Source organism: Burkholderia sp. ABCPW 111, assembly GCF_000773065.1.
Taxonomy (GTDB): domain Bacteria; phylum Pseudomonadota; class Gammaproteobacteria; order Burkholderiales; family Burkholderiaceae; genus Burkholderia; species Burkholderia savannae.
Genome location: NZ_JPWT01000047.1, coordinates 57,672 through 115,342 on the forward strand (window position 1 = coordinate 57,672; position 57,671 = coordinate 115,342).

45 protein-coding genes, 6 pseudogenes and 1 riboswitch (2 of these 52 cut by a window edge) are annotated in these 57,671 nt (G+C 68.4%); of the genes and pseudogenes, 27 read left to right on the forward strand and 24 right to left on the reverse strand.

Annotation, left to right across the window (positions count from 1 at the left end):
* The 9 genes and pseudogenes from X946_RS06060 to X946_RS06095 form a co-directional block, all read left to right on the forward strand.
* A protein-coding gene (locus tag X946_RS06060; RefSeq protein ID WP_038744879.1) for a non-ribosomal peptide synthetase crosses the window boundary here: on the forward strand, positions 1–3,661 show its final stretch. 7,292 nt of this gene lie to the left of the window's left edge; the window shows 3,661 of its 10,953 coding nt (coding positions 7,293–10,953); its start codon lies beyond the left edge, outside the window; the stop codon is at positions 3,659–3,661.
* 26 nt (positions 3,662–3,687) lie between these two features.
* Positions 3,688–5,085, forward strand: a pseudogene (locus X946_RS36070) (beta-ketoacyl synthase N-terminal-like domain-containing protein); the annotation flags it as partial.
* Between the two features lie 69 nt (positions 5,086–5,154).
* The gene (locus X946_RS06065) at positions 5,155–8,226 is read left to right on the forward strand and encodes an SDR family NAD(P)-dependent oxidoreductase (protein WP_235364001.1); all 3,072 of its coding nucleotides are present in this window, start codon (positions 5,155–5,157) and stop codon (positions 8,224–8,226) included.
* On the forward strand, positions 8,219–9,391 hold the full coding sequence (locus tag X946_RS06070) for an acyl-CoA dehydrogenase family protein (protein WP_038744881.1): 1,173 nt from the start codon (positions 8,219–8,221) through the stop codon (positions 9,389–9,391). Before X946_RS06065 ends, X946_RS06070 begins: the two co-directional genes overlap by 8 nt.
* Positions 9,388–10,356, forward strand: a complete 969-nt coding sequence (locus X946_RS06075; RefSeq protein ID WP_038744882.1) for a phosphotransferase family protein — start codon at positions 9,388–9,390, stop codon at positions 10,354–10,356. Before X946_RS06070 ends, X946_RS06075 begins: the two co-directional genes overlap by 4 nt.
* Positions 10,353–12,584, forward strand: coding sequence for an alpha/beta fold hydrolase (locus tag X946_RS06080; RefSeq protein WP_038744883.1), 2,232 nt, complete (start codon positions 10,353–10,355; stop codon positions 12,582–12,584). The genes X946_RS06075 and X946_RS06080 overlap by 4 nt, the downstream gene beginning before the upstream one ends.
* 81 nt (positions 12,585–12,665) lie before the next feature.
* Positions 12,666–13,571 (forward strand): NAD(P)/FAD-dependent oxidoreductase, encoded by a 906-nt coding sequence (locus tag X946_RS06085; protein ID WP_038744884.1) that lies wholly within the window; start codon positions 12,666–12,668, stop codon positions 13,569–13,571.
* Positions 13,572–13,643: 72 nt separating this feature from the next.
* Positions 13,644–14,558, forward strand: a complete 915-nt coding sequence (locus X946_RS06090; protein ID WP_394364313.1) for an alpha/beta hydrolase — start codon at positions 13,644–13,646, stop codon at positions 14,556–14,558.
* Positions 14,555–15,391 carry a thioesterase II family protein gene (locus X946_RS06095; RefSeq protein WP_038744886.1) on the forward strand — a complete coding sequence of 279 codons (837 nt, stop codon included), beginning with the start codon at positions 14,555–14,557 and terminating at the stop codon, positions 15,389–15,391. The genes X946_RS06090 and X946_RS06095 overlap by 4 nt, the downstream gene beginning before the upstream one ends.
* 24 nt (positions 15,392–15,415) lie before the next feature.
* Here the strand turns inward: X946_RS06095 and X946_RS30405 are convergent.
* The 4 genes and pseudogenes from X946_RS30405 to X946_RS06120 form a co-directional block, all read right to left on the reverse strand.
* Positions 15,416–16,269 (reverse strand): annotated as a pseudogene (locus X946_RS30405) (IS3 family transposase); the annotation flags it as partial.
* A 238-nt stretch (positions 16,270–16,507) separates the two neighbouring features.
* On the reverse strand, positions 16,508–17,479 hold the full coding sequence (locus X946_RS06110; protein WP_038744887.1) for an aldo/keto reductase: 972 nt from the start codon (positions 17,477–17,479) through the stop codon (positions 16,508–16,510).
* A 26-nt stretch (positions 17,480–17,505) separates the two neighbouring features.
* Positions 17,506–18,309, reverse strand: coding sequence for an SDR family NAD(P)-dependent oxidoreductase (locus X946_RS06115; protein ID WP_052145019.1), 804 nt, complete (start codon positions 18,307–18,309; stop codon positions 17,506–17,508).
* A 52-nt stretch (positions 18,310–18,361) separates the two neighbouring features.
* The gene (locus X946_RS06120) at positions 18,362–18,823 is read right to left on the reverse strand and encodes a cupin domain-containing protein (protein ID WP_038744888.1); all 462 of its coding nucleotides are present in this window, start codon (positions 18,821–18,823) and stop codon (positions 18,362–18,364) included.
* A 164-nt stretch (positions 18,824–18,987) separates the two neighbouring features.
* Between X946_RS06120 and X946_RS06125 the strand changes: the two genes are divergently transcribed.
* The 6 genes and pseudogenes from X946_RS06125 (at position 18,988) to X946_RS06145 (ending at position 22,779) form a co-directional block, all read left to right on the forward strand.
* Entirely contained in the window at positions 18,988–19,920 is a 933-nt protein-coding gene (locus tag X946_RS06125; protein WP_038744889.1) for a LysR family transcriptional regulator, read from the forward strand.
* 173 nt (positions 19,921–20,093) lie between these two features.
* Positions 20,094–20,309, forward strand: a pseudogene (locus X946_RS06130) (Tn3 family transposase); the annotation flags it as partial.
* A 63-nt stretch (positions 20,310–20,372) separates the two neighbouring features.
* Positions 20,373–20,468: pseudogene (locus tag X946_RS36820) on the forward strand (ATP-binding cassette domain-containing protein); the annotation flags it as partial.
* Between the two features lie 64 nt (positions 20,469–20,532).
* Positions 20,533–21,138: pseudogene (locus X946_RS06135) on the forward strand (AAA family ATPase); the annotation flags it as partial.
* A gap of 151 nt (positions 21,139–21,289) precedes the next feature.
* Positions 21,290–21,712, forward strand: a complete 423-nt coding sequence (locus X946_RS06140) for a VRR-NUC domain-containing protein (protein WP_226383215.1) — start codon at positions 21,290–21,292, stop codon at positions 21,710–21,712.
* Positions 21,713–21,714: 2 nt separating this feature from the next.
* A complete protein-coding gene (locus X946_RS06145) occupies positions 21,715–22,779 on the forward strand; it encodes a type VI immunity family protein (RefSeq protein ID WP_038744891.1) in 1,065 nt (354 codons plus the stop codon).
* Positions 22,780–22,865: 86 nt separating this feature from the next.
* On the opposite strand, the gene X946_RS30415 is transcribed toward X946_RS06145, so the two are convergent.
* On the reverse strand, positions 22,866–23,225 hold the full coding sequence (locus X946_RS30415) for a hypothetical protein (RefSeq protein WP_226383206.1): 360 nt from the start codon (positions 23,223–23,225) through the stop codon (positions 22,866–22,868).
* Between the two features lie 186 nt (positions 23,226–23,411).
* Between X946_RS30415 and X946_RS36075 the strand changes: the two are divergent.
* Positions 23,412–23,570: pseudogene (locus X946_RS36075) on the forward strand (ISNCY family transposase); the annotation flags it as partial.
* Positions 23,571–23,781: 211 nt separating this feature from the next.
* Here X946_RS36075 and X946_RS06150 read toward each other — a convergent pair.
* Together X946_RS06150 and X946_RS06155 are read right to left on the reverse strand one after the other, a co-directional pair.
* A complete protein-coding gene (locus X946_RS06150; protein WP_038744892.1) occupies positions 23,782–24,111 on the reverse strand; it encodes an H-NS histone family protein in 330 nt (109 codons plus the stop codon).
* Between the two features lie 61 nt (positions 24,112–24,172).
* Complete coding sequence (locus X946_RS06155; protein ID WP_038744893.1) at positions 24,173–24,640, reverse strand: ProQ/FinO family protein; 468 nt, start codon at positions 24,638–24,640, stop codon at positions 24,173–24,175.
* A 576-nt stretch (positions 24,641–25,216) separates the two neighbouring features.
* On the opposite strand from X946_RS06155, the gene X946_RS06160 reads away from it, so the two are divergent.
* From X946_RS06160 to X946_RS06175, 4 genes are all read left to right on the forward strand, one after another.
* Complete coding sequence (locus X946_RS06160) at positions 25,217–25,978, forward strand: 2-keto-4-pentenoate hydratase (RefSeq protein ID WP_038744894.1); 762 nt, start codon at positions 25,217–25,219, stop codon at positions 25,976–25,978.
* Between the two features lie 437 nt (positions 25,979–26,415).
* Positions 26,416–26,991, forward strand: a complete 576-nt coding sequence (locus tag X946_RS06165; RefSeq protein ID WP_038744895.1) for a DUF2760 domain-containing protein — start codon at positions 26,416–26,418, stop codon at positions 26,989–26,991.
* Positions 26,988–28,835, forward strand: a complete 1,848-nt coding sequence (locus X946_RS06170) for an Hsp70 family protein (protein ID WP_038744896.1) — start codon at positions 26,988–26,990, stop codon at positions 28,833–28,835. The genes X946_RS06165 and X946_RS06170 overlap by 4 nt, the downstream gene beginning before the upstream one ends.
* 3 nt (positions 28,836–28,838) lie before the next feature.
* Positions 28,839–31,658 (forward strand): Hsp70 family protein, encoded by a 2,820-nt coding sequence (locus X946_RS06175; protein WP_038744897.1) that lies wholly within the window; start codon positions 28,839–28,841, stop codon positions 31,656–31,658.
* 66 nt (positions 31,659–31,724) lie between these two features.
* On the opposite strand, the gene X946_RS06180 is transcribed toward X946_RS06175, so the two are convergent.
* From X946_RS06180 to X946_RS33330, 7 genes are all read right to left on the reverse strand, one after another.
* Complete coding sequence (locus X946_RS06180; protein ID WP_226383214.1) at positions 31,725–32,945, reverse strand: CapA family protein; 1,221 nt, start codon at positions 32,943–32,945, stop codon at positions 31,725–31,727.
* A 48-nt stretch (positions 32,946–32,993) separates the two neighbouring features.
* Complete coding sequence (locus X946_RS06185; protein WP_038744898.1) at positions 32,994–33,293, reverse strand: GYD domain-containing protein; 300 nt, start codon at positions 33,291–33,293, stop codon at positions 32,994–32,996.
* 173 nt (positions 33,294–33,466) lie between these two features.
* Positions 33,467–34,171: a hypothetical protein gene (locus X946_RS06190; RefSeq protein ID WP_038744899.1), complete on the reverse strand. Its 705-nt coding sequence runs from the start codon at positions 34,169–34,171 to the stop codon at positions 33,467–33,469.
* A gap of 141 nt (positions 34,172–34,312) precedes the next feature.
* Positions 34,313–34,573: a hypothetical protein gene (locus tag X946_RS06195; protein ID WP_038744900.1), complete on the reverse strand. Its 261-nt coding sequence runs from the start codon at positions 34,571–34,573 to the stop codon at positions 34,313–34,315.
* A gap of 57 nt (positions 34,574–34,630) precedes the next feature.
* Positions 34,631–36,064, reverse strand: a complete 1,434-nt coding sequence (locus X946_RS06200; protein ID WP_038744937.1) for an RtcB family protein — start codon at positions 36,062–36,064, stop codon at positions 34,631–34,633.
* Between the two features lie 13 nt (positions 36,065–36,077).
* Positions 36,078–36,497: an archease gene (locus tag X946_RS06205; RefSeq protein ID WP_038744901.1), complete on the reverse strand. Its 420-nt coding sequence runs from the start codon at positions 36,495–36,497 to the stop codon at positions 36,078–36,080.
* Positions 36,494–36,931, reverse strand: coding sequence for a hypothetical protein (locus X946_RS33330; protein ID WP_152611642.1), 438 nt, complete (start codon positions 36,929–36,931; stop codon positions 36,494–36,496). Before X946_RS33330 ends, X946_RS06205 begins: the two co-directional genes overlap by 4 nt.
* A gap of 960 nt (positions 36,932–37,891) precedes the next feature.
* On the opposite strand from X946_RS33330, the gene X946_RS06225 reads away from it, so the two are divergent.
* Positions 37,892–38,701 (forward strand): SAM-dependent methyltransferase, encoded by an 810-nt coding sequence (locus X946_RS06225; RefSeq protein ID WP_060819989.1) that lies wholly within the window; start codon positions 37,892–37,894, stop codon positions 38,699–38,701.
* Positions 38,702–38,779: 78 nt separating this feature from the next.
* Here X946_RS06225 and bcmE read toward each other — a convergent pair whose 3' ends face one another.
* The 6 genes from bcmE to X946_RS06255 all read right to left on the reverse strand — a co-directional run bounded on the left by bcmE (position 38,780) and on the right by X946_RS06255 (position 43,988).
* On the reverse strand, positions 38,780–40,210 hold the full coding sequence (gene bcmE, locus X946_RS06230) for a thiamine pyridinylase (protein ID WP_038744906.1): 1,431 nt from the start codon (positions 40,208–40,210) through the stop codon (positions 38,780–38,782).
* Between the two features lie 65 nt (positions 40,211–40,275).
* Positions 40,276–41,076, reverse strand: coding sequence for a bifunctional hydroxymethylpyrimidine kinase/phosphomethylpyrimidine kinase (gene thiD / locus X946_RS06235; RefSeq protein ID WP_038744907.1), 801 nt, complete (start codon positions 41,074–41,076; stop codon positions 40,276–40,278).
* Positions 41,077–41,312: 236 nt separating this feature from the next.
* Entirely contained in the window at positions 41,313–42,053 is a 741-nt protein-coding gene (locus X946_RS06240; protein WP_038744908.1) for a class I SAM-dependent methyltransferase, read from the reverse strand.
* 15 nt (positions 42,054–42,068) lie between these two features.
* A complete protein-coding gene (locus tag X946_RS06245; RefSeq protein ID WP_038744909.1) occupies positions 42,069–43,055 on the reverse strand; it encodes a thymidylate synthase in 987 nt (328 codons plus the stop codon).
* A gap of 1 nt (position 43,056) precedes the next feature.
* Positions 43,057–43,512 carry a nucleoside 2-deoxyribosyltransferase gene (locus X946_RS06250; RefSeq protein ID WP_038744910.1) on the reverse strand — a complete coding sequence of 152 codons (456 nt, stop codon included), beginning with the start codon at positions 43,510–43,512 and terminating at the stop codon, positions 43,057–43,059.
* Entirely contained in the window at positions 43,509–43,988 is a 480-nt protein-coding gene (locus tag X946_RS06255) for an NUDIX hydrolase (RefSeq protein WP_038744911.1), read from the reverse strand. Before X946_RS06255 ends, X946_RS06250 begins: the two co-directional genes overlap by 4 nt.
* 560 nt (positions 43,989–44,548) lie before the next feature.
* On the opposite strand from X946_RS06255, the gene X946_RS06260 reads away from it, so the two are divergent.
* The gene (locus X946_RS06260; RefSeq protein WP_038744912.1) at positions 44,549–45,343 is read left to right on the forward strand and encodes a methyltransferase domain-containing protein; all 795 of its coding nucleotides are present in this window, start codon (positions 44,549–44,551) and stop codon (positions 45,341–45,343) included.
* A 35-nt stretch (positions 45,344–45,378) separates the two neighbouring features.
* Positions 45,379–46,542, forward strand: coding sequence for a TauD/TfdA family dioxygenase (locus tag X946_RS06265; RefSeq protein ID WP_038744913.1), 1,164 nt, complete (start codon positions 45,379–45,381; stop codon positions 46,540–46,542).
* Between the two features lie 163 nt (positions 46,543–46,705).
* Here the strand turns inward: X946_RS06265 and X946_RS06270 are convergent, their stop codons facing one another.
* Positions 46,706–47,542, reverse strand: a complete 837-nt coding sequence (locus X946_RS06270) for a DMT family transporter (protein ID WP_038744914.1) — start codon at positions 47,540–47,542, stop codon at positions 46,706–46,708.
* 89 nt (positions 47,543–47,631) lie between these two features.
* Positions 47,632–47,738: riboswitch (TPP riboswitch) on the reverse strand.
* A 252-nt stretch (positions 47,739–47,990) separates the two neighbouring features.
* On the opposite strand from X946_RS06270, the gene X946_RS06275 reads away from it, so the two are divergent.
* Complete coding sequence (locus X946_RS06275; RefSeq protein ID WP_038744915.1) at positions 47,991–48,590, forward strand: rhomboid family intramembrane serine protease; 600 nt, start codon at positions 47,991–47,993, stop codon at positions 48,588–48,590.
* A gap of 49 nt (positions 48,591–48,639) precedes the next feature.
* On the opposite strand, the gene ftsH is transcribed toward X946_RS06275, so the two are convergent.
* Together ftsH and X946_RS06285 are read right to left on the reverse strand one after the other, a co-directional pair.
* Positions 48,640–50,607 carry an ATP-dependent zinc metalloprotease FtsH gene (ftsH, locus tag X946_RS06280; RefSeq protein ID WP_038744916.1) on the reverse strand — a complete coding sequence of 656 codons (1,968 nt, stop codon included), beginning with the start codon at positions 50,605–50,607 and terminating at the stop codon, positions 48,640–48,642.
* Between the two features lie 55 nt (positions 50,608–50,662).
* Positions 50,663–51,178 carry a BCAM0308 family protein gene (locus tag X946_RS06285; protein WP_038744938.1) on the reverse strand — a complete coding sequence of 172 codons (516 nt, stop codon included), beginning with the start codon at positions 51,176–51,178 and terminating at the stop codon, positions 50,663–50,665.
* 719 nt (positions 51,179–51,897) lie between these two features.
* Between X946_RS06285 and X946_RS06295 the strand changes: the two genes are divergently transcribed.
* Positions 51,898–53,652, forward strand: a complete 1,755-nt coding sequence (locus X946_RS06295) for an N-acyl-D-amino-acid deacylase family protein (RefSeq protein ID WP_038744918.1) — start codon at positions 51,898–51,900, stop codon at positions 53,650–53,652.
* 518 nt (positions 53,653–54,170) lie between these two features.
* Here the strand turns inward: X946_RS06295 and X946_RS06300 are convergent.
* Positions 54,171–54,869, reverse strand: coding sequence for a helix-turn-helix transcriptional regulator (locus tag X946_RS06300; protein ID WP_038744919.1), 699 nt, complete (start codon positions 54,867–54,869; stop codon positions 54,171–54,173).
* 150 nt (positions 54,870–55,019) lie between these two features.
* On the opposite strand from X946_RS06300, the gene X946_RS06305 reads away from it, so the two are divergent.
* Both X946_RS06305 and X946_RS06310 read left to right on the forward strand, forming a co-directional pair.
* Positions 55,020–56,117 carry an efflux RND transporter periplasmic adaptor subunit gene (locus tag X946_RS06305; RefSeq protein WP_038744920.1) on the forward strand — a complete coding sequence of 366 codons (1,098 nt, stop codon included), beginning with the start codon at positions 55,020–55,022 and terminating at the stop codon, positions 56,115–56,117.
* Positions 56,114–57,671, forward strand: partial view of an efflux RND transporter permease subunit gene (locus tag X946_RS06310; protein WP_038744921.1) — the 5' portion only. The gene runs 1,553 nt beyond the window's last position; only the first 1,558 of its 3,111 coding nucleotides appear in the window; it begins with the start codon at positions 56,114–56,116; its stop codon lies off the right edge, out of view. Before X946_RS06305 ends, X946_RS06310 begins: the two co-directional genes overlap by 4 nt.

Genomic DNA, 57,671 nt, shown 5'->3' on the forward strand with positions numbered 1-57,671 from the left:
CTGGTCCGGACGGCACGAAGTCGTGATCGATCTGGAATCGCACGGACGCAACGGCTTCGCCGACGATCCGGAGGTTCCGTTCACCGTGGGCTGGTTCACGACCATCATGCCGACCGTGATTCGCGGCGGAACGTTCAAGGAAACGCTGCAGAGCGTGCGCGCGGCGATCCGGTCGAGCAGCGAGCACGGCGCCGATTATCAGGCGCTGCACTATCTGAAGGGGCGAGCCGACTGGTCGCCGCGCCCGCTGTTGTTCAACTTTCTGGGACGACTGGAGGCCAAGGCGGGGGAATGGCGACTGCTGCGCGCCGGAATCGGGAGCGACCGCGCGCCTTCGACACCACGCTCGCATCTGCTCGACATAGGGGCGGCCATCATCGACGGCTCACTGAACGTGAGTATCGAATACAACCCCCGTGCGCATCGCGACGACACCATCGCGAGCCTGCTCGACGACATCCGCACGACGCTAGACGAGTTGGGTTCCCGCACGGCGCTCGGCGATTCGTCGAGCATCGACGTGGAAGACGTTTACCCGCTCACGCCGATGCAGGAGGGGATGCTGTACCACGCGCTCGGCGGTGACGGGATGTATGTGGAGCAACTGACCTGCACGCTGGCCGGCGCCGTGAACGAGCAGGCGCTGAGGAGCGCCTGGAGCGACGTGGTCGCGTCGAACCCGGTGCTACGTACCTCGTTTCATTGGGAGGGCGTGGCGCAGCCGGTTCAGATCGTGCACACGTCGGTGTCGGTACCGTGGCAGCAGGAGTCGTGGCCGCGGGGGCTGGACCTGGACGCGTGGCTGCGTGCCGATCGAGAGCGGGGGCTGGATTTGCGCGCGGCGCCATGTCTGCGCTGCGCGCTTCTGAAAACGGACGAGGATCGATGGGAACTGGTGGTGACGTACAGCCACCTGTTGCTGGACGGCTGGTCGCTGTCGCTGCTGATCGGCGAGCTCGTGCGCGCGTATGCGGCGCGGGTGGCGGGCGATGTGGCGCAGCGGCCGCCTCGCAGCCCGTTCAGCGGCTATGTGGCGTGGTCTCGGTCGATCTGGGAGCAAGGCGCGGGCGAGGGATTCTGGCGGGCGGAACTGGGCGATTTCGAAGGCACGCGGGAGTTGGTGCTGCCGACGCCATTGCCGGATGGCGAAGACGGCGCGCCGGTCACGGTCGAAGTCGATCGCGGTGCGCTGGAAGCGCTGGAGAAGCGCGAGCGGGTGACGCTCGCGAGCGTGGTGGCCGGATGCTGGGCGGTGCTGCTGAGCCGCTACGGCGCAAGCGACGACGTGCTGTTCGGGATGACGAGCTCGGGGCGGCGGGCGGAAGTGAGCGGCAGCGAGTCGATGGTGGGGGTGCTGATCGAGACGCGGCCGGCGCGGATCAAGGTGGACGGGCAGGCGCCGCTCGGCGCGTGGCTGAGATCGGTGATGCAGGCGGAGGCGAGACGGGAGGAGGCGGGCGCGGTGTCGCTTGCGCAGATCGAGGGCTGGGGCGAGGCGGAACGCGGTACCCGGCTGTTCGATACGCTGGTGGTGGTGGAGAACTATCCGATGGCGAAGCCGAGCGATTTGCTCGGAGGCGGGATCGGCGTGGTGTCGGTGCGTGCGGTGGAGCGCACGAACTGGCCGCTAACGGTAGTGGCGGTGCCGGAAGGCGGGCGCTTGAAGCTGACGTTGCTGTACGACCCGGCGCGCTATGAGCGCGCGTCGATCGAGCAGGTGGCGGGGCATCTGGCGCGGTTGTTGAGCGCGGCGGCGCAAGCGGCAACGGTCGGCGACCTGGCGGCGGCGATGCTCGATGACACGGAGCGCGAGACGCTGCTGGTTCACTGGAGCGGAGGGGACCAGGTGCTGCCGCCGCCGTGCCGGACCATCGTCGAGCGGATCGACGAGCAGGCCCTTGCGCGGCCCCAAGCTACGGCGTTGCGGCTTGGCGATCGGCGGCTGAGTTATGCGGAACTGACGGCGCGGGGCCGACGGATGGCGGCTTGGCTGCAGGGTCAAGGCGTGGGCGTGGGAGGACGCGTCGCGATAGTCGGCGAGCGGACGATGGAGACGATCGCCGCGATGTACGGGATTCTGGCAAGCGGCGCCGCCTATGTGCCGCTGGACCCCGACTGGCCGGACGAACGCAAGGCGCTCGTGATCGAAGACGCGCAGCCGCTGATGGTCATCGGAGGCAGCGGGGCATGGTGCGGCGCGGTGCGGCAGGTCGAATTGGGGGAACTTGAAGTCACGCCTGACGCGGCGCTCACGCCATGTCAGGCGACGGTGGACGATCTGGCGTACGTGATCTATACGTCGGGATCGACCGGCCGGCCAAAGGGCGTGATGGTGCGGCACGGTGACGTGATGCATCTGGACGGTTTGCGCGAGCGGATGGAGCTGAGCGAAACCGATGTATGGACGGCGTTCCATTCCTACGCGTTCGACTACTCGATCCTGGAGATCTGGTATCCGCTGATGACGGGAGCGACGGTGGTGCCCGTGCCGTATTGGGTCACCCGTTCGCCGGAAGCGTTTCACGAATTGCTGCGCACGGAAGGCGCGACGATCGTGTGCCAGACGCCGGCGGCCTTCCAGCAGCTTGTGGCGGTGCCGCATCGAGGCGTGCGGCTGCGATGGGCGGTCGTGGGCGGCGAGACCTATCACGCCTCGCTGCCGGCCAGCGCCGATCCCGCCCAATACCCGCGCATCGCGAACGTGTACGGCATCACCGAGACAACGGTGATCACGACGTTCGAGCCGCTGGGGCGCGGCCAGCCGGTGACCATCGGACGGCCGTTTCCGGGCCAGAGAATCTATCTGCTGGACAGGCATGGGCGCCTCGTGCCGCCGGGCGCCGTGGGCGAGATTCACGTTGCGGGCGAAGGCATCGCGGCCGGCTATCTGGGCGCGCAAGCGCTGACGGCGCAGCGGTTCGTCGCGGATCCGTATCGGCCCGGCGAGCGGATGTACCGCTCGGGGGATCTGGGACGATTCCTGCCGGGCGGACGTATGGAGTCGCTGGGTCGGGCGGATCGACAGATCAAGATTCGCGGTTACCGGATCGAACTGGGCGAGATCGAGTGCGCGCTGTCTTCGCTGGAGGGAATCGGCGGCGCGGTGGCCGACGTTCGCGAGGGCGCAAGCGGCCGTCAGTTGGTGGCCTGGTATGCGGCGGCCGCCGACGTGGATGCGCAACGGGTTCGCACGGCACTCAAGCAGCGGCTGCCGGACAGCATGATGCCGTCGGCACTGATTCGGGTCGACGGATTTGCGCTGACGGCGAACGGCAAGATCGACCGGCGGGCGCTCCCCCGGGAGAGCGCGCCGACGGCACCGGCGCAGGGACCGCGCAACGCGCTTGAAGAAGCGCTCGCCGCGATCTGGTGCGAGGTGCTGGGCCGCGAGGCGATCGGTGTCGATGAAAACTTCTTCGACGCGGGTGGCGACTCGCTCGCGATCGTCCGGGCGCACGGTCTGATGAGCACTCGCCTGCCACGCGCCGAAAGTCTGCGCGTGGTCGATCTCTTCCAGCAACCCACGATCGCCGCGATCGCTTCGCAAATCGCCGCCGGCGAAACCCGCCAAGCCACCGCCGACGAACCGGACGAGCGCGCACTGCGCCGCCGTCGCCGGACCATGGAACGCCGTCAAAAGATCGAGAGGGAACACGAATGAGCACTCCGCACGTTGCAATCATCGGCATGGGTTGCAGGTTTCCGGGCGCGAGCTCGCCCGAGCAGTTCTGGAACAACCTGGTGCACGGCGTCGAGTCCGTCACGTTCTTCGGCCCCGTCACGCCAACCGACGCCGGATACGAGGTTCATGCCGCGGGCATCCTCGACGATGTCGCCGGGTTCGACGCGGCGCTGTTCGGGCTCAGCGCGCGGGAAGCCGAACGGATGGACCCTCAGCATCGCGTATGGCTCGAATGCGCGTGGGAGGCGGCCGAACGCGCCGGCTACGATCCGAGGCGGCTGCCGGGACGCACCGGCATATTTGCCGGCGCCGGCTTCAACGAATACCTGATTCGCAATCTCGTGCCGTCGGCGCTGCACGACGATCTGTCGTTGCTGCTCTCCAACGAGCCGTCGTTCCTGCCGTCGCGGCTTGCCTATCTGCTGGGTTGCACCGGCCCGGCCGTCTCGGTGTCGAGCGCCTGTTCGACATCGCTCGTCGCCGTACATCTGGCCGTTCAGGCGCTGCTCGCCGACGAATGCGACACGGCCATCGCCGGAGGGGTTCGCATCACCACGCCGCAACGCCGCCCCTACCGCCACGAGCCCGGCGGCATTGGCTCGCCGGACGGCCATTGCCGCGCATTCGACCGCGCGGCCAACGGCACCGTCGGCGGCAACGGCGCCGGCGCCGTGGTGCTGCGCCGTCTGGACGACGCGCTGGCCGACGGCGACCCCGTCGCCGCGGTCATTCTCGGCAGCGCGGTTTCCAACGACGGCGCGCGCCGGGTCGGCTTCACCGCGCCCGGCGTCGACGGGCAACGTTGCGCGATTCGCGAAGCGCAAGTGCTGGCCGACGTGCCGCCCGATTCGATCGGCATGATCGAGGCGCACGGCACCGCGACGGCGCTGGGCGACCCGGTGGAATTCGAGGCGCTGGCCGCCGCGTTCCGGCAAGGTACGGCGCGACAGGGCTTCTGCGCGCTGGGCTCGGTCAAGACGAACATCGGCCATCTCGACGCGGCCGCCGGCATCGCAGGTCTGATCAAGACGGTGCTCGCGCTGCAGCATCGCGTGATTCCGCCATCGCTGCATTTTCACGAGCCCAATCCGCGCATCGACCTCGCGAACTCGCCGTTCTTCGTGAACGCCGCCGCACGCCCGTGGCCCGATGCCACTCGGCGTGCCGGCGTCAGCTCGTTCGGCATGGGCGGCACCAACGCGCACCTCGTGCTGGAGTCCGCCGCCGAGCCGCAGCCCGAAGCGACCGGCGGCGACGCCGGCGGCCCGTGGCCGCTCTTGCTGTCGGCGCGTTCCGAGGCGGCTGTGCGGCGGCTCGCGACGGATCTCGCGGATCATCTCGAGCGCGAGCGGCCGCCGCTCGCGGATGTCGCATACACGCTCGCGATGTCGCGCGGCGCGTTCGAATGGCGGATCGCCTGCGAGTGCGCGTCGCTCGAAGAGGCGATCGAGATCCTCAGAAGCGATCTCCCGGTGACGCGCGCCGCGGCCGGCGCGGCGGCCGTCGCCGCGCGCGGACGCCGGGTTGCGTTGCCGCCGACGCCATTCGAACATCAGCGCTACTGGATCGATCCGCCGTCGCCGCTCGCACGCGTCGCGGACCCGGTCGGCTGGCTGTATGCGCCACGCTTGCGCCAAAGCGCACCGCTCGAGCGGGCACTGATCGACACTCGGCGGCACTGGCTGGTGCTGCTCGACGAGCATGGCGTGGGCGCGCGCGTCGCGACGAGGCTGCGTGAGGCAGGCGCGCAGGTGGCGGAAATCGCGTATGCCGACGAGATGGACGCGCAAGCGATCGATGCCGTCGCCGCGGCGGCCGCAGATCGTCCTTCTTCCATCATCGCGCTGTGGAGCCTCGCCGCGGAACCCGCCCGCGACGACGATTCGATGCTGAAACGGCATTACATCCGCCCGGCGCAGCTCTTGCGCGCGTGGGCGGACCGCACGGGCGCCGACGTGGACGTCACCTTCGTCGCCGACGGCGCGCTGGCCGGTTTCGGCGCGCCGGCCGCGCCGGAAAAAGCGATGCTGCTCGGCCTCGCGCGCGCGCTGCCGGCCGAATATCCCGGCTGGCGCGCGCGGGTTGCGGATGTCGACGCCGCCGCGGCCGATCTCGTCGAATGCATCGTCGCCGAAGCGTGCGCGCGGTCGGCCGACGACGCGGCGATCCATCGGCACGGATCGCGCTGGGTCGAAACCTTGGAACCCATCGGGGCCGCGACGACGCAGGCGATGGCGATCCGTCGCGACGGCGTCTACGTCGTCACGGGCGGCAACAGCGGCATGGGGCTCGCAATCGGCCGGCATCTGGTCGAGCGCGGTGCGCGCGTGGTCGCGTTGAGCCGGCGCGGCGGCCAATCGATTCCCGGGCTGACCGCGATCGCGGTCGACGTGAGCGACCTCGATGCGTTGCGGCGAGCAGTCGCGCAGATCCGCGCCGAGCATGGCCCCATCAACGGCGTCGTGCATAGCGCGGGGATGCCGCCGCATGCATTGCTGCGCACGGCGACCGATGCCGCGATGCGCGATGTGCTGGCGGGAAAATTTCTTGGCGCGCGCAATCTGCGGCAGGTGCTATGCGCCGATCCCCTCGATTTCGTCGTGCTGTGCTCGTCGCTGCGCGCGCATGTGCCGGCCGCGGGCGCAAGCGACTATATGGCTGCCAACCTCGCGCTGGAAGCGCTGGGTGCTTCGTGGGCGGCCGACGGTACACGCGTGTGTGCGATCGCGTGGGATACATGGAAAGAGATCGGCATGGCGACGGTGTCCGACGAACGCTTCGTGCCGGATGATCTGCGCACGGCGGGCCTGAGCGCCGACGAGGGTGTCAGGGTCCTCGAGATGGCGTCGGCTTGCGGATCGCCGCGCATCGCCGTCAGCACGCGCAAGCTGGACCCGCTGAAGGCCCGCGCCCGCGAAGCGTTTTCGCTGGCGCGTGCGGCCGACGCGCATCAGCCGGCCGCCGGCTCGCGGCATCCGAGGCCGGTGCTCGCGGTACCTTACGTACCGGCGCGAACCGCGCTCGAAGCCCGGCTCGCGACGATCTGGTCCGATGTGCTCGGCTTCGAGCCGATCGGCGTCATCGACGACTTTTTCGACCTCGGCGGCGATTCCGTCGCCACCTTGCAGATCGTCGCGCGCGCGAAGGAGCAGGGCATTCATCTCGATACGCATTTGGCGTTCGGCGCGCACACGATCGAAGAACTTGCCGCCGCCGGCGCCGGGCGGACGGCGCAGGCCGTGCCGCGAGAAACGCCGCTGCCGCTCTCGCCAACCCAGCAGTGGTTGTTCAATTGCGGATCGGGCGACATCAACCGCTTCGTTCAAGGCGTGGTCGTCAGCGTGCCGGCCGAGATCGATGCGACGGCGCTCGGCACCGCCATCGACGCCGCGATTGCGCACCACGCGGCGCTGGCGGCGCGCTTCGAGCAAACGGAAGCCGGCTGGAAGCAGGTGCTCGGCACGCCCGCGCCTGTTGTCGTCGCCGTTCATCGGCATTCGGGGCCGGCCGACGAGCAACTCGGTTTCGCACAGGGGATCGGCGCAACGTTGCAGTGCTCGCTCGACATCCGGACGTCGCCGTTGCTGCGCGCCGCGCTCGTATTGGGCCCGGCCGGCTCGATGCTGGTCCTCGTCGTCCATCATTTGCTGATCGATGCATTCAGTTGGCGAATGTTGCTGGGCGACCTCCACGGGCGCGTCGGCGCATCGGCGCCGGCGGCAGGCCAGCAACGGGCGGCGGCCGATGAGTCGTTCTTCCAATGGGCGATCGCACTCGAACGCGTCGCCGCGGCAGGGGAGCTCGACGACGATGCGGCGTTCTGGTCATCGCTCGATACGCCGCCGGATGCGTTTCCCGTCGCACGGCGCGATGGTGCGCGCCGCTCCCTGAATTCGACGCTCCCGGTCGAGCAGACGCTTGCGTTGAGCGCCACCCGTCGCCCGCTCGAAGCGCTTCTCGCGGTTGCCGTCGCGCGTGCGATCCGTTGCGCGGGCGAATCGGACCGGGTTCCGGTCGACATCGAGTCCTTCGGGCGCGGCTGGTCTCGCGTGCCATGCGACGTTTCAAGCGCGATCGGCTGGTTCACCGCAATTCATCCGCTCGTCGTGGACACATCGGCGGACATCGAGGCCGCCGCGACGCATGCCGCGGCGCTGTTGCCCGACGCCCGACGTCGCGCCGTCGCCTACACGGTGCTGCGCCAGGCCGCGCCGGAGCGCCTGCCCAAAGCGTTGCGAAGCGACGCGCCGGTATCGATCGCGTTCTTCCCTGCGGAATCAGCCGTGCCGGCGTGGCCGATTGCCGCAATCCTGTCCGCGCCGGAGCAAATGCCGGCGCCGCACGCGATCGCGCTCGCAGCGACGATCGAGGGCGGCGCGCTGCGCATCGTGTGGCACGGCCAGGACGAGCCATTCGACGGGGTGACGCTCGACACCATTGCCGCACGGGCCATGGACGAACTGCGGGCGCTGGCGACGGGAGGAAAGGCCAGGATGAGCACCATCCTGGCGCAGTTGGACATGTCGGAGGCAACCAATGATTGAACGGGTCGCAGCATTTCGGGACGTCGAAGCGGCGCTCGCGGAACCGGAGGCGGCACTGGCGGCAGGCGACTTCGCAGCGGTCGAGCGGTTGATGGCCGGGGTTCGCGCGGCCAACCGGGCGCGAGGCCTCTGGCTTCCGCAGGCGCCGCGCGCGGACGGCGGCATGGGGCTGAGCCTGCTCGAACTGGTCGAGGCCGGAGAAATCCTCGGCCGATCGCCGCTCGGTCACTATGCGGTCAACTATCAGGCGCCCGACACCGGCAACATCGAGGTGCTGTTCGAGTATGCGACGGCCGCGCAGAAAGCGCGCTGGCTCGCCCCATTGTTGCGCGGCGAGATCCGCAGTTGCTTCGCGGCGACGGAGCCGGACTCCGCCGGCTCGAATCCCGCGTCTCTCGAGTCGAAGGCGGTTTTCAAGAATGGAGCATGGTATCTGAGCGGCCGGAAGTGGTTCGCGTCCGGCGCCGATCAGGCGGCGTTCGCGATCGTGCTGGCCGTTACCGACGAGACGGCGCCATTGCATGCGCGCACCAGCACCTTCATCGTGCCAGCTGACGCGCCGGGCTACCGGCATGTTCGCAACCTGCGCGTGATGGGCGATGAAGGCTGCGGCTGGGCCAGTCACGGCGAACTCGAGCTGGACGACTGCCGGGTGGGCGAAGATGCGCTGCTGGGCAAGCCCGGCGAGGGGTTCATCGTATTGCAGGCGCGCCTGGCAACCGGGCGTCTGCATCATTGCGCGCGCTGGATCGGCGTGTGCGAGCGCGCGTTTGCGATCATGTGCCGGCGAGCGTGCCGCCGCGAACTGGCTGCGGGCGAACTGCTGTCGTCGCGTCAAACGGTGCAGAACTGGATCGCCGAGAGCCGCGCGTCGATCGATGCCGCGCGGCTCCTCGTCACCCAGGCGGCATCGCGTCTGCAAAGCCGGCACGAGCGCGCTCAGATCGACATCTCGATCGCGAAATTCTTCGTGGCAGGCGTGACGCAAACCGTCCTCGACCATGCGTTGCAGGTACAAGGCGCGCTCGGCGTCAGCGGCGACACGATTCTCAACGTGCTCTGGCGCCACGAGCGAGCGGGGCGCATTTATGACGGTCCCGACGAAGTCCACAAGGCGCTCGTGGCGCGCCATGCACTGGCCGCGTTTCGGGGGGAAGCCCGATGAGCGCCGAAATCGCGCAGCGTGCGATGGCGGCGCTCGGCCGCCCCGGCGGCCCCGCTCACGCGACGCGCATCGGCGGCGGACGGGCCAGCGAGGTTTTTCTCGTGCAGACAGGCAATCGCGACGTGATTGCCTACCTGCTGCCTGCGGGAGCGCCGAGAGAAGCGCAGCGCCGATTCGGCGTCCTGGAGCGAATCGGCGAGCATTTTCCGCTGGCGCCGAAGCCGCTCGCGGTTGGCGGCGGGGCCGACGACGGCTCGACGTTGCTGCTGGTCGAACGGCTCGACGGCGTCTTGCCGGCCGCGTGCGGGCCGCTTTCGCCCGACATCGTGCGCCGCCTCGCCAAGAATTTCATCGCCGCGCTCGCCGCGTTGCATGCCGTCGAAATCGCGCCGGCCGAGCGGCCGCCCGATTATCTGCGCCGAAGCCTCGGCGAATGGCGACGGCGCTGGAACGAGGAAGAAGCCGCGGGCGCCGACGGCGACTTCAAGGCGGTCGCGCGGTGGCTGACGGAACGGCTTCCTGATGCATCGCCGGCGGCATTCCTGCACAACGACTTCAAACTGGACAATACCCTCGTCGATCCGGGCGATCCGGCGCGGGTGGTCGGGGTTGTGGATTGGGAGCTGGCCGCCATCGGCCATCCTCTCGCCGATCTCGGGATCGCGCTGGCCTACTGGATCGAGAGTCGCGATCCGCCGCTGCTGCGTCTCGATGCGCCGGGGCCGAGCTGCGCGCCGGGCGCTCCGACTCGCGAGGCACTCGTTGACCTGTACGCCGAGGCCGGCGGGCGCGAGGTGGCGCAACCGGCGTACTGGTATGCCTATGGCCTGCTGCGACTCGCCGTGGTCACGCAGCAGCTCGCGCTGCGCCACCGCCGCGACGGGCAGCGCGTGCCGCGCAGTCGGTTGATCGTGCGCTGGCTGCTGAGCCGCGCATCGGAAGTTTGCGGGAGCGCACGGCTATGAAGGCGAAAGTTCAGGACATTCACGCACTCGCGCCGTCGCAGCGCGGGATGCTGCTCGAAAGCGCGCACGGCGCGATCAAGGGCGGCTTGTTCATCGAGCAGACCGTGCTGTCGGTTCGCGGGCATCTCGATCGCAACCGTTTCCTCGCGGCCGTCGAGCGCACCGCCGAGACTCACGCGAGCCTGCGCTGTTGTTTCGCATGGGACGCCGAGCAGCCGGTGCAGGTGGTGTTCGAGCGGATTCAGCCCGAACTGGCGTGGGAGGACTGGCGAAACACTGACGACGCGGACGATCCGCAGGCGCTGACGGCCTGGCTGGACGAGGATCGCGCGCGAGGCGTCGCTGTCAACCGCGCGCCGCTGTGGCGCTTCGCCGTGATCCGGCTGCGTGATGACGCATACCGGGTCGTCTGGACTCACCACCATCTCATCACTGACGGCTGGTCGATCGCGGTGGTGCTTTCGGATCTGCTCACATGCTACGAGGGTGTTCGGCCAGTGCCGCCGGCGCGGCCGCTACGCGATTACGTCAACTGGATCGACGCGCAGGATGCGGCGGTCGCGGCCGCGTTCTGGCGTCAGCGCCTCAGCGCATTGCCCCGCCTGTCCCCGATGGCGCGGCGCGCGTCGGGCGACGGCTTCGCAGAGGTCACGGACATCGACGCGAGCGCGCTCCTCGACGTCGCGCGCTCCCACGGAGTCGCGTTCGCGATTACGGTGTTCGCCGCATGGGCGCTGATCCTGCGCGCGTTTCGCGCGACCGACGACGTGGTCTTCGGCGTCACCACTCACGGCCGTCCCGCGACGCTTGCGGGAGTTGAGCGCATCGTCGGGCCGTTCATCTCGACCTTTCCGCTGCATGTGCGGATGACCGATATGGCGACGGTCGGCGAGTTGCTGGACCGGATCGAGGCGATGCAGCGCGAGCAGCGCCCGTTCGAATATCTGTCGTCCGCCGAAGTGCATCGGGCCGCCGCCGTTGCCACGCGTCTTTACGATACCTTGGTGGTGGTCGAGCATCTGCCGCAGCAAGACGCGCCCGCCGATGCCGGTATATCCGTCGCGGCCGAGGCGGGCAGTGGGGCGCGCTCGCATCATCCGTTGCTGTTGCGCGTCTCGCCTGACGGTATCGCGCGCTTGCTGTACAACCGGCGCTTCATCGACGACGCAACGGCGGCCGGGCTGGCGTCGCTGTTGAGCGAAGCGGCGGCGCGACTGGCGGCGGACGATGGCCTGCCGCGCCTCGAAGATCCGGCAATCCCGCTCGCCGTCGCGCAGCCGGCCGCGTCGCGCGCGCCTGAAACCCCGGAAGAGCGGGTGGTCGTCGCGCTGGCGCGCGATCTGTTCGGCGGCCAGGCGGGGCTCGACGATAGCTTCTTCGATCTCGGCGGGCATTCGCTGCTCGCCGTCGACTTCCTGCATCGCATCGCGAACGCAACCGGGGTGCGCTTGCCCGTGACTCAGTTATTGCACGACGCTCGCCTGGGTGCGATCGCGCAGGCGCTCGCCGACAACCTCGCGGGCAACGCCGGCTCCTCCAGTGCACCACGGATTTTCTTCGTTCCCGGCAACCCCGGTTCGCCGTTGTACGCCGCTCGCCTCGCCGCGCATCTGGGCGGCCCGAACGGCTGGCGCCTGCACGGCCTTGAAGCGCCGGGACTCGACGGCGCGCAAGCGCCGCTGCCGAGCGTCGAAGCGCTCGCCGAGCACCATCTGGCCAGTCTGTCGGACGCCGACGATCCGGCCGTGCTGGTCGGCCATTCGTTCGGTGGGTGGGTGGCGTTCGAGATGGGGCTGCGCTTGCAGGCGAGCGGCCGGGCAGCGGTGGTGATCCTGCTCGACACGCTCGCCCCACATCGGCTGACTTCACGCGGGGATGTCGGCGATGCGGGTTTGCGAGCCGAAGTCGCGAGGCTCGCGTCTCGCGCCAACGACGCGGGCTTCGCTATCCATGTCACGCCCGCAGCTTTCGCGGTCTATGCCGCCGCGCGGCGCGCGACCTATGCGCCGTCCGCGCGGGCCGAGTTTCCGCTCGCGCTGTTTCGCGCCGCCCGCGCGCACCCCGAGGACGGCTGGGACAGAAGCGATTCCGCCTATGGCTGGACTGAGCTCTGCCGCAATGTCCATGTGGATTGCATCGACGGCGACCATCTGTCGATGATGGCCGAGCCCGCCGTCGAAGTTCTGGCCGAGCGGATCGGGCATTGGCTGCGTCAACGGGAAGGTTGACGCTCGCGGGCAGTGCGGCCCGGTGCCGCGCATCCGCTTTTCTCAAACGCGGTTTTCCCCTTGTCAAAGGATGAATCATTCATGAATACGGAACGTTCCTCGACGCGCTTCGATGTCGTCGTGATCGGTGGCAGCTATGCGGGACAATCGGCCGCCATGCAGCTTGCCCGTGCGCGTCGGCGTGTGCTCGTGGTGGATGCCGGCTTGCGCCGCAACCGCTTCTCCCTGGTCTCGCACGGCTTGATCGGGCAGGACGGGCGTCCGCCCGAAGAGATCGCGGCAAACGGCAAGGCGCAGCTTCTTGCGTATCCGAACGTGCAGTGGCTGGAAGACACCGTGATTCACGCTGAACGCACCGATGCCGGTTTTGTTTTTCGAAGTGCATTGGGGCAGCACTTCAACGCGAGCAGCGTGGTGCTCGCGTTCGGCGTGGTGGACGAGATTCCGGATTTGGAAGGCGCGGCCGAACGATGGGGGCGCAGTGTATACCACTGCCCGTACTGCCATGGCTACGAATTGGACCAGGGGCGCATCGGCGTGCTCGGGAACGGCTCGATTTCGCCTCTGCTGGCGCTGCTGATGCCGGACTGGGGCGAGACCGTGCTCCTGACCAACGGAACATTTGAGCCAAACGACGAGCAACGCGACGCGCTGGCCGAGCGAGGCGTCGCGATCGAGCCCGAACGGGTGACGCGCATCGTCGATACGGCGAGCGTCGAGCTCGCCGACGGACGGTGCATCGTGCTCGATGGCCTGTTCACCATGAATCGCACCCATCTGTCGAGTCCGGTCGCGGAACAATTGGGGTGTGCGATCGAAGACGGGCCGCTGGGGCCTTATATCCGTGCCGACGAATCCATGGAAACTTCCGTGCCGGGCGTGTTTGCATGCGGCGACGCCACGCAGCGAGGCGGCAGCGTGGCGCTCGCCGTGGGCAGCGGTGCGCTCGCGGGCATCGTCGCGCATCGAAAGCTGGTCATTCCCTGATGCGCAGGAGAATCCATTCGGACTACAACTTTTCGAGCAACCGATTTTTCTTCATCTACCGGGAACATGATCGTGAGTTGGCAAAACTGGTGCTTTTCCTGGCTATCGCGTAAAACGACCAAGTCCCTGACCAGAAAACCGGCGCTGTCCGCTCACGACATGCGAGCGCACAGCGCCAAATGGTCCAGCCGTGGCGTGAAACCTCCCCGGGGCTGGCGCGTACGCGAAATGACCGCACGGCCGCTATGCGGCGAATGGATCGAACCGGCGGATCCGGTTCGCCGCGACTCGCTTCGCCGCATCGTCATTTATTTGCATGGCGGAGGATATTGCTTTTGTTCTCCCCGCACGCATCGAACGATTGCCGGTGCGTTGGCCAAAGGGGCGGATGCGCGTACCTTTTCATTGGATTACCGGCTTGCTCCGGAACATCCGTTTCCCGCCGCGGTGGAGGATGCATTGGCCTCCTATCGGCAACTTCTCGCCGATGGCGCATCTTCAGACCGGATTGTCATCGGTGGGGATTCCTCCGGCGGGGGGCTCGCGCTTGCTCTGTTGCTGTCATTGCGCGATGCCGGCGATCCGTTGCCGGCTGGCGCAGTATTATTTTCTCCGTGGACGGATCTGGCCGCGACCGGCGCGTCCCTGAAGGCGAATGACGAAGCCGATGTCATGCTGAGCGCGGCCGCCGTAGCGAATTTTTCCCAGTACTATCTGGGCGGCACAGCTGCTGATCACCCTATTGCTTCACCTCTCTATGGCGAATATTCGGGTTTGCCGCCCTTGTTCGTCCAGGCGAGCGACACGGAGGTATTGCTGGACGACGCCGCACGGGTCGCGGAAAAGGCCCGCGTTGCCAACGTCGCGGTGGACTTCAAGGTCTGGCATCGGGTTCCGCACGCCTGGCCTACGCTGACGCCTTATCTGCCCGAAGCGAAGGCGGCCGTAAAAGAGGCAACCGACTTTATTCGGAGGGTGGTGCCGTGAGCTTCGAATTGACGGAGAAAGCCGGCGCCGGCCGCTGGATCGAGCCGTCATCGTCGGCCGGGAACGCCATGCAGCGGTTGTTCTGCATCCCTTATGCGGGCGGCGGCGCATCCGTGTTCCGCGGCTGGCAGGCACGGCTTGCGGCGACGGTTGACGTCCGTCCGCTGCATCCGCCTGGGCGAGGCCGCCGTTTCCGCGATGCGTTGCTATATCGGGTGGACCTGATCGCCGACGAGGTGACGGAGGCGATCGCGCCGCTACTCGACCGGCCCTATACCCTGTTCGGCCACAGTATGGGCGCCAGCGTGGCGTTCGAGGTGGCGTGGCGCATCCAGGCCCGCCGCCTGCGGGAGCCGAGGTGTTTGATCGTTTCCGGCCGCGGCGCTCCGCATCTGCCTACGAAGGGACGGCCGATCCACGATTTGCCGGACGATCAATTTCTCGACGAGGTGATACGCATGAACGGCACGCCGCCTGAAATTCTCGCTCATCCCGAAGTGATCACATTGCTACTCCCGATTCTTCGTGCCGATTTCAAGGCGGTGGAGACTTACCGGGCAAAACCGCATCCCCCTCTGAACTGCCGGATCGTTGCATTGGGAGGCAGTGGCGAACCAGGCAGCGCGGAGGCGGTGGAGTCGTGGCGCACTTACACTACCGGCGGCTTTCGCGGCGAGATCCTTCCCGGCGATCACTTTTTTATACATGGCAATGCTGAGCAACTGTTTTCGGTTCTCAGCGAGGAATTGACGGATGCGCTGCGTTGCGCCGCAACCCCGTTGGCAACACCGGTGCATCAGCCATTCACAGATTCATGTGACGTGCGGAAGTGATCGCACCAAGGCTCGGAACGCAACACCTCCAGATATACGCATCATGTTAATCACCTCCCGGTCGCAGTAGTCCAGCGCGAACGTTACGCGCAGCGGCATGCCGTCGTCGCACCGGAACTCAAAGCCATCGGAGCACCAGCGGGCGTTGCTGCGGTCCACAGCAACGCGGCCGTCATGGCGCCGCTTGTCTCGCCGCACGCCAGGGCGGCGCAGCAGCAACTGGTACTCGCGCATAACCCGATACATGCGCTTGGCGTTGACGCATGGTGCGCCGGTCTGCTCTCGACTACGACGCAGCAGCGCCCAGATACGCCTATAGCCGTAGATCGGCAGGTGCGCTACATGCCCCCGAATTTCCTCGACCAACCCGGTATCGTCAGTCGGGCGGGCACGGCGGCCATCGCGCCAGTCAGACGAACGCGCCTGCTTCACCACCACGGCAGAGCGCGCCACGCCGAGAACTTCGCAGACCGTCTTCATCGGTCGTCCCCTGGCAGCAAGGGCGAGCGCGCAATCTGGTTTTTTGAGCGGCCCCAGTCCACGGCTTCTTTCAGGATTTCGACCTCCAGCGTCCTCTTCCCGAGTAGCCGTTGCAGTTCCTTGATTTCCTTGATGGCGGCGGCCAGCTCAGATGCCGGCACAACGGTTTCGCCTGCCTTCACCGCCGCCGGACTGCCTTCCTGGTATTGCTTGCGCCAGCCGAACACCTGGTTGGCGTTGACGCCGTGTCGACGCGCCACGGCCGACACCGATGCTCCCGGCTCCAGTGTTTCCTGCACGATGGCGATTTTTTCCTGCGCCGTGCGCCGACGACGGCGCTCCGGCTCGGTCAGAATTTCGATGCTTTCCACGTCATGACTAGGCTTACTGATAGGCACAAGACTATCCGTTATTTTAAGAGAGTCCTCGTGTTCTCAGATACGTGGGGTCGCTCCACCGGTTACGTTCGTGGAGACGCGTGATTCTCTTTAAGAATCACACGACATTTATGTCGATATGTGATCGATTATTCGTGAATCCCGGGCGACCCGCTATTGCAACAGAGCGCTTTTTCGGCTGCCTCCAACACGTCCCACACGGACTACCATTTTGTAGCGACGGCGATGCGTAGCATCGTCACCACTGAACCGGTCCGACCGTTCCGTCGAACGCTGCCTCTAACAACGCGGTTTCGCGATCGTCGAGCGTCAGGTCGAGCGCCGCGAGCGCATCGGCCGCGTGATGCGGCTTCGACAACCCGACGATCGGCGCCGTGACGCCGGGCCGCCGCAGCGCCCAGGCGAGCGCGATCCGCGCAGGCGGCAGCCCGCGCGCCCGCGCTACTTGCCCGACCGCTTCGACGGTCGCCGCGACCGCGTCGCGGCCGTCGTACCACGACACCATCTGCCGGTCGGTCGCGGCGCGCGTCGTCCCGGCATCGCGCGAGCCGGCCAACAGCCCGCGGCCGAGCGGCGACCACGGCGTATACGCGATGCCTTCCTCGATGCACAGCGGCAGCATGTCGCGCTCGTCGTCGCGGCAGATCAGGCTGTACTGGCTCTGCATCGACGCGAACCGGGCGAGGCCGTGATGCCGCTGGAATGCGAGCATCTTCATGAACTGCCACGCGTGCATCGACGACGCGCCCAGATAGCGGACCTTGCCGCTCCTCACGATGTCATCGAGCGCCTCGAGCGTTTCGTCGATCGGCGTGTCCGGGTCGAAGCGGTGGACGACGTAGAGATCGACGTAATCGGTTCCGAGACGCTGCAACGACGCGTCGATGCTCGCGAACAGATGCTTGCGCGACAGCCCGCGCGCATTCGGGCCGTCGCCGGTCGGAAAGAACGCCTTGGTCGCGATCACCACGTCGTCGCGCACCGCGAAGTCGCGCAGCGCGCGCCCGAGAATGCGTTCGCTCTCGCCGTTCGAGTAGATATCCGCCGTATCGAAGAACATCACGCCCGCATCGAGCGCCGCGCGGATGAACGGGCGAGCCGCGTCCTCGGTCGCGACCCACGGCCGCCACGACGGATCGCCGTAGGTCATGCAGCCGAGGCACAGCTTCGATACCTTCAGCCCGGTGGTTCCCAGTCTCACGTATTCCATCGGTTCATCCTGTGTGGCGATAGCGGTCAGCGCATGCCGCCGATCGTATAGCCGCCGTCGACGAGGATCGATTCGCCGGTCACGAAACGCGCTTCGTCGCTGCACAGCCAGACGGCCGCGTCGGCCACGTCCTCGGGGGTGCCGATCCGCCGCGCGGGCGTGAACGCGGCGAACGGTCGAAACATCTCGTCGTCGCCAAAGCGGCGCGCCATCGGCGTATCGATGATGCCGGGGTTCACGTTGTTGATCCGGATGCCGTGCGGGCCGCCTTCGAGCGCGACCGCGCGCACCAACGCATCGAGCGCGCCCTTGCTCGCTGAATAGGTCGACGAGCCGGCCAGCGCGCCCTTCGCGAGCCAGGACGACGTATTCACGATCGCGCCGCCGCCGTGCGCGAGCATCGCTTCCATCTCGTATTTGATCGACAGCCACGTGCCCTTGAGATTGGTGTCGATCACGTCGTCGAAGTCGGCTTCGGTCTGCTCCACGATCGGCGCGAACGTGCCTTCCGTGCCGGCGTTGTTGAATGCCGCGTGCAACGCGCCGTAGCGCTCGACCGTCGCGTCGACGAGTGCGCGCACGCCATTGGCCGAGGCGATATCGACGGCGATCGCGAAGGCCTCGCCGCCGCGCTTGGCGATCGCGCGCACGGTGTCGTCGAGCGGGGCCGCGCGCCGCCCGGCGACGACGACGCGGGCGCCATCCCGCGCGAACGCGAGCGCGGCCGCCCGGCCGATGCCGGTGCCGCCGCCGGTGACGAGCGCGACGCGTCCGTCGAGCCGGGGCCGCGTCGGGGTAGAAGGGGTTGATAAGATGCGTGAATCGGACATGATGGGTGTTGCTCCACGTCAGGGTGAAACGGGCCGGCCGGCTGGCCGGCGCTCAGTCTTCGCCGGCCGGGATCGTCAGCGGCGCGCCGGGCGTGCCGGCATAGAACACGATTAGCTCGGCGGGCTCGTTGCCGGTCTCGCCGCGATGGGCGCCATCGACCATTTCCGGCACCACGTCGCCCGGGCCGAGCGCCAGCCGCTTGCCGTCGCTTCGGCGTACGGCGGTCAGGTGGCCCGACAGCACGTAGCCGATGTTGATCGACGGATGCGTATGCCAGGGCAGTACGGCGTGCGGCGGGAGGGTGTAGCGGACGACCGTCACTTCCGGCTGATGTATCGGGTATGCGCGATACGGCGAGCCGTCCCACGCGTGCGTGGTTTGCAATAGCACCGTTTCGGCGGCGCGGGGGCGGGCGTCGGACGCTTGCGCGAGCGCGGGCGACGACGTACCGGCAATGATCGACGCGGCCGCGGTGGCGGCCCGGAAAGCGACGGAAAACAAGCGCGGCTTCATGGCGTGCGGCCCGTTCGGGCGGATCGTTCAGGACAGCGTCATTGTGCGAAGCGGATCGGCATGCGAATAGCGCCGGTTTGGTTGAAACCGATTCAACTTGACCGACCGGCGTCTCGACGCCATTGATGGACACCCGGACGTTCCGGGTTCGACGGGAGTACCGAATGGATCGTTTGAAGGCGCTGACGGTATTCGTCCGCGTGGCGGTCGCGGGCGGGATCAGCGCGGGCGCCCGCGAGCTCGGCATGACGCCGCAGGCGGTCAGCAAGCAGGTCGCCGCGCTGGAAGCTTTGCTGAACGTGCGGTTGTTCCAGCGCTCGACGCACCGGATCGCGCTGACGGCCGAGGGCGAGCGCCTGCTCGCGCAATGTCGCGGCGCGGTTGGGGAACTGGAGACCGCGCTGCGCATGCTCGACGACGATCGCGCGCAAGCGGTCGGCACGATCCGCGTCGCGGCGCCTTACTCGCTGGCGCGGCGCTTTCTCGCGCCGTTGCTCGGCGAGTTTTGCGATCGGCAGCCGGGCGTCACCGCGGAGCTGATCGTCAGCGACGACATGGCCGATATCGTCGAGCAGCGCATCGACATCGCGGTGCGGACCGGCGATTTGCCCGACAGCGGGCTGGTTGCACGGCGGGTTGCCGATCTGCAACTGGTCGTCTGCGCGGCGCCGGCGTATCTGAGCCGCCACGGCGAGCCGCGCACGATCGATGCATTGCGCGAGCACCGCTGCACCGCGTTCCTGTATCCGCGCACGGGCAAGCCGTTTCCGTGGGAGTTCCTCGTCGACGGCCGCGTCGATACGCAACAGGTCCGCCCGTTCATCGCGACCAACGACATCGACGCGGAACTCGACATCGTGCTGAGCGGCGCCGCGATCGGCCAGTTCTTCGGTTATTCGGTCCACGCGCACGTGCGCGAGGGCCGGCTCGTGCCGCTGCTGACGAAGCATGCGACCTGCCGGTACGGGCTCTACCTGTGCATGCCGCAGCGAACGCATCTGCCGCGACGGAACCGGCTGTTGATGGATTTTCTAGCTACGCGACTAGCCGAACACCCGGAGCTTGCGCCGCTCCCATTGGGGAGCGAGTCGACATGATGCGCCTTGTCAAATCATCAATCGCGTTGGTTCGCCTGACTGCCGATGTACCGGCTCCGGTTGTTTGGACATGCTTTTCAGCTCAGGCGGCCAGCTTCATCAGCTGTTCCTGACAGGCTTCGAGGGGTGATTTGAAGCCCAGCTTTTCCAGATGCCAGCCGCGATTGTAGCGATCCCACCTCGTGGCCAACACGATGATCTCGCACAACGCGCAGTGGATGTCGCGCAAGCTGAAGGAACTGCAGGAAAAGGGCCATCCGATCGACGCCGAGGCCCTCAAAGCGCTGTCCCCGTATCGGCGCGACCCCATCAATCGGCTTGGCGGCTATCTGCTGGACCTGCTACGGCCGTTTTTCCCGCTCGATCCGCCCATCGATTTCTCTTTTTGAATCGGCGGCTTAGTCCGAGATGTGGGGGATTTTTTTCGAATCCCGGCCAACCTTCTCTCGGACGTGAACCTCAAGGTCGAGCCGGGCGAGTTCTGCGTGTTCATCGGTCCGTCGGGCTGCGGCAAGTCGACGCTGCCGCGGATCGTCGCCGGACTCGAGGTGAGGTATCGAAACGATGTCGTGTCGATACCGATTCGATATCTAACAGAGATAGGGGTGGTTGATGATTCTGGCAGTGGGGAACCCGAAGGGCGGCGTCGGCAAGTCGACGACAGCAGTACAACTCGCGCTCGGGCTGGCGCTCGACGGCGCGCGCGTGTGTCTCGTCGACGGCGACAGTCAGCGAACGAGCCTCTCGGCGATCACGGCTCGCGTCAATACGGGTCGACCGTTGATCGCGGCGTCGGCCTATGCCGACGGCGCGACGTTGCGCGCCCAGGTGCTGCAACAGTGCATGCAGTTCGATCATGTCGTGATCGACGTCGGCGGGCGAGACTCCGGGGCATTCAGGGCGGCCCTGACCGTCGCGGACGCGGTGCTGATTCCGGTTCTCCCTCGATCATTCGACGTATGGGCGCTCGACGACATGGCGAAGCTGCTCGACGAGGCGCGCGCCGTGCGCGAGCTGCGCGCATTCGCATTTCTGAACGCCGCGGATGTGCAAGGGGCGGACAATCGCGACGCCGAATCCATCATCGCGGGCTACGCGAACATCGAATTGCCGCCGTGCCGTCTGCATCGTCGCAAGGCGTTTTCGAACGCGAGCGCGGCCGGGCTGCACGTCGAAGAGATGCCGCGCCGTGACACGGTAGCGTGCGCGGAAATCGAATTCGATGCCGACGATTGGAGCCAGCGGCCAGAATTTGAAGCAGCAGTGCGTGAGCGGGCGCCTGAAGGTGGCCGACGCACTCAGCGGCCATCAGAGCCCGTACAAGGCGGAGATCAACTACGATATGACGCGCGATCCACCCGCACCGGTTATGGACTCCGGCGTGCTGACGAAGGCTCACGATTTCCTGCCAGGGTGGATTCAGAAGTACTGGCCCGGTGGGCTACCCGGCTACAAGCCAGGCGTCGGCAACATCCGGCGGCCGGACGTCGTGGTGGTCAACGATCAGTCGCTTCCGCCGACCCAAGACAACCTGAAGAGCGTGGTCGAGGTAAAGTTTCCGGGCGACACGTTCTCCGACATGCAACGGAATGCATACGAGCGGATTGCCGGCGATCCCGCGAAAGTGACGGTGTTGGGCCCCGAGAAATGCGGATGCGGCGACGAATCGCAGCAGCAGCAGGCAGCACCGTCGACATCGAGCGCACTTGATGACCTGACGGAAGGAGCCAGGACTATCCTTCGCAACGGGCCACCCCCGATAATTCCACCTACCCCTGTTCCCGTGTTTTAACGATGAGCGATTACCTTCAGGAGTGGGCGAAAGACCCCTCAAAAGCAGGCACGCTGCCAAATGCGGCGTTCGAGCCCGGCTACCCGCATGACGGCGTAGGTGCGGTCGTGGTGGTGCGCGGCGTGCTTTATTTCAAGGGCGGCTTTTCGCGTGCCGGGCGCGCGGCCATCGTGCAATGCTTCGACCGATACCGCGCGGCGCTGGATGCGCCGTTGAAATGGTATTTCCAAGAGGGGAAAAGGGCCGTGAAATTCGAGAAGGCCCCGCCTCTCGAATCGGTCGCCTCACGCTTGGACGAAGACGAGACATTCACGTTTGCGTTTACCGATGCCGCGACTTCACGCGAAGCGGGCGCACGCCATTTTTCCGCCCTCACTCTGGAGAAGTGGCAAGCCGCGATGGGAACCCGCGGCCTTGACGTGATCACGTTTTCCGTTCCGATTTCTGTTGTGAAATCGAATCCCAACCTGGTTCCGGAGCTCTTTGTCGAGTTTGCCGGGAAGCTCGGCGCGGTTCACGGTCACGCTGGATACGCAGTCAATCTGCCTCCGACGGCGCGAGACGAGAACGAGGGCAGTGAGTATTATTTTTCGCGCACACTCGGCCCCGGACTCGATGTCGGCAATCCGAGTCGCAGCACGTTCCGCGATCTTTTGGACAAGTTGAAGACCGTCGACTGGCTTGTCGCTCTCGGGCCGGAAATGGTTGAAAAGCTAGGCGGGCAACGCGCCATCTCCTTGCCGCCGGACTGGTATCGAACCACGCCTTACGGAGACGGCGGACTCGTTATTCGAGCCGGCGTACTGCCGCGTGCCGGCGCGGAAGACGTTGCGAAGGGGGCCGATGCCGCGTTACCGCCCGCGTACGTTGTCCTGAACGCGGCGCTGAAGCGTGTGATCGCGGAAAGCGTCGGAAGTCTACAGAACGGGACGGCAGCGGGCGACGCGCCGGTCTACAACACCGAAGCGAGTGGCAGCGAATGGCTACACCGATTCGATGTCGATACCGACGAGTTGCTCGAAGCACAGGCGGCCGTGCTGAAGACTCCGCGCTTGCCTCGCGCATAGTGCCGGGTATGGGACATGTGCGCCCGCGCCTGCCGGCTTCCTTGACACTTCATCGATGCGTCCCCCACGCGATCGTCGCGGTCTTGTCAGCGACGTTCCAGCCGCGGACGTACATGGCTCGACAGATACTGCGGCGCGTGCACGCCGACCCACGCGAGAATTTCGGCGGGCGTCACGTCAGGTGTGGACGGATCGGGCTCGATCGTCGATTCGACAGGGATTTCGTCAGCAAGAGCTTGATTTGCCGCTTGCGAAGCGTTTGCCTCGACTTCACGCAGTCGCAACAATTCGACCCGATGCCACGGGATCGGCGAGCGACCGGCAATGTAATTGCGAACGCTCCGCGTGCAACACCGGAGCTTTTCGGCAATTTGGCGGATGGTGAGGCCGTCAGTTAGCGCGAGGAAATCAGGCAGCGCGCCGTGACGGGAAGCGGCGGCATTCATTGGGGAGGACCGCGTTAGATTCTGTAACTATTTGTAAGGCAAAACTGACAGTCAAGCGACGTACCCAAAAGAAATGCCAGTTTCAGCTAGCTTCAGTGATTTGACATAAGGTAAATTATCGGCATATCCGCTTTTCGCCCCGTCGTAAGCTGATCGGCCGCTGGGAATCCAGCGCTGGAGGCTTCGATGGCAGCGACGGAACGGATCATCATGACGATGCGAGAATTGGATCGATCCAAGAAGGCCATTCAGGACGTGGCGGACGGCAAGCTCAAGCCGTGGCGCGTGGCTGAGCGGCTCGGGCTGACGACGCGGCAGATTCGCCGGCTGGTCGGTCGACAGCGCGGGTGCGCAGTTTCTTTCGAGGTCACGACGCCGTCGACGGACGGCATCGCACTGCCGCGCGAATGTCTTGCGCGGGAGCATCGGGCGTGCGAAGACGAGCAATCGTCGCGCGGCCGCAGGCCACGGGTTTCACGGCGAATGCAAGCAACGGCTTTGGGACGATGCCGGACCGCGGCGCTCGGCGCTGCCTGCCGCGTGCGGCCGCCGCCGTCTACGCGTTCTCCCCAGGCCACCATGGCTCAGGCTCCGGCCGGATCAGATAGTCGTCGAGGTTCTTGCCGGTCAGCCATTTCGGGCAGGCGCCGCGGCCCGTCCAGGATTTGCCCGACGACGGATCATAGTATTTCGCCGGCAATTTCTTCGGCTTGTCTTTCACGAAGCCCGCCGCCCGTAGCAGCTCCACCTCCGTGATGTCGTATTGCTTCACCTGTTCCCGAATGGCGGCGAGCACGTCGGCCTTCTCTTTCTTCTTCGCTTCCTCGAGGAGCAAATTGAGGTGGCCGAGCTGCTTTTGCAGCGTCTGAATTTTGCTGGTCGTCACGTGATGTGTGTCTTCAATCGATGCGCTGCCCACCGTTCGGCGGGCACGCGGATGTCGGTCGCTATTGTGGAGCCTGCTCGGGCTTGGCCTGTTGCGGCCGGGGCTTCGCCGGGCGACGCCCCTTCAGCATGCGCGCGCGCTTCGCATCGGCGGCCGATACCTGCCCTGCTTCGCCGCCCGCCAGATCGACGCGCACGGCACCTTCGACGAGGCACGTCCAGTAGCGGTTCCCGCGACACCAAGTCTTCATCGCGTCGCGCAACTCGGCCTCGCTCGACCGGAGCGCCTGCGCCTGGCCGATCAGGTCTTCGAGAATGCCGACCTTCAACGGCACCTTCGGCGCAGGATTGCGCGGAAACGCCAGCGGAAAGCGCTTCTGGAGTTTCGCGATCGTCAGCACCACCGGGTCCGTCGCGCTCGGCGAAGCCGCCGGTTTGGTGTCCCGCTTCTGCGCTTTCTTCTCCGACCGCTCCCGCGCGGCGTCTCTCGCAAGTTGATCGCGCAACGATGCAAGTTGCTCAAAGCCCATAACTTCCAGCCCACTGAAAAATAAGCCGAGATTGTAGCAGCCGACGGCCGGGTGTTTTTGCAATTCCGTCGCCGGGCGTTCATGCCGGCGACGGCGGCGGTTTCCGGCGAAAAGCGCCGGGGCGTCAGGCCGATGGAGCGGCGATCTCGCCGCCGGCGTTGGGGCCGCATGCAGCGCGCGTCTCGCGTGGCCGCCGAGGCCGGGGATTGCGCGCCGGGAGCGTAGCGGAACAAGCCGTGACGGCGAGCGCCCCGTAGCGCTGGCGGCCGTCGTGCGTGCGGCGTGGAGCCGCGTCGAACGGCGCCGAGCGGTGCCGAACGGTGCCTATTGGCAGCAGGCCCGCCCGCATCAGGATGGCATGGCGACGAGCCGGCGCGGCACACATCCGGCGCGCCAGCCGGTGTCGGGTTGTCCGCGATGCCGGCTGGCGGATCGATCCGCGAGCGCATCGATCATGCAATGCCTCGATGCCGCGTGGCCGCCGGGCGATGCGATCGCGATGAAACCGTTATCATCGCTTCCGTTGCGCCGATCCCGGCGTGCTCCCTTTGCCGCCCTTTTCTTCGCGAGAACGACATGACAAACACTCCCGAACGCGTGGACGGCGCCGCGCGGCATCTGGTTGCGGCCCGCCGCGCCGGCGTTGCCGGCGCGCTTCTGCCGGATGCGTGCCGTCCCGACGACATCGAGACGGCGCTCGCGATCCAGCAACGCGTCGCGGAATTGCTCGGCGAGCCGATCGGCGGATGGAAATGCGCGCTGCCGCCGCCGGGCCGGGTCGTCGTCGCGCCGATCTTCGCGTCGACGATCCATGCGTCGGCCGAGCCGTTGCGGGCCGTCGCCGATGCGCGGATGGTCCGGATCGAACCGGAAATCGCGTTCGTGCTCGATCGCGATCTGCCGCCGCGCGACCGGCCTTACGACGAGCACGAGGTGCGCGCCGCGATCCGCGAGGTCCGGCTCGCGCTCGAGGTGCTCGGCTGCCGGTACGCGGAGCCGTCGCGCGCGACCGTGCCGGAGCTGCTCGCGGATGGGCAATTCAATCAGGGCTTGTGCGTCGGCCCGGTCGTGCGCGACGGCCTCCACGCGCCGCTCGATGGCATCGCGCTCGAGTTTCAGGGCGGCGTCGACCGGGCGGCCGATGGCCGCCATCCGGACGGGCATCCGTTCAAGCCTTTGCTGTGGCTCGTGAATTTTCTGGCGGCGCGCGGCGAAACGCTCCACGCGGGACAGATCGTGACCACCGGATCGTATGCGGGGGTGATCGAGGTGCCGCTCGGCAAGGCGTTGACTGTGCGGTTCGGCGAGCTCGGCAGCGTCTCGGTGAAGCTGGCATAAGCGCAGCGCAAGCCCGACGCGCGCGCCCTCGGAGGACATCCGCCGGGCATGCCGCGCGCTTTCGACGAAGGCGGCCGCGCCGGAAACGGCTCGGCTGCGCGATCGCTCGCCCCGGATCGCCCCGGATCGCCCCGAATTGCATGGGATCGCGCTGACTTACGCCGAAGCCGCGCCGAAGCCGCGCCGACACCCGCCCGCGCCTTGCGCCGCATGCGTTCCCGTGCGCGATCGGCGCGAAAAATTCGCAAAAAGCGACCGTTTGCATGCGTGCCTTGGCCGGCTCGACATCAGATCAAGGCAAAATACGGGTTTTGCGCCCGTCGGGCTCAGATACGAGATGCCGGAACAGGATGCGCGACGCCCGCTCGCGGCTCGTCCCGCCCTGCGTCCGGCAGGATAGCTCGCCGTTCAGGCGGGCCCAATGGAGCTTTCTCCTCATGACCGAACCGAACATTTCATTCGCCGGCCGGCTTTCGCTCGCCTTCGGCCTGTTCTTCTCCGTGCTCGGCGACCGCGAGCTCGCGAGCCGCGCACGCCGCCTGCGCGACGGCGAAGCCCCCGCGGCGCCGGCTGCGGCGCCCGTCGCGCCGCCCCAACCCGCGGCGGCGCCCGCGCGCGAGATCGTCAAGGAAGCGACCCCGGACGCGGCGCTCCAGCTGCTCGGGCTGCTCCAGCGCGATGCGCGCCTCATCGACTTCGTCGAAGAGGACATCGCCGGCTATTCCGACGCGGACATCGGCGCCGCCGCGCGCCTCGTGCACGACGGCTGCCGCGCCACGCTGCGCGAGCACTTCGCGATTCGCCCGGTGCGCGACGAGGCCGAAGGCGCGCGCGTGACGATCGGCGAAGGCTTCGACGCGAGCGCGATCCGCCTGACGGGCAACGTCGTCGGCAAGCCGCCGTTCAGCGGCAGCATCAGCCATCGCGGCTGGCGCGTCGACGCCGTCCGGCTGCCGAAGCTGAACCCGGGCCACGACGCGTCGGTCATCGCTCCCGCCGAGGTGGAGCTATGAGCGAGCCGCGTTATTCGATCGGCATCGATCTCGGCACCACGCACTGCGCGCTGTCGTACGTGGATCTCGCGTCGAGCGACGGCGAGAAAACCCGTCTCGACGTGCTGCCCATCGCGCAGTTGACCGCGCCGGGCGCGATCGAGTCGCCGAATCTGCTGCCGTCCTTTCTGTACCTGCCGCATCCGAGCGAGCTCGCGCCGGGCGACCTCGCGCTGCCGTGGGCGCCCGAGCGCGATTTCGCGGTCGGCGAGCTCGCGCGCAGCCGCGGCGCGGGCACGCCGATTCGCCTCGTATCAAGCGCGAAGAGCTGGCTGTGCCATCCGGGCGTCGATCGCCGCGCGGGCATCCTGCCGAGCGACGCGCCGCCGGAAGTCGCGCGCGTGTCGCCGCTCGAAAGCTCGGTGCGCTATCTGACCCATCTGCGCGACGCGTGGAACCACGCGCATCCGGATGCGCCGTTCGATCAGCAGGACGTCACCGTCACGATTCCCGCATCGTTCGATCCGGCCGCGCGCGAGCTGACGGCCGAGGCCGCGCAGGCGGCCGGCTATGCGCGCATGACGCTGCTCGAGGAGCCGCAGGCGGCGCTCTACAGCTGGATCGAGAAAAGCGGCGGCGGATGGCGCAAGGAGGTGAAGGTCGGCGACATCATCCTCGTGGTCGACGTCGGCGGCGGCACGACCGACCTGTCGCTGATCGCGGTCGTCGAGCGCGACGGCAATCTCGAGCTGCATCGCGTCGCGGTCGGCGAACACATCCTGCTCGGCGGCGACAACATGGATCTCGCGCTCGCGCACGTGGTCGCGCGCAAGCTTGCCGCGCAAGGCACGCAGGCGGACCCGTGGCAGTTGCGCGCCCTCACCTACGCGTGCCGCGCCGCGAAGGAGACGCTGCTCGGCGATCCGTCGACGGACGCCGCGCCGCTCGTCGTGCCGAGCCGCGGCTCGAAGCTGATCGGCGGCTCGATCCGCACCGAGCTCACGCGCGCGGAGCTCACGCAGACGATCCTCGAAGGCTTCTTCCCGCAAGTCGACGCGTCGGCGCGGCCCGTGAGCCGCACGCGCGCGGGCTTGACGCAGCTCGGCCTGCCGTACGCGCAGGATGCCGGCGTCACGCGGCACCTCGCGGCGTTTCTCGGCCGGCAGGTGGCGGCGCTCGCGGAACTCGACGGCTTGCGGGACGTGCACGACGCGTCGGCGAGCTTCCTGCATCCGACCGCCGTGCTGTTCAACGGCGGCGTGTTCAAGTCGCCGCTGCTCGTCGAGCGTATTCTCGGCACGCTCAACGGCTGGCTCGCCACCGACGGCGCGGCGCCCGCCCGGCTGCTCGGCGGCGCCGATCTCGACCTCGCGGTGGCGCGCGGCGCCGCGTATTACGGCTACGTGAAGCGCGGCAAAGGCGTACGCATCCGCGGCGGCACGGCGCGCGCGTATTACATCGCGGTCGAATCGGCGATGCCCGCCGTGCCCGGCCTCGAGCCGCCGATCCAGGCGCTGTGCGTCGCGCCGTTCGGCATGGAGGAAGGCTCCGACGCCGCGTTGCCGCCGCAGGAATTCGGCCTCGTGGTCGGCGAACCGGTGCATTTCCGCTTTTTCGGTTCGTCGGTGCGCCGCCAGGATCAGGTCGGCACGCTGCTCGATTTCTGGTCGCCCGACGAACTCCAGGAGCTCGAGGCGATCGAGGCCACGCTGCCGCCCGAGGGGCGCACGCCCGGCGAAATCGTGCCCGTGAAGCTGCATGCGCGCGTGACGGAGGCCGGCACGCTCGAGCTCGAGGCCGTGCAAAGCGGCGCGAACGAGCGCTGGAAAGTCGAATTCGACGTGCGCGGCGGCGCGAATGCGTAACCGATGAAACAGTTCATCGTCGGCATCGATCTCGGGACGAGCAACACCGTCGTCGCGTACGTCGAGGCAGGCGGCGACGCGATTCGCGTGCTCGACGTCGACCAATTGGTCGCGCCGGGCGAGCTCGGCGCGCGGCCGCTGCTGCCGTCGGCGCGCTATCACCCGGTGCCGGGCGAATTCGCGCCCGGCGATCTGCGGCTGCCGTGGCGCGACGCCGAAGCGGCCGACGCCGACGGCGCGCCGCCCGCCGTGATCGGCACGCTCGCGCGCGCGCTCGGCGCGCAGGTGCCGGGCCGGCTCGTGACGAGCGCGAAGAGCTGGCTGTCGCACGCGTCGGTCGATCGTCTCGCGCCGATCCTGCCGTGGGGCGCGGCCGACGCCGACGACAAGGTGTCGCCGGTGGCGGCGAGCGCGAGCTATCTCGCGCACGTGCGCGCCGCGTGGAACCGCCGCTTTCCGGACGCGCCGCTGGAGGCGCAGGACGTCGTGCTCACCGTGCCCGCATCGTTCGACGACGGCGCGCGCGCGCTCACGCTCGAAGCGGCGCGGATCGCGAAGCTGCCCGCGCTGCGCCTGCTCGAGGAGCCGCAGGCCGCGTTCTACGACTGGCTGTTCCATCATCGCGACACGCTGCGCGACGAGCTGGCGCAAACGCGGCTCGTGCTGGTGTGCGACGTCGGCGGCGGGACGACGGATCTCACGCTCGTCAAGGTGCACGTCGAGGGCGGCGAGCCGCAACTGACGCGCATCGGCGTCGGCGATCACTTGATGCTCGGCGGCGACAACATGGATCTCGCGCTCGCGCGCGTTGCGGAGACGCGCATCGCGCAGGACGGCGCGCGCCTGTCGGCGGCGAGCCTGTCGCAGCTCGTCGAGCGGTGCCGCGCGGCGAAGGAGCGCCTGCTCGACGCGGATGCGCCCGACGCGGTCGGCGTGACGCTGCTCGGCTCGGGCGCGCGGCTCGTCGGCGGTGCGCGCAAGACCGAGTTGAGCCGCGACGAGGTCGAGCGGATCGTCGTCGACGGATTCTTCCCCGCTGGCCGCCCCGACGATTTGCCGCGGCGCTCGCGCGCGGCGCTCGTCGAATTCGGCCTGCCCTATGCCGCCGATCCGGCCGTCACGCGGCACGTCGCGGCGTTCCTGCACCGGCTCGCCGCGCAGTCGCGCGACGCGCTCGGCGCGCCGGCGAAGGCCGGCGCAACGGATGCGGCGGATGCAGCGGATGCGGGTTTGCCGATACCCGACACGCTGCTGCTCAACGGCGGCGTGTTCCGCTCGCAGGCGCTCGCCGATCGCCTCGCGGGCGTGCTCGGCGACTGGCGCGGCCAGCCGCTGCACGTGCTGCACAACGATCATCCGGACGTCGCGGTGGCGCGCGGCGCGGTCGCGTACGGGCTCGCGCGCGCCGGGCGGGCGCCGAGGATCGGCGGCGGCTCGCCGCGTAGCTACTTTCTCGTCGTCGACGACGACGGCGACGATGGCGCGCGCGCGTCGCGGGGCGTCTGCGTGCTGCCGCGCGGCACGGCGGAGGGGCACGAGGTGCGCCTCGACGATCGCACGTTCGCGTTGCGGCTCGGCCATCCGGTGCGCTTCCATTTGGTCTCGACCGTTTCCGACCATGCGTGGCGCCCCGGCGAGCTCGCGGATCTCGGCGCGGGCGACTTCGTGCGGCTGCCGCCCGTCGCGACGGTCGTCCGGCAGCAGGACGCGGGCGGGTCGCGCGAGCGGCTCGTCAAGCTGACGACGTCGCTCACCGAGGTCGGCACGCTCGACATGCACTGCATCGCGACGGACGACCCGTCGCAACGCTGGCTTCTCGAATTCCAGTTGCGGCGCGAGCGCGCGCAAGGCGACGCGGCCGACGCGTCGCGCCATCCGTCGCTCGACAAGGCGATCGAGTTGATCGACCGCTCGTTCGGCGCGCGGCTCGCGAACGTCGATCCGAAGGAAGTCCGGCGTCTGCGCGCGCAGCTCGAGCAACTGCTAGGCGCGCGCGAGAACTGGGACATCGCCCTCCTGCGCGAGCTGTTCGGCGCGCTGTGGGAGCGCGCGGGCCGGCGGCGGCGCTCGGCGGACCACGAGCGCGTCTGGCTGAACCTCGCCGGCTATTGCGTGCGGCCGGGCTTCGGCTATCCGCTCGACGACTGGCGCGTCGCGCAGCTCTGGACGCTGTTCGACGACGGCATCCAGTACGTGAACGAGGGGCAGGTCTGGTCGGAATGGTGGACGCTCTGGCGGCGCGCGGCGGGCGGGCTCGACGACGATGCGCAGCGCCAGGCGCTCGACGCGATGGCCTGGCTGCAGGAGGCGGCGGGCGCGAAGCGGCCGAAGCTGCCGTTCGATCCCGCGAAGATCGGCGACATGGACATCGTGCGTCTGTCCGCGTCGCTCGAGCGCGTCGCCGTCGAGCGCAAGATCGAGCTCGGCGAGCGGCTGCTCGAACGGCTGCGGCGGCCGGCCGAGAATCACCAGTGCTGGTGGGCGATCGGGCGCATCGGCGCGCGGCGGCCGCTGTACGGCAGCGCGCACGGCGTGGTGCCGCCTGACGTGGCGAGCCGCTGGCTGGACGCGATCCTCGCCATCGACTGGAAGAAGGTCGAGCCGGCCGCGTTCGCGGCCGTGCAGATCGCGCGCATGACGGGCGACCGGACGAACGACCTTGCGCTCGACGTGCGCGAGCCGGTCGTGCGCCGGCTCGCGGCGATCAACGCGCCGGATGCGTGGCTGCGGATGGTGCGCGAGGTCGTGACGCTCGACAACGCGGACACCGGCCGCGCGTTCGGCGAATCGCTGCCGGCCGGGCTGAAGCTCGTCGCCGGCTGACCGATCGGGGCGGCCGGCGGCATGCGCTTTTCGACCGGAGCCGCGCGGCGGACCGCTCGAACCGCGTCACCAATGCAGATGCATCACGTCGGCGTCGCACGCCGACACGTGCGTGCCGAACCGTCGGCTTTCGCGCTCGAGCACCGCGTGCAGCCAGGTCCGCCCTTCGGCGGGCGCGCGTTGCAGCCGCAGGTTCCGGATCTGCATCGGCACAGCCGACATCTCGACGAGCGCCCCGCTGTCCGCATCGAGCACCGGAAAATACATCAGCGTGAGGTCCGGGCGGAACTGCTGATGGCCGTGGATGCCTTCGTAGTCGTTCAGAAAATCGCCGCAGCCGTAAAGGATCAGCCGCCCGCGATAGATCTCGACGCCTTTGACGTGGTGCGACGAATGGCCGTAGACGACGTCGGCCGCGCCCGTGTCGACGAGCCGATGCGCGAACGCGTGCTCGTCGCCGCCGATCTCGAAGCCCCAGTTGCCGCCCCAATGCAGCGAGACGACGACGAGATCCCCGTCGCGCCGCCGCGCGGCGATTCGCTCGCCGATCTGCGTCGCCCGCTCGGGCGACAGATTCGCCAGATAGTTGAGGCCGCTGCGCCGCAGCGTCGCCGCCCACGACGGCGGCACGCCGCTCGTCTCGGCCGCGAACGCGTAGACGCAAACGCGCCGCCCGTTCGCGAGCGCGAGCGTGGCGGGCTCGGCCGCCTGCGCGTCGTCGCCGCCCGCTCCGGCGGTCCGGATGCCGGCCCGATGCAGCGTGTCGAGCGTGTCGGCGAGGCCGGCGCGCCCCCAGTCGAGCGAGTGGTTGTTCGCGAGCACGCAGCAATCGATGCGCGCGCTCGACACACAGTCGACGTTGCGCGGATGCATCCGGTACAGCACGGGTTTGTCCGGCCAATGCTCGTCGCTCGTCGTGATCGCCGTTTCCAGATTCACGATCCGCGCGTGCGGCCGCATGCGATTGAGCTCCGGTAGCGCGTCGCCCCACGGATACGCATAGTCGACGCGCGCCGGCAGCTTGCCGTTCGCGAGCTCGGCGAGGCGCACGTAATCGCGCGCCGACCGGCAATAGCGCTCGTACAGTTGGGGATCGCTCGGATGCGGCAGCATCTGGTCGATTCCGCGGCCCGTCATCACGTCGCCGCAGAGAAACAGGCGCACGTGGCCGTCAGGCGGCGTGTCGTCGGCTTCATTCATCGCATCAACGCGCGCGCCGGCCCGGCGTGCGCTCCTCCGAGGAAACAGCCCGTTGCGGATCGCCCGGCGACGCCGGCCGCCGAGCATCGAGCGACGCCGCTCGTCGCGCATCGCTCGTGCGTGGATCGGCCCGCATCAGCCGATCGAATCGATGATTTCCTTGAACGCGCGCCATTCGGTCGCGGCCCATACCTCCGCGTGCGAGCGTCCGAGCGTGCGCAGGATCGCCGACACCTTGAACGCGGTCGCGATGTCCGGCGCGGAAAACACGTCGAGGTAATCGTACGGTCCGAGGATCGCGTAGCTGTGCCGCCATTCGATGCCCGGGCACGCCTGCTCGATCTCCTTGACCGCGCGCTTCTCGAGCGCCTCCATGCTCGACGGCGATTTGAGCCCTTCCGGGGACAAACGCGTCAACAATACGAAGTCCGGCATCGTCGTCTCCTCGCGCGCATCGACATGCTTGAAGCATTGCGCATCGGAGCGGGCGTCCGTTGATCACGATCAAGGTCCGGGCGCGTCCGCCTGCTGCATGCCGAACGTCGAACGCCAAACACCGAACGCCAAACACCGAACGCCGAACGCCGCGCCGACGCGGCATTCGACGATCACGTCCTGGCCGGCGCGAGCAGGCCGAGGTCGCGCAACTCGCGATACGACAGTTCGCGCCTGCGTGCGCCGTACACGCCCCGGCGGCCGTAGATGTGTTCGAGGTCGAAGCGGTCCGACGCGTCGACGACGCGCCCGAGCACCGCATCGAACACGGTCGCGTGCTCGGGCGCGTGGCGCGCGGCCGGGTCGGCGGCCTCGCGGCGCGGAAACGGCAGATAGTCGAGCTCGACCAGATACCACGTCGGCCCGATCTTGTGCGCCTGGGTGTGCGCCGACACCGGGCGCATTCGCGCGTGCAGCTCCTCCGCGCGGCGCGCTTCGCGCTCCTTCTCGTGCTGCAAGCGCGACGCGAGCGCGGCGTTGCGCATCAGCGTGCCGAGTTCGGGGTGAACGTAGAACGCGCAGCCCGCCTCCTCGAGCGCGACGACGCCATGCGCGGCATGGACGCGAACGCGCCCGTGCTTCGTCGACGTGTGCGTCGCCACGAGGCTCGCCGGGACGTCGGACAGCTCGGGAAAGCGTTGCGCGAGCTCCGTGCGCACCGGCGCCCAGGCGAGCCCGACGCGCGCGGACAGGAACGCCCGCAGCGCCCGCTGACGCGGCGGCTTGTCGGGCGCGCGCGGGCGGGCGACGGCAGGAATGGCCGCAATGGCCGGTTGCCCGGCGGACGTGGTCCGGAAGTTACGGTTCGCCTTGACCATGACGATTCGCCTGCGTTTCCGACGATGAATGACATGACGGCTTCGGATGACGGCATCGGTCGCGCGAGCGCCCTCGCGCGGTACGGGCGCCTGCGTCGCCGCGCTTTCCGGCGTCGCCGCCTGCGCGCGAACGCGACGGATTCACCGGCGCATGTCGTCGCCGTCCGCCTCCTCGCGCTCCAGTATCTCGAGCACGCGCGCGGTCCGGCCGTGCGGTTCGCGATCGAGCCGGAACTGCAGCCGCTCGTCGGATCTGAACCACGTGTACGCGTCGAGCACCTCGGCGCTCGTCGGCTCGATGTCGAGGATCTTCGCGATGACGTCGTCCTCGATCGGCCCGACGATATCGCGGATCTCGGTCGCGGTGGCGGGGGGCGATGCGGAATTGAGCTTCGTTGACATGGCTTTTCTCCCGTTCCGGTTCAGATCGATTGCTTCGCTTCGCGCCGACGCCATGCGTCAACCCTTGATGCAGACGATCGGCACGAGCCGCGCGACCTTGCGCGCGAGCCCGGCCTCGGCGGCCGCGTCGACGACCGCGCCGACGTCCTTGTAAGCGCCCGGCGCCTCCTCGGCGACGCCGCGCTCCGACGGGCTGCGGATCAGGATGCCGCGGGCCGCGAGTTCGTCGACGAGCGCCCGGCCATGCCAGCGCCGCGCGGCCGCGAAGCGGCTCATCGCGCGTCCCGCGCCGTGGCACGCGGAACCGAACGCGCGCTCGCCGCCCGCCGCGTCCGCGCCCGCGAGAACGTACGACGCCGTTCCCATGCTACCCCCGATCAGCACCGGCTGGCCCGCGTCGCGCAGCGCGTCGGGCAGCGCCGGATGGCCGGGCCCGAACGCGCGCGTCGCGCCCTTGCGGTGCACGTAAAGTTGCAGGCGGCGGCCGTCGATCACGTGATCCTCGATCTTGCACGTGTTGTGCGACACGTCGTAAAGCAGGGTCAGTTGCGCGGCGGGCAGCACCTTCGCGAAGACTTCGCGGGCCAGATGCATGAGGATTTGCCGGTTCGCGAGCGCGCAGTTGATCGCCGCGCGCATCGCGCCCAGATAGCGCTCGCCGAGCTCCGACAGGATCGGCGCGCACGCGAGCTCGCGATCGGGCAGCGTGATCCCGTGGCGCTTCGCGGCGACCACCATCTCCTTGAGGAATTCGGTGCCGATCTGATGGCCGAGCCCGCGCGATCCGCAGTGGATCGTCACGACGACCTGCCCGGGCCGCAGCCCGTAGCGTTGCGCGCACGCCGGATCGTAGATGTCCGCGATCTCCTGCACTTCGAGGTAGTGGTTGCCGGAGCCGAGCGTGCCCATCTCGTCGCGCTGGCGCTTTTTCGCGAGCGCCGACACCGCGGACGGCTTCGCGTGCCGCACCATCCCGCCCTCTTCGATGCGCTCCAGATCGAGCGGCGCGCCGTACCCCTGCTCGACGGCCCACGCGGCGCCGCCCGTCAGCATGTCGTCGGTTTTCGCGGCCGACAGCCGAAGCCTCCCGGTGCTGCCGACGCCCGCCGGGACGTGCGCGAACAGCGCGTCGGCGAGCTTTTTCTTCACCGCTTCGATGTCTTCGCGCGCGAGCCCCGTGTGCAGCGTGCGCACGCCGCACGAGATGTCGAAGCCGACCCCGCCCGCCGAGATCACGCCGCCCGCGTGCGCGTCGAACGCCGCGACGCCGCCGATCGGAAAGCCATATCCCCAGTGCGCGTCCGGCATCGCGTACGACGCGCCGACGATGCCCGGCAGCGTCGCGACGTTGCAGACCTGTTCGTACACTTTGTCGTCCATGCCGGCGGCGAGCTTGCGGTCCGCATAGATGATGCCCGGCACGCGCATCGCGCCCGCCGGCGGAATGTGCCATTCGAATTCGCCGTGCTGCTCGAGCCGGGTCAAGTCCATCGCCATGCTCCGTTCACACGTCGACGACGCATTCGGCAATCCATGCGCCGTCGTCGAGCCGGTCCACGCGCAGCGCGGTGTAGGTCGCGCCCTTCGGCTCGACCGCCGGCCGGTGCCGCGCGACGTCGACGGGCTCGCCCGCGGCGCGCGCCCGCAGGCCGTCTTCGGCTAGCGTCACGTCGAAGCGGCCGAACACCATCTTGCGCACCGCCATTTCGTAGACGATCGCGTTGAGCCAGTCGACGAGCAGCAATTCGCGGTCCGTCTCCGCGCAGGCGATCTCGATGTCGCGCAGCGGCCGGATCGACGCCGGATTCGCGACGATCGCCGTCAGCGCGAGCGCGGCCTGCTCGTAAGCCTGCGCGAGCGTGTCGCCGACGCCGCGCACGCCGATATCCGCGCCATGCTGGAAATGTTCCCAGAATGCGGTCATTTCGCGTCGCTCCTCGAGTGCCTCGCCGCACTGACTGCATGCGAAACAAGCCTAGGCGCGATGCCCGCACGGGCCTTGACCTGCGTCAATCGCCGCGCCGGGGCCGCGCGCTCGGGATCGAAACCGGCGAGCGCGGACACGAGCGCCGCGGCGATCATCGGCAAGTGGATAGCGACCGCATCGCCGGGCGCCTGCATTCGGCCCGTGCCGATGCGTGGGCCGAGGCGAATCGACGCAGACGCGCATCGCCGGGGCGGCCGGCGCGGCCGGCGTGAAATCGCCGCGTAGCGGCGCGCACCTCTTCTCTTGTCCAACGAATGCGAGGCGCCGGCGATCGTCGGATTCGCCGGTTCAATGCCGGCCAAGCGGGGCCGGAAGCGCGATTGCGGCGGCTTTGCGCGCGCAGGCGCAAGGTTCGTGTCGGCAGCCTTCATCCGCGGCGATTGCGCGAATGAGCGCGCTGTCCGCGACGCTCGCGGCGATCGCGCTTCGACGCTCGACGCCCGCGTGACGAAATACACTCGAAGACGCTCGCCCCGACGCGGCCGGGCTGCGCCAATGTTCGCTTCGCTCGTACGGCTTGGCTCGCGCAACGCGTCTGTCGCATCAAGTCCGTCGCATCGATGATGCGGACGCGCATGCCGCCACGATCCGCGAATAGAAAGCGAGGTCGCTCGCGGCGACGCCGAAACAATGCGTGCGCATGCCGACGAATCGTCAACTTTCGTGGGCAGTCGCGCAACGCGCGCGTTCGCGTGTCGGGGCGAGATCGCTCGGCTATCGACCGGCCTCCGAAGCTTCGTGCTTTGCGCGCGCGTATGCGCGTGCTATCAAGGCAGGATTCGCCACGAAGCGCGAGGTTTCAACACGCGCGCCGCGGCGAATTCGCACGGTGTCGGAAAAGAACGGTCGCATCGATTCGCCAGCCGTACCGGCGGCATCGACGACATCAGGCGTTGCCGGACAGCAAACGATCTCGCGAGCCGTTTCGCGAAGCGGCCCGATTGATCGGTCGAACGGGACATCGGCGCTTGCGCGCGAGCGTCTGAACGAACGGCCGGCATCAACGACGTTTCGTCACGGTTCGCGGCGTGCGCGGTGCGACACGGATGCACGCACCGCGATCGACGCCGCCTGCGCGCGCGCCGATTGCCTGCCCGGTCGCGGCGCAGCCGCGTGACGGCGCGGCATCGCGTTGCGCCGCCCCGCCGTCGCCGGGAATCGGCTTGGCACGGCGGCTTCGGATCGGCAAAGGACGCGCCGCGCTGTCCGTGCGCGCGTCTGCGCCGGCCGTTCGCCGCAAGCAAGCACGCGCCGCATCAACGAAACGCGCCGTGCAACGCCCGGCGCTTCCGCCACCGCCCACGAATCAATAAGAGGAGATCAGACCCACCATGTCCAAATACGCATTGGGCCACTCGCCGATAGAACTCCGCCGGCTGGATTTCCAGTCGGAAATGCTGAAGCCCGTCACGCGGCGTCTGCTCGAGTCCGCGCGGCTTCGGCCTTCGATGCGCGTGCTCGACGTCGGCTGCGGGACGGGCGGCGTCAGCATGCTGGCGGCCGAGACGGTCGGCCCGACCGGCACCGTCGTCGCGATCGACGCGAGCGACGTCGCGATCGACGCGGCGACCGCCAATGCCGAGCAAGCGGGGCTGCACAACATCCGCTTTCGCGCGTGCGGCCTGGATCAGGTCGAGGGCGCGCACAGCTTCGACGTCGTCGTCGCCCGCTACGTGCTGATCCACCAGTTGCACGCGGCCGAGCTCATTCGTCACGCGGCGCGCTTCGTGAAGCCCGGCGGATATCTCGCGCTGCACGAGCCGGACTTCGTGCGCAAGCCGATGTCGATGCCGGCCATCAATCTGTGGGACTCGGTGGCGAACGAGATTCTCGAGCGCGGCAAGCGGACGTTCCCGTCGTCCGACGTCGCGCACCGGATGGTCAAGCTGTTCGCGGCGGCGGGGCTGCCGCTGCCGAGAATGTCGTACGAGGTGCCGGTCGACGGCGGGACCGCGATGAAGCTCAGCTCGTGGCTCGCGGAAATGCTGCGGGCGCTGTCGAACGATCCCGACTCCACGGTGCTCGCGAACGGCAAGCGGCTCGAATTCGACCGGCTGAGCGGAGACTTGCAATGCGAAGTCCACGAATCGCGCGCGCAGGTCGAGTTCTTCGGGCAGATGTGCGCGTGGGCGCAACTGTAGGCGCGCGCGCCGGCAAGTAGCCGGCGTCGCGCGCATCGGGCGTCCGGCCGGCCCAGTCGGCACGGCCGGACGCGCTCTTCACCGCTTCGCCCGATCCGCGCGGTCGATGCGGGTTGCCAATGAACGCGGCATTTTTGCGGACGTCGAAGTCGGGCATGCGTTGCATCCGCATGCGGACGTGCCGGTGGGCGCCGCCGGCGATTGATTGGTCCACTGGCCGTTCCAGCCGCCCTGCGCCGCGCAGACGGTCGGGCACACGGCCTGCGCGCCGCGATAGTCGGCGATCGGCAACGCGGTGTCGATGTCGCAGCCGCACGGATAGTCGGCGCGCGCGCTCTGCGCGATCGGCGCGCTCATCGACGCGAGCCAGTTGCGCGACTGCGCATCGATCTTGAACATCACCGGCTGGCGCGCGTCGAGCAGCGTGACCATCTTCCGATAGAGCGGATAGCGCTGCGCAAGCGTCTGCAATACGCTGCGGCGCGCGGAGAACAGATATTGCGGCACTCCGCTGCCGTCCGGGCCGACGCTTTGCACCATCGTCGACGACGCGGCGATCACGTTCGCGAGCTGCACCGCGAGCGCGCGCGTGCCGCGCGCATGCGTCGTCGTGTTCACGCCGATCACGTCCGCATAGAAGAGCGGCGGCTGCGGCTCGTCCGACAACGGCAGGAACTTGAAGTCGAGATTCTGCCGCGCGGCCTCGCTCATCGCCGACATCGATTCCGAATAGCCGATCACCGCGCGTCCGTCGCCGTCGCTGAACCACACCGAACGGTCGTACTGGCCGGGGAGCTCGGCGGTCGCGTTCGGCCAGCTCGACATCGCCATCAGCGAGCGCAGGCTTGCGAGCGCATCGCCGTTCAGGTCGTTCGCGCTCCACGGCAGCGGCAGCGGATACGCGCCCGTGCGGCTGTGCGCCGCGTCGAGATAGAGCGCGGCGTTCGTCGTGCGCCCGGACATGTCGATCATCAGCCCGCGCTTGTCCGGCGGAATCTCGCTCGTGAACGTGCATTGCTTGAGCGCGCTGCGAACTTGCGTGAGCGTCGTCGCGGCCGCGAGCGCCGCGTCGTCCTTCCGATAGAACAGCACGTTCGCGCAGCCGAGCTGCGGGATGCTGTAGTAGCGGTCGCCCGCCTTCACGCCGTCGATCGCGTACGGCAGAAAATCGTCGATGTTCCGGATCTCGTTCGCCGCGAGCGGCTCGAGCCAGTTCTGGCTGCGGAAGTAATCGAAGAAGATCGCGTCGTACACGTAGACGTCAACGTTCGCCGGCGGATTTTTCCTGTAGCCGCCGTCCCAGTCGTCGGCGGACACGAACTGCAGCGCGACGGCCGGCTGCACCTTCTTCCATTCGGTCTCGATCGCGGACTTGAACTGATCGACTCGCGGCACCCACGGATACAGCGCGACCGTCAACTGCGCGACGGCGGCCGCGTTGCCTGCGTGCGAAGGCGCCGCGAACAGAAAGCCCAGAACGATCGTGAAACAATACAAAAGGCGACGCATGATGAATCCTTGTCGAATGAATCGTGCGAACCGACGCGCGCTGCCGCGGGCAAGCGGCGCGAGCGTCAATTCCATAGCGCGTGAAAATGATGGACGGGGCCGTGCCCGTGGCCGACGTCGAGCCTGCCCGACGCGGCGAGCGCGTCGCTCAGGTACGCCTTCGCGCGGCACACGCTGTCTTCGACCGAGTGGGCCGGCAGCAGCGCGGCGATCGCGGCCGACAGCGTGCAGCCGGTGCCGTGGTCATTCTTGGTCGCGACGCGCGGCGCGGACAGCTCGACCGTCGCGGCCGCCGGGCCGCGCAGCACGTCGACGCTGCGCTCGCCCGGCAAATGGCCGCCCTTGAGCAGCACCCAGCGCGGGCCGAGCGCGTGCAGTTCGGCCGCCGCCGCGTGCATTTCAGCGAGCGTGCGCGGCTCGCCTCGGTCGAGCAGCACGCCCGCCTCCGGCAGATTCGGCGTGATCAGCGTCGAGATCGGCACGAGCTTGTCGCGGATCGCGTCGACCGCGTCCGGATCGAGCAGCCGGTCGCCGCTTTTCGCGACCATCACCGGATCGAGCACGACGGGCGCCGCGCGATGCCTGACGAGCGCCGCCGCGACCGCCTCCGCGATCGCCGCCGTCGCGATCATGCCGATCTTGACCGCGTGCACGGCGACGTCGTCGAACACCGCGTCGATTTGATCGGCGACGAACGCCGGATCGAGCGCGCGAAAGCTGCGCACGCCGACCGTGTTCTGCGCGACGACCGCGGTGATCGCCGCCATCCCGTACGCGCGCATCGCCGAGAATGCCTTGAGATCGGCTTGAATGCCCGCTCCGCCCGTCGGGTCGGTGCCGGCGATCGTCAGTACGTTCGCGATCATGTTCCCTCGTGATTGTGTCGTTTTGTCATCGATAGTCGCGCGGCGCGGCGCGCTTCGGCGGGCCGCGCCGCCCTTTCGTCCGGCCGCGCGGGCGATGCTCGCGTGCTTGTGTCGTTCCGCGCGGCCGCGGCCGGCGAGCGGGCGCGGCGACGGCGTTCGGCCGCAAGCCTGCGCGCCGGGCCGTGCGGGCCGCGAATCGAACGCCGCGCCGCGCACGGCCCCGCGCGGCGGCCGCTTCAGCGCGGCGGCTTCGTCGCCTTGAACAGCACGAACGGCTTGCTGCCGTCCGCGTGCGCATGCGCGCCGGGCGCGCCGCCCGCCTCGTCCGCCCGGAAGCCGAGTTCCATCGTCGCGGCAAGTGCGAAGCCCGCCGATTGGAGGGCTTCGCGGTACGTCGGCATGTCCCAGTGCGTGTCGACGACGTCGAACACGCCCTCGCCCGGCACGCGCAGATAGACGGGGCGTGCGTCGCCGTCGCGATAGACGATGCCCGGCTCGCCGTTGCGGAACGTCGGATACTGCACGCCCGTCGTGCGCGGGTTCGTGTCGAGGACGTAGTACGTGCCGCCCGGCTTCAGCACGCGCAGCACCTCGGCCGCGACGCGCGCGAGCTCCGCGCGCTCCGCGATGTTGATGAACAGGAAGCAGCTGATCGCCGCATCGAAGCTCGCGCCGGCGAACGGCAGCGACGGCCCGTCGATGTGCGCGTACTGCAGGCCCGCGCCGGTGCCGGCCGCGTTTGCGCTGTCGATCATCGTCGGCGCGATGTCGACGCCCGTCACGTGCTCGACGCCCGCCGCCTTGAGCCGCCGCGATACCTTGCCGCCGCCGCAGCCGTAGTCGAGCACGCGGATCGCCGTGCCGTGCGTGCCCGTGAGCTCGGCGATGAGCGGGCGGTAGCCGAAGCGCTCCTCGATCCGGTCGTCGTATGCGTGAAAGCGCTGCGAAACCTCGTGTTCGGTCCAGTCGGTCTTCATCGGGGTCCTCGTGCGTTATTGAAGCGAGGCGGACGCCATGTCCCAGCGGTTCAGGAGATAGGCGCGATGGAACGGGCCGACGAGCGCGAGCGCGTCGTCGGGCGGCGGATTGCCGGCCTTGATTTCGCGATAGATCCAGAACAGGCCGAGCACGTCGCGCCAGTACGGATCGAGATCGACGTCCTGCAGCGCGGCGAGCGGCATTCCGGCGCGAATCCGGCCTTCGTAGTCGAGCACGCGCCGGATCGTCGCCGGGCCGGTGCCCGCCGGCATGCGCGGCGGCGCTTCGTTCGTGACGATCGTCGCGTCGCATTCGTCGAGCAGCGCCTGCACGCGCGGCAGGTTGTCGTCGTACACGTGGATCGAGCCGACGTGATGCGAGTACGTGCCGAGCTCGCACCCGAGCCGCGACGCGATGTATTCCTGCAGGAACGTGAACGAGAACACGTCGTTCAGGAGCCCGATGTACGCGTCGTTCGCGCGCATGAAGACGACCGCGTGCAGCCGTGCGTCGCGCAGCAGCAATTGCAGGCCGAGCGTGCACGACACGTCGACGTTGCGCCGGTACAGATCCTCGTCGGCGCTGAAGATCTGCAGCACGACGCGCTTGCTCTCGGCGTCGTCGCGCGACAGGATGTCGAGCGCGCGCTCGATCTGGTCGAGCGAACGCTCGCCGTAATGCAGCAGCCGCGCGCCGTAGCCGGTGCCGGGCAGATACTTGCCGTCGGGGCTGTAGCGCGCCATCGACGGCGCGTAGTGCTCGATGAATGCGAGATCGTTGCGGCCGGACAGATACCACAGCGCCTCGGCATAGTTGAAAACGACGTTCTGCCTGCGCGCGGCGTGCCGGCAGAAGCGCGCGCGCGGATCGTCGATGCGCGCGCCGTAGCCGATGATTTCGCGCTCCGCGTGCCCGCGCGGCGCGCTCCGGTATTCGTACGCGCCGCAGACGTCCCTCAACGTGGCGAGATAGAGCTCGCTGAGACCCGGATAGCGCCGCATGTCAGACCCTCGCGCCGATGCGGTCGATCGCGGCTTCGATCGCGGCCGGATCGATCCGGCCGCCGCTGTATTCGACGCGCTCGATGTGCGTGATCTCGTCGAGCCCGCGCACGAGGTACGCGTATTCCTTGTCGGCTTCGAGCAGCAGCACGATCGGCTTGCCGAGCGCCGACGCCCAGCCGAGCTCGATGTGCGTGCCGGGCGACGCCGGCGCGCCCGGAAACGCGACGAAGTAGTCGCACAGGCTGATCTGCTCGTAGTCCGTCCTCGTGCACACGGCGGGCGTCATGAACTCGCGCCCCCAGTGCTCGCGCCGGTGCGCGCAGTGCACATCCCAGCCGCGCGCCTCGAAATGATCGATCACGTGGCGAAACAGGTTGATGCTCTCTTCCGGCATCACGCCGGTGTGCTTGTCGACCAGGGATTTGAACGGTCCGCCCAAGAACATACGCTTCATCGGCTGTCTTCCTTTCGGTTGGAATGATGGAGGGCGTGCGCTCGCAGCGCCACGCGCGCGACGTGGTCCGCGAGGACGCCCGGGAATTGAGGCACGCCGTCCGGCACGCGGACCCAGCGGCAATCCGCCGCGTCGTCGCCCGGGCGCAGCGCGCCTTCGGCATGGCGGCACAGCATCGCGATCAGCACGTAGTGATGATGCCGGCCGGCCGGATCGAAGCCGATCACCTCGACGACGTCGAACGGCTCGCCGATCTCGGCGCGCACGCCGGTTTCCTCGAACAGCTCGCGCGCGGCCGCGTCGCGCAGGCTCTCGCCCGGCTCGACCGAGCCGCCCGGAAAGCCCCACGTGCCCTTTTGCGGCTCCTTGCCGCGCTGAACGAGGATCACTTCGTCGCCGCGAAACGTGACGGCGATCACCGCGACGCGCGGCGCCGCGAGCGCCGCCGCGCGGCCGGTGCCTTTCGGATCAGTCATCGTCGATGCTCCGCATCTTCGCCCTCTCTCTTCGCGCGCCGTTCGTTCGGCCCGCATGCGCAAAACGACGGTAATCGGCCGCCTCGGTGATTAATGGATGAAACAATCCGCTCGAATTTGCTCGGATTTTGCGAATGAATATTTTCGATTCGCGATTCAGCGGCCTTTCCGTTTTCGGAAATTTCGCAAAGCGCCTAGCCTAACACAACCCTGACGATTCGCTCGAATGCGATTTTATTAACCAAATCGCCGCCCCCTGATTATTCGGCCGCATTCCATACTTATTGCGCTGGTCGATTGACAAATGAAACCGGCCGTTGCTATACCTATTAACCGTTGCCGATTCCGCGCATCAATCGACGAAGCGCCCCGCCATACGTTTGCGCCGCGCCCGACTGCCGCGCGGCGCGGTAATCGCCTCGCTTTCGCACGCCGTCGGCACATCCGGTTTCGAATCAGCCTGCATTTGCGGTAATCCGTAACGCCGCACCACTCCGTATCGTCGTCCGATATGGAACTCTCATCGTCACGCAACTGAAACACAAAAAAGGTGATCGATTATGCAAACGCATCCGGACGGGCTGTCCAGTCAATACGAGGCGCAGCGCTATTCAAACGCGCGCAATATTCTGAGATCCGAAATTATCTACGGCGACGGGTTTCAAAGCCCCGGCGGCATCGAAGGATTCAGGACGATGCTTGCCGACAAGATGCCGATCGAGCCCGGCATGCATCTGCTCGACGTGGGCTCCGGCCTGGGCGGCGCCGCGTTCCATCTCGCGAGCCGCTACGACGTGACGATCGTCGGGCTCGACACCGCGCCGCGGATGACGGAGCTCGCGGCGGCCCGGCAGCCGGCGCTCGATCCGCGCGGGCGCGTGCGCTTCGTCAACGGCGACATTCACGGCGACGCGCTTGCCGGCGAGCGTTTCGACATCATCTATTCGCGCGACGCGCTGATGTACGTGCACGACAAGGCGTCGCTGTTCGCGCGCTGCCACGCGCTCCTCGCGCCGCAAGGCCGCCTGTACATCACCGACTTCTGCCGCGGCCGCGCGTCGCTCGCGTTCGACGCATATGTGTCGGTGTCGGGCTACGACCTGAGGACGATCGACGAGTACGCGCGGATCGTCGAGGACGCGGGCTTCGACGTCCTCACCGCGACCGACGTCAGCGACGACGCGCGGCGCCAGTTGACCGACGATCTGCATCGCTACGAGGCGCGCGTCGCGTCGCGCGATCCGTCGATCGATGCACCCGACGCCGAGCACATCGTCGAGCGCTGGCGGCGCAAGATCCGCTTCGGCGATGAAGGGAGCCTGCTGCAAGGACTCTTCGTCGCGCAGCGCCGATAGGCCGCCCGTTCGACGGTCATTCAGGAGAAGCCGACATGCTGACATCGCATTCCGATCATCTGCAAATCGACTGGGAAACCGGCGGAACGGGCCGCTATCATTGGGTGTGGCTGCGCCAGGCCTGCGAGTGCGCAGAGTGCTTCAACGGCCACTGCCGGCAGCGCCATTTCGATCCGGGCGCGATTGCGCCCGGCATCCGGCCGGAGCGCGTGTCGCTCGGCGCGCACGGGCTGCGGATCGTCTGGCAGGACGCGCACGTGAGCACGTACGCGCTCGACCGGCTCGCGCGCGACGACTACCGCGACGGAAATTCCGCGGCCGACGCGCAAGCCGGCCCGCCCTGGACGCCGTGGCCCGAGCGCGGCGCGCCGGCGTCGAGCCATTTCAGCCTCGCCGACGTGCTGGAAAGCGACGCCGCGCTGCGGCTCGCGCTGAATCGTCTGTTCGAGTCGGGCCTTGTCGTGCTGAAAGCGGACGGCGGCGCGACGCGGCCTTTCGACGAGGTTCGCGAGCGTCTCGCGGGCTTTCTCGATCCGTCGTACTTCGGCGAATTCTTCGATCTCGAAATCAAGTCGGACGACGCGACCGACAGCGTGTCGTTCAGCACGAAGGCCTTGCCGCTGCACACCGACATTCCGTACTGCTCGCCGCCGCCCGACTACCAGTTCCTGTTCGGCCTCGACGTCGATCCGCGCTGCGCGCGCGAGCAAATCGGCTGCACGCGGTTCGTCGACGGCTGGGCGGTGCTGTCCGAATTGCGCGACGCGTCGCCGGACATGTTCGATCGGCTCGCGCACACGAACGTCGTCTATCGCGCCGAATATCCGAACGCGCGCAAGCGCTACGAGCATCGGACGCCGATCGTCCGGCTGCGGCCGGACGGTTGCGTCGAGCGCCTGATCAACAACCCGACGAAGATGTTCTTCGACGGCATCGGCTTCGACGATCTGATGCCGTTCTTCCGCGCGTATCACGCGCTCAAGGCGCGCCTCGTCGCGACGAGGCGATCGTATCTGCACACATGGACGCAGGGCGACATGGTCGTCTGGGACAACCGGCGGATCTTTCACGGACGCGGCGACTTCGGCGCACCCGGGATCGTGCGCACGCTGCGCGGCGGATATTTCAAGGAAGGCGAGCTGCGGGCGCGCGAGGCGTTTATCGCCGCGGCCGCGGCCGCGCGGCGCGCGGAGGGCTGAGCGCGGCGGCGCGTCGTCGATGCGCGCGCGGCGCTGTTCGCATGGCCGTCGCGGCCGCCGAAGCGCCGAACCCCGCGCTCGCCTGCGCGCGCATGAGACGGCCGGCGCGCGCAGGCTCGCTCGGATGTCGCCGGCCGGCTCGCATCGCGCGAGCCTGAATGCATCAAGCGGGATACGTGAGGCAGGCCGCGCCCGCCGCCACCGCCGCGCACGCGACGAAGCGCCGTCCGCTCGGCTTCTCGCCCAACCACGCCCAGCCGATCAGCACCGAAAACACGATGCTCGTCTCGCGCAGCGCGGCGATCGGGCCGACCGGGCCGCGCGACAGCGCGTCGACGACCGCCGCGTAGCTGATCAGCGAGATCAGCCCGCCCGCCGCGGATTTCAGCGTTTCGGCGCGCGTGAAGCCGGCGTTCAAGCGGCCGCCGACGAGGAGGAACACGGCGGGCATCGCGACGCCATACGCGATGAAGATCCACGCCGCGTACGCGAGCGGATGGCCCGCGACGCGCGAGCCGACGCCGTCGACCGTCACGTAGCCGCCGATGAAGAGCGCGGTCGCGAGCGCCGCGGCGAACGAGCGCGAACGAATCCGCGAGCGGCCGAGCGCGAGGCTCGCGATGCCGCCCGACACGAGCGCGATGCCCGCGAGCGGCGCGCCGCCGAGACGCTGGCCCGCCCACGCGTAGCCGCCCAGCGTGACGAGGAGCGGCACCGCGCCGCGCACGACCGGATAGACCTGGCTGAGCGCCGCGCCTTCATACGCGTAGGCGAGAAACACGCTGTAGCCGACCTGCAACGCGGCGGACGCCGCCAGGTACGGCCAGCTCGCGCGCGCGGGCAGCGGCAGCAGCGCCGCGCAGACGAGCGCCGCGGCGGTCGTCGCGAAGCTCATCACGGTGATGCTCCGCAGACGATCCGCGCCGCTTCTGAGCAGCGCGTTCCAGGTCGCGTGCAGGATCGCCGCGAACAGCACGAGCGCGATGACGGACGGCGTCATCGGCGCGCGGCGAACGCAGCGGGGGACGCGCAAGACGCGCAAGATGCAGGAAGCCCCGCCGCGGCGCGGCGGCGGGCGGATTGCGGACAAATCATGGCGGACCTCATTCCTACGCCGGCATTACCCGGATCAGGTTTAGGGGTCGTTCCTTGCGCGGAACCTCTCAGCCGATCGCCCGGCTCCCCCTGATGGCCGGGCTATTATCGGCAAGAATCCGGTGGCCGACAAGCCGACGCGGGTTGATTCGTTCGCCGTCTGCGAGCGTGTCGGTCGACGCGGGAAAATGGGGCGACGGGACGGCGTGGCAATGGAGCAATGGAGCAACAGGGCCGACCGCGACGCACGACCGATGCCGCGCATGTCGCCAAGCGCGCGGCGAGCAGGCTGCGGCCGCGCGATGCCGGCATAATGAACGCCGACGCCCCCACTTCTTTCGCCCGCGGCCGCCATGACGTTTGCCATCGTCGTCCTGAACCTGATCGGCTTCTTCGTCGAGCTCGCCGATCCCGACCGCGTGCTCTCGCTGTTCGCGCTGTGGCCGCCGCGGAACGGTGCGGGCGCCGCCGTGCCCGCGTTCCATCTCTGGCAAATCATCACGTACAGCATGCTTCACGCGGGGCTGTCGCACCTGCTCTTCAACATGCTCGGGCTCGTGATGTTCGGCCGCGACGTCGAGCGCTCGCTCGGCCGCGCGCGCTTCGGCACGCTTTATGTCGCGAGCGTCGTGTGCGGCGCGCTTACGCAGCTCGTCGTCGCGCGCTACACGGCGGCGGGCGCCGCGCCGACGATCGGCGCGTCGGCGGGCGTGTTCGGCGTGCTCGCCGGGTACGCGCTGCTGTATCCGTCGCGCCGCGTCGTGCTGCTGTTTCCGCCGATTCCGATGCCCGCGTGGGTGTTCGCGCTCGGCTACGCGGGCATCGAGCTGCTGCTCGGCGTCGCGGGCGCGGCGAGCGGCATCGCGCATTTCGCGCATCTGGGCGGGATGCTCGGCGCGCTCGTGCTGATGCTGTTCTGGACGCGGCCGAAAAGGGAGTGGCCGATCGAGTGAGCGCGGCCCGCACTCTGTCGCGCGACGGGCGGCACGGCCTGCCGCGCCGTCACTGCGGCACCGAATGATCGGCCTTGTTCGCCGGGCCGGCTTGCGTCGCCAGCTTCGGCGCGCCGGAATCGTCGCGGCCGCGCTTCGCCGCGCCCCCGCCCGCCGCCGAGTCGTCCAGCAGCGGCTCGTCGTTCACGAGCCGCACGAGCATTTCGTGATCGACGACTTCGTGCTTCAGCAGATACTGTGCGATCCGCTCGAGCGCGTCGCGCCGCTCCTTCAGCGTCCGCGACACGCGATCGTGCGCCTCGGCGAGGAGCCGCTGGATCTCGTCGTCGATCCGCGTCGCGGTGCTCTCGCTCCAGCGCTCGCCGCCCGGCTGCCAGACGACGGGCGGCAGCCCGCGGCTGTCGGCGTCGCCGAACGTCGCGAGGCCGATCCGCTCGCTCATCCCGTATCGGGCCACCATGTGCCGGGCCATTTCGGTCGCGCGCTCGAGATCGTTTTCCGCGCCCGTCGACACGTCGCCGAACACGATCTCCTCGGCGACGCGCCCGCCGAGCAGCACGTCGAGCCGATCGAGCAGCTCGCTCTTGCGCAGCACGTAGCGATCCTCGGTCGGCACCTGCTGCGTGTAGCCGAGCGCCGCGATTCCGCGCGGAATGATCGACACCTTCTTCACCGGATCGCTGTGCGCGCGGGTCTGCGCGATGAGCGCATGCCCGGCCTCGTGATGCGCGATCGTGACCTTCTCCTGCTCGCTCATCACGCGGCTCTTGCGCTCCATGCCCGTCATCGTCCGGTCGATCGCCTCGTCGAAATCCGACATCTCGATCGCCGGCTTGTCGAGCTCGGCCGCGTGCAGCGCCGCTTCGTTGACGATGTTCGCGAGATCCGCGCCGACGAAGCCCGGCGTGCGCGACGCGAGCTCGCCGAGATCGACGTCCGCCGCGAGCTTCACGTGCTTCACGTGCACCGACAGAATCTGCCGCCGCCCGGTCAGATCCGGCCGGTCGATCGCGATATGCCTATCGAAGCGGCCGGGGCGCAGCAGCGCGGGATCGAGAATCTCCGGACGATTGGTCGCCGCCATGATGATGACGCCCGAGTTCGCCTGGAAGCCGTCCATCTCGACGAGCAGCTGGTTGAGCGTCTGCTCGCGCTCGTCGTTGCCCGACGTGATGCCTGCGCCGCGCACCTTGCCGAGCGCGTCGAGCTCGTCGATGAAGATGATGCAAGGCGCTTTTTGCTGCGCCTGCTCGAACAGGTCGCGCACGCGCGCCGCGCCGACGCCGACGAACATCTCGACGAACGACGAGCCGCTCGTCGAGAAGAACGGCACGCCCGCCTCGCCCGCGACCGCCTTCGCGAGCAGCGTCTTGCCGGTGCCGGGCGCGCCGACGATCAGCACGCCCTTCGGAATCTTGCCGCCGAGCCGCTGATAGCGCGCGGGCGCGCGCAGGAACGCGACGATCTGCTGGAGCTCGGCCTTCGCCTCGTCGATGCCGGCGATGTCGTCGAAATCGATGCCGGTCTTCGCCTCCACGTAAACCCGCGGCTTGCTCTTGCCGACGCCCGACCAGTCCTGCAGCCCGCCGCGCGGGCGCCGCAACATCACGTTCCAGACGATCGCGAACACCGCGATCGGCACGATCCACGACGCGAGCGTGCCGATCCAGGTGTCGTCCTCCGCGCCACGGTAGCGGGTGCCCGTCGCGGCGAGCGTGTCGATCAGGCGCTCGTCGGTCACGCGCCTCGTCGTGAAGCGCCACGGCGCGCCCGCGCGCTTGATCGCGTCGGCGTCGGACGCGGGCAGCGCCGCCGCGGCCGTGCTGTTGCGCAGGACGCCCGTGATCCGCGTCGGGCTGACTTCGAGATCGTCGACCTGCGCGGCCGTCGCAAGCTTGCGGAAGTCGCTGTACGCGATTTGCGTCGCGGGCGCGCTCAGCGTCGCGAGCTGCAGCGCGAGCAGCACCATGAAAACGAGCACGACGACGAAGCCCAAGTATCCGGTTTCGCTCTTCATCGGGATGCCTCGGCGTGTGTTCGGCGGTACGAAGTGGTCGGCGGACGCGCACGCGCTAGGCGGCGTCGCGCATCCAGTGCGCGCGCAGCACGTCCTCTCCTTCACGATAGTCGATTTCGAGCTCGCCGCGATGCGCGCGCACGAGCGCCTCGCTCAGCCGGTGGACGAGGTGCGAGCCCGTCGTGCGCACGATCATCCCTGCGGGCCGCGTGTCGATCGACACGATGCGCTCGAACGGCCGGTCGTGGCGCTCGCCGCCCGCCCGATGGCGCAGCAGCGCGACGATGTCGTCGCAATGGCGCGCGAAATAGCCGCCTTCAAGCACGAGTTCGCCCGCGCCCGCGCGCTCGCGGATGCGCCGGCACGCGGGGCACACGATCTGCAGCAGCGCGCCCGCCGCCGCATGCCAAGTCCAGCGGCCACCGTCGTACAGCGCGCCGCATTCGGTGCAGCCCATGCCACTCTTCAGGCGAGCCGGCGCGCCGTAGCCGTGCGCCGCGTGCGCGCGCGGCGCGTCCCGATCACGGCGCAGCCTCATCGCCGCATAGAGTTCGTTCGATCCGTAGATCATCGTCTTTCCTTGTCGATATGTCGTACGTTTCGCGTGCGGCGCCGGGCGCTCGTCGGCGGCATGCGCTTGCATCGTGGGAATGGCGGCGCGCGGCCGGGGCGCGACGTACATGAGCGAGCATCGGCGATCGCCCGCACGTGCGGTTGACGCCGATCAACGCTTGACGAAATCTTGCCGCCTCGCGCGCACCGATTGGTACAGATCCGTAGCCAATGGACGAAGGCCGATACGATCGGCCCCAGGCAGGCGAACGGCGCGCTCGGGCGGATCGCGGGGCGCCATATGTCGTGGGGGGCGGCATATCGCGCGTCGCCGCCGTTCGTGAACGGCCGCGCGTGTGCCGCGATTGCCGTGGCGCAGCATGGCCACGGCAATTCGCGCCGCTTGCCGGCGGCGCCCGCTGGACGATCGCGCGGATGTCGACGGAAGACGCCGAACGACGACACGGTGACGCGCCGCAATACGCGATCGCGCCTCGAAAGGCGTGTCTGATCCTTTCGGCAACGCCCGTCATCGGCGCGAGCGACGCTTGCGGGCCGCCGCTCGCAGTTGAGGCAATACTCGATTGCAATTCATCTTGACATCAATCAATGTAACGTTTTGGCGACGAACGCCGATGCCCGGCGCAAGCCAACGCGCGACGCGCAACTCGCATCGCGGCTCAAGCATCGCGTGCGGGCCGCCCGTGCGTCCAGAACACGATACGGAGACACCTCAAGATGACGCGCTACGACACGATCATCCGCAACGGCCTATGGTTCGACGGCACGGGCGCCGAGCCCCGCGCGCGCGACCTCGGCATCCGCGACGGCCGGGTCGCGACGGTGTCCGACGCACCGCTCGCGGCCGATGGCGCGGACGTGATCGACGCGGCCGGCAAATGGGTGCTGCCCGGCTTCGTCGACATCCATACGCATTACGACGCCGAGATCCTCGTGTCGCCGGGGCTGCCCGAATCGGTGCGGCACGGCGTGACGAGCGTTTTCCTCGGCTCGTGCTCGCTGTCGACGGTTCACGCGGACGCGCTCGACTGCACCGATCTCTTCAGCCGCGTCGAGGCGCTGCCGCGCGAGCAGATGCTCGCCGTGCTGTCGCGCGCGAAGACCTGGGACACCGCGGCCGCGTACGTCCGCCATCTCGAATCGCTGCCGCTCGGCCCGAACGTCGCCGCGTTCCTCGGCCATTCGGATTTGCGCACGCACGTGCTCGGCCTCGGGCGCGCAGTGGACGACCGCGTGCGGCCGCACGAGGCCGAACTGCAAAGGATGGAGCGGCTGCTCGACGACGCGCTCGACGCGGGCTTCGTCGGGCTGTCGTCGATGACGACGCCGTGGGACAAGCTCGACGGCGAGCGCTACCGGTCGAAGTCGCTGCCGTCGACGTTCGCGACGTGGCGTGAATACCGGCGGCTGAACCGCGTGCTGCGCCGCCGCGGCCGCGTGCTGCAAAGCGCGCCGAACACGACGAATCCGCTGAACGGCCTGCTCTTCATGGCCGCGAGCTGCGGCTACTTCGTGCGCAAGCCGCTGCGCACGTCGCTCCTCGTCGCGGCGGACAGCAAGGCCGCGCCGCGCGGCACCGTCGACGTGCTGCTCAACGGCGTGCGGCTCGCGAATGCGCTCTTTCGCGGCGAGCTCGTCTGGCAGCATCTGCCGGTGCCGTTCCAGGTCTACGCGGACGGGATCGATTTCGTGATCTTCGAGGAATTCGGCGCGGGCCGCGCGGCGCTGCACCTGAACGACGCGCTCGAGCGCAACAGGCTGCTGCAGAACGAAGGCTACCGGCGCGAGTTCCGCAAGCAGGTCGGCAAGGGGCTCGACCTGAGGCTCTGGACGCGCGATCTGCACGACACGCGGATCGTCGGGTGCCCGGACGCGTCGGTCGTCGGCAAGTCGTTCGGCCAGGTCGCCGACGAGCGCGGCATCCATCCGGCAGACGCGTTCCTCGACCTCGTCGTCGCGCACGGGCAAAAGGTGCGCTGGTGCATGACGATCGCGAATCACCGCGCGGACGTGCTCGACCGGATCGCCGCGCATCCCGCGTTGCAGATCGGCTTCGCCGATTCGGGCGCGCACCTGCGCAACATGGCGTTCTACAACGCGCCGGTGCGCTTCCTGCGCCGCGTGCGCGAGGCCGAGCGCGCCGGGCGGCCGTTCATGTCGGTGCAGCGGGCGGTGCATCGCCTGACGGGCGAGCTCGCCGGGTACTTCGGGATCGACGCCGGCACGCTGCGCGTCGGCGATCGGGCGGACGTCGCGATCGTCGATCCCGCGCATCTCGACGCGTCGGTCGACGCCTGTCACGAGGCGGACATGAGCGTGTTCGGCGGGCTGCGCCGGCTCGTGAACCGCAGCGGCGCGGCGGTCGCGGCGACGCTCGTCAACGGGCAGGTCGTGTATCGCGACGGCGCGTTCGCCGACGGCTTCGGCGAAACGCGGCGCGCCGGGCATTTCCTGCGGGCCGCGACGCGTTAGGCGTCAGGCCGCCCGAGCGCGAAGGACGGCGCGGGGCGGCCTGCGCCGTCGTCGACCGGGTACTTCTGCAAGCGGGTCGACAAGCGCCTTGGCGGGCGTTCCTGCGAACGCTTCCGCACGCCGTTTAGCGAGTCTTTCTTGCGATGCCCTTGGCGATGTGCGCGGGCGCGTGCTCGGGCTCGGGCTCGGGCTCGACGCAAACGCGAGCGCGCCCGCGCCAAATCGTCCGGCCCGCCCATCGCTTCGCGGGCTTCTTGACTTGATTCATCACGGGCTTCTTCACCCGCTGTATCGCGGCCGGGCGAATCGCGGCTCCACTATTCGCGCGGCGCGCCGCGCACGCCGCCCATGCACTTCACGCTCGTCGCTTGGCAACGCCGACATCGCCCGGCGTTCGGCACCGCGTCGCGCCCGGGGCGTCGCGGATGCCGTTCGTCGCGGCGCGCTTGCTTCGGGCGCGCACGCCGGCATCACGCGCCGGCGTCGCCCAAGCCCCCGGCGAATCGCGACGCGCCCGGTCATTCGTCGCGCGACGGCGCGCGCCCTTCCGCATCCGGCTCCCCGGCGGCGCATGGCCGTATGCGGTACGCGCAGCGGCGCGCGCCGACCGGAATATGCTCGATGCGCTCGATCGTCAGCGCATCGCCGAGCATCTCGCGGAAGATCTCGAGCTCGGAGCGACAGAAGCCCTGGCACGCGGTGGCGGCCGCGCAGATCGGGCAGTGATTCTCGATGAAGAGCCAGCCGTCCCCGTCGGGCGCGCGCGACCATTCGGCGAAGTAGCCTTCGCGGTCGCGCAGTTCCGCGAGACGCGCGATGCGCGTCTGCGGGTCCGTCACGCCCTCGAGCGTTTGCGTGTACGTGCGGCGCATCTCCGTCTCGCGCGCGGAGATCAGCAGATCGAGCGTCGGCTGGCCGAGCGTCGTGCGGATGATCCGGATCAGGTCGACCGTCATGTCCGCGTGCGCGTCCGGGAAATGGCCGTGGCCGAGCGGCGTGAGCCGCCAGATCCGCGCCGGCCGCCCGACGCCCTGCGCGACGTTCTCCGCCTCGACGAGCCCGTCCGCCTCGAGCTTCTTCAACTGCTGCCGCGCGGCCTCGGCCGTCGTGCCGAGATACGCGCCGAGCTCGGCCGCCTGCAACGGGCCGCGGCGCTTCAGCACGTTCAGCACGCGCTCGGAAACCGGGATTTCCTGCTTCGAAAAAGTATCGTCCATCGCTGCATTATCAAATGTTGGGCTTGCGCAATGCAACGATAACGCAAGCCGGCCACGCCAATCACCCAAATAAACCAAGGATATTCTTGACTTATTCCGTTGTCAGACAAATCATGTCCCCGATTCTTACAAAATGACTGAGAGATTTCCATGGGCCGTCGGCTATTGCTTGCATTGGCGCTATTGGCGTTCATTTTCGGCGGGCTGTTTCTGTGGCGGGAAAGCCGCGTGCAGGCCGCCGATCATCCCCCCGCTCCCCCGCCCGCGCTGACGGTTTCCGCCGTCGCCGTGCGCGCCGCGCCCGAGCGCGTGTCGATCGACGCGGTTGGCTCGCTCGACGCGGTCCGCCAGGTGACGCTCGCGCCCGAAGTGGCCGGTCGCGTCGTCGCGCTGCATTTCGAGGCCGGCACGACGGTGCGCAAGGGCCAACTGATCGTCCAGCTCTTCGACGAGCCCGAGCGCGCGAAGCTCGCGTCGATCCAGGCAAAGGCCGCGTTCGCGAAGCGCCAGCTCGATCGCTCGCAGGCGCTCGCGCTAACGGGCGCCGAGCCGCGCAATATCTATGACCAGCACCGCTTCGATTTCGACGCGTCCGCGGCCGACATCCGCGAGACGCAGGCGGTGATCACGCAAAAGGCGGTGCGCGCGCCGTTCGACGGCGTGCTCGGCCTGCGCCGCGCGAACCTCGGCCAATACCTGAACGCGGGCGACGCGATCGCGACGCTGACCGATCTCGACACGCTGTACGCGAACTTCACGGTGCCGCAGAAGAGCTTGAGCCAGCTGCGCCTCGGCCAGAACGTGTCGATCACGACGGACGCGTATCCGGATCGCACGCTCGTCGGCCGCGTGAGCGCGATCGAGCCGCAGGTCGGCGCCGACACGCGCAACGTCGCCGTGCAGGCGACGCTCGCGAACCCCGGTCACCTGCTGCGCCCGGGGATGTACATCCAGGCGCGGCTCGAGCTGCCGCCGCGCGAGCGCGCGCTGACGGTGCCCGACACCGCGGTGCAGACGTCGCAGCGCGGCGAATCGGTGCTCGTCGTCGGCAAGCCGGGCCGCGACGGCCTCGGCGTCGTGCGGCTGCAGCCCGTGCGCACCGGCCGGCGTGCCGAAGGCCGCATCGCGATCGCCGAGGGCCTGCGTCCGGGCGACGTGGTCGTCACGTCGGGCCAGGTGAGGCTCGCGGCGGGCGACAAGGTGAAGGTCGCGCTCGAGGACGGCGCATCGTCGGGAGCCGAGCAATGAACGCCGGCACGCCTCACGATTCGGGCGCAACCCGCGCGCGCTTCACGGACGTATTCGTCCGCCGCCCGGTGCTGTCGCTCGTGATGAGCCTGCTGATCCTGCTCGTCGGCCTGCGCGCGCTGATGTCGCTGCCGGTGCGCCAGTATCCCGCGCTCGAGAGCGCGACGATCAGCGTCGAGACCGACTACCCCGGCGCGTCGCAGGATCTGATGCAGGGCTTCGTGACGACGCCGATCGCGCAGTCGATCGCGACGGCCGACGGGATCGAATACATCACGTCGACGACGACGCAGGGCAAGAGCGTCGTGAAGGCGCGGCTGCGCCTGAACGCGAACGCGGACCGTGCGATGACCGAGGTGATGGCGAAGGTCCAGCAGGTCAAGTACAAGCTGCCCGCGGATGCGTACGACTCGGTGATCACGAAGCTGACCGACGCGCCGACCGCCGTGATGTACCTCGGCTTCGCGAGCGACACGCTGTCGATCCCGCAGATCACCGATTACGTGGTGCGCGTCGCGCAACCGCTCGTGACGACCGTGCCGGGCGTCGCGTCGGCCGAGATCCTCGGCGGCCAGAACCTCGCGATGCGGGTCTGGCTCGACGCGACGCGGCTCGCCGCGCACGGGCTGTCCGCCGGCGACGTCGCCGCAGCGATTCGCGCGAACAACGTGCAGGCGGCGCCCGGTCAAGTCAAGGGATCGCTCACGATCGCCGACATCTCGGCGAACACCGATCTGACCGACGTCGGCGCGTTCAACGGGATGGTCGTGAAGAACGATCCGAACGGCGGCGGGCTCGTGCGGCTGAAGGACGTCGCGACGGTCGAGATCGGCGGCGAGAACTACAACTCGAGCGCGCTGATGAACGGCCGGCGCGCGGTGTACATCGCGGTCAACGCGACGCCCGCCGGCAATCCGCTCGAAATCGTGCGCGGCGTCGGCGCGGTGCTGCCGGCGATGGAGCGCAACAAGCCGGCGAGCATCCAGATCGCGAACATGTTCGACGGCGCGCGCTTCGTCAACGCGTCGATCGCCGAGGTCCGCTCGACGCTCGCCGAGGCGATCGCGATCGTCGTCGTCGTGATCTTCCTGTTCCTCGGCTCGTTTCGCGCGGTGATCATTCCGGTGCTGACGATTCCGCTGTCGCTCGTCGGCTCGGCCGCGCTGATGCTCGCGGCGGGCTTCTCGCTGAACCTGCTGACGCTGCTCGCGATGGTGCTCGCGATCGGGCTCGTCGTCGACGACGCGATCGTCGTCGTCGAGAACATTCACCGGCACATCGAGGAAGGCGAGCCGCCCGTGCGCGCGGCGCTGATCGGCGCGCGCGAGATCGCGTCGCCCGTGCTCGTGATGATGGCGACGCTGATCTCCGTCTATGCGCCGATCGGGCTGATGGGCGGCCTCACGGGCTCGCTCTTCAAGGAGTTCGCGTTCACGCTCGCGGGCGCGGTGCTCGTGTCGGGGATCGTCGCGCTCACGCTGTCGCCGATGCTCGGTTCGCTGCTCCTGACGAGCAAGATGTCCGAAGGCCGGGTCGCGAAGGCGATCGAGCACA

What these genes read in the sequence shown, in the direction of transcription:
- X946_RS06070 (WP_038744881.1), top strand. Translation starts at nt 8,219, where the DNA reads ATGATTGAACGGGTCGCAGCATTTCGGGACGTCGAAGCGGCGCTCGCG.
- X946_RS06075 (WP_038744882.1), top strand. Translation starts at nt 9,388, where the DNA reads ATGAGCGCCGAAATCGCGCAGCGTGCGATGGCGGCGCTCGGCCGCCCC.
- X946_RS06080 (WP_038744883.1), top strand. Translation starts at nt 10,353, where the DNA reads ATGAAGGCGAAAGTTCAGGACATTCACGCACTCGCGCCGTCGCAGCGC.
- X946_RS06085 (WP_038744884.1), top strand. Translation starts at nt 12,666, where the DNA reads ATGAATACGGAACGTTCCTCGACGCGCTTCGATGTCGTCGTGATCGGT.
- X946_RS06110 (WP_038744887.1), bottom strand. Translation starts at nt 17,479, where the DNA reads ATGGAATACGTGAGACTGGGAACCACCGGGCTGAAGGTATCGAAGCTG.
- X946_RS06115 (WP_052145019.1), bottom strand. Translation starts at nt 18,309, where the DNA reads ATGTCCGATTCACGCATCTTATCAACCCCTTCTACCCCGACGCGGCCC.
- X946_RS06120 (WP_038744888.1), bottom strand. Translation starts at nt 18,823, where the DNA reads ATGAAGCCGCGCTTGTTTTCCGTCGCTTTCCGGGCCGCCACCGCGGCC.
- X946_RS06125 (WP_038744889.1), top strand. Translation starts at nt 18,988, where the DNA reads ATGGATCGTTTGAAGGCGCTGACGGTATTCGTCCGCGTGGCGGTCGCG.
- X946_RS06140 (WP_226383215.1), top strand. Translation starts at nt 21,290, where the DNA reads ATGGACTCCGGCGTGCTGACGAAGGCTCACGATTTCCTGCCAGGGTGG.
- X946_RS06145 (WP_038744891.1), top strand. Translation starts at nt 21,715, where the DNA reads ATGAGCGATTACCTTCAGGAGTGGGCGAAAGACCCCTCAAAAGCAGGC.
- X946_RS30415 (WP_226383206.1), bottom strand. Translation starts at nt 23,225, where the DNA reads ATGAATGCCGCCGCTTCCCGTCACGGCGCGCTGCCTGATTTCCTCGCG.
- X946_RS06155 (WP_038744893.1), bottom strand. Translation starts at nt 24,640, where the DNA reads ATGGGCTTTGAGCAACTTGCATCGTTGCGCGATCAACTTGCGAGAGAC.
- X946_RS06160 (WP_038744894.1), top strand. Translation starts at nt 25,217, where the DNA reads ATGACAAACACTCCCGAACGCGTGGACGGCGCCGCGCGGCATCTGGTT.
- X946_RS06165 (WP_038744895.1), top strand. Translation starts at nt 26,416, where the DNA reads ATGACCGAACCGAACATTTCATTCGCCGGCCGGCTTTCGCTCGCCTTC.
- X946_RS06170 (WP_038744896.1), top strand. Translation starts at nt 26,988, where the DNA reads ATGAGCGAGCCGCGTTATTCGATCGGCATCGATCTCGGCACCACGCAC.
- X946_RS06175 (WP_038744897.1), top strand. Translation starts at nt 28,839, where the DNA reads ATGAAACAGTTCATCGTCGGCATCGATCTCGGGACGAGCAACACCGTC.
- X946_RS06180 (WP_226383214.1), bottom strand. Translation starts at nt 32,945, where the DNA reads ATGCTCGGCGGCCGGCGTCGCCGGGCGATCCGCAACGGGCTGTTTCCT.
- X946_RS06185 (WP_038744898.1), bottom strand. Translation starts at nt 33,293, where the DNA reads ATGCCGGACTTCGTATTGTTGACGCGTTTGTCCCCGGAAGGGCTCAAA.
- X946_RS06190 (WP_038744899.1), bottom strand. Translation starts at nt 34,171, where the DNA reads ATGGTCAAGGCGAACCGTAACTTCCGGACCACGTCCGCCGGGCAACCG.
- X946_RS06195 (WP_038744900.1), bottom strand. Translation starts at nt 34,573, where the DNA reads ATGTCAACGAAGCTCAATTCCGCATCGCCCCCCGCCACCGCGACCGAG.
- X946_RS06200 (WP_038744937.1), bottom strand. Translation starts at nt 36,064, where the DNA reads ATGGACTTGACCCGGCTCGAGCAGCACGGCGAATTCGAATGGCACATT.
- X946_RS06205 (WP_038744901.1), bottom strand. Translation starts at nt 36,497, where the DNA reads ATGACCGCATTCTGGGAACATTTCCAGCATGGCGCGGATATCGGCGTG.
- X946_RS33330 (WP_152611642.1), bottom strand. Translation starts at nt 36,931, where the DNA reads ATGAAGGCTGCCGACACGAACCTTGCGCCTGCGCGCGCAAAGCCGCCG.
- X946_RS06225 (WP_060819989.1), top strand. Translation starts at nt 37,892, where the DNA reads ATGTCCAAATACGCATTGGGCCACTCGCCGATAGAACTCCGCCGGCTG.
- bcmE (WP_038744906.1), bottom strand. Translation starts at nt 40,210, where the DNA reads ATGCGTCGCCTTTTGTATTGTTTCACGATCGTTCTGGGCTTTCTGTTC.
- thiD (WP_038744907.1), bottom strand. Translation starts at nt 41,076, where the DNA reads ATGATCGCGAACGTACTGACGATCGCCGGCACCGACCCGACGGGCGGA.
- X946_RS06240 (WP_038744908.1), bottom strand. Translation starts at nt 42,053, where the DNA reads ATGAAGACCGACTGGACCGAACACGAGGTTTCGCAGCGCTTTCACGCA.
- X946_RS06245 (WP_038744909.1), bottom strand. Translation starts at nt 43,055, where the DNA reads ATGCGGCGCTATCCGGGTCTCAGCGAGCTCTATCTCGCCACGTTGAGG.
- X946_RS06250 (WP_038744910.1), bottom strand. Translation starts at nt 43,512, where the DNA reads ATGAAGCGTATGTTCTTGGGCGGACCGTTCAAATCCCTGGTCGACAAG.
- X946_RS06255 (WP_038744911.1), bottom strand. Translation starts at nt 43,988, where the DNA reads ATGACTGATCCGAAAGGCACCGGCCGCGCGGCGGCGCTCGCGGCGCCG.
- X946_RS06260 (WP_038744912.1), top strand. Translation starts at nt 44,549, where the DNA reads ATGCAAACGCATCCGGACGGGCTGTCCAGTCAATACGAGGCGCAGCGC.
- X946_RS06265 (WP_038744913.1), top strand. Translation starts at nt 45,379, where the DNA reads ATGCTGACATCGCATTCCGATCATCTGCAAATCGACTGGGAAACCGGC.
- X946_RS06270 (WP_038744914.1), bottom strand. Translation starts at nt 47,542, where the DNA reads ATGACGCCGTCCGTCATCGCGCTCGTGCTGTTCGCGGCGATCCTGCAC.
- X946_RS06275 (WP_038744915.1), top strand. Translation starts at nt 47,991, where the DNA reads ATGACGTTTGCCATCGTCGTCCTGAACCTGATCGGCTTCTTCGTCGAG.
- ftsH (WP_038744916.1), bottom strand. Translation starts at nt 50,607, where the DNA reads ATGAAGAGCGAAACCGGATACTTGGGCTTCGTCGTCGTGCTCGTTTTC.
- X946_RS06285 (WP_038744938.1), bottom strand. Translation starts at nt 51,178, where the DNA reads ATGATCTACGGATCGAACGAACTCTATGCGGCGATGAGGCTGCGCCGT.
- X946_RS06295 (WP_038744918.1), top strand. Translation starts at nt 51,898, where the DNA reads ATGACGCGCTACGACACGATCATCCGCAACGGCCTATGGTTCGACGGC.
- X946_RS06300 (WP_038744919.1), bottom strand. Translation starts at nt 54,869, where the DNA reads ATGGACGATACTTTTTCGAAGCAGGAAATCCCGGTTTCCGAGCGCGTG.
- X946_RS06305 (WP_038744920.1), top strand. Translation starts at nt 55,020, where the DNA reads ATGGGCCGTCGGCTATTGCTTGCATTGGCGCTATTGGCGTTCATTTTC.